The sequence below is a fragment of the Pseudarthrobacter sp. NamB4 genome, assembly GCF_005796185.1.
In the GTDB taxonomy this organism is placed as follows: Bacteria; Actinomycetota; Actinomycetes; order Actinomycetales; family Micrococcaceae; genus Arthrobacter.
The window spans coordinates 56,849-102,937 of the sequence record NZ_VAHM01000014.1 but is presented as its reverse complement, the minus strand read 5'-3'; the positions used below and the strand labels follow the sequence as shown (position 1 = coordinate 102,937).

Annotated in this window: 42 protein-coding genes and 1 pseudogene (1 of these 43 running past the window's edge); 16 read left to right on the top strand and 27 right to left on the bottom strand. The window is 65.4% G+C overall.

What is annotated here, in order from left to right:
• Positions 1-402 (top strand): hypothetical protein (locus tag FDW81_RS13915; protein ID WP_138134769.1); only part of this gene is annotated, 402 nt, incomplete at its 5' end.
• A gap of 110 nt (positions 403-512) precedes the next feature.
• Positions 513-1,277 (top strand): hypothetical protein, encoded by a 765-nt coding sequence (locus FDW81_RS13910; RefSeq protein ID WP_138134768.1) that lies wholly within the window; start codon positions 513-515, stop codon positions 1,275-1,277.
• A gap of 48 nt (positions 1,278-1,325) precedes the next feature.
• On the opposite strand, the gene FDW81_RS13905 is transcribed toward FDW81_RS13910, so the two are convergent.
• Together FDW81_RS13905 and FDW81_RS13900 are read right to left on the bottom strand one after the other, a co-directional pair.
• Positions 1,326-2,051: a redox-sensing transcriptional repressor Rex gene (locus FDW81_RS13905; RefSeq protein WP_138134767.1), complete on the bottom strand. Its 726-nt coding sequence runs from the start codon at positions 2,049-2,051 to the stop codon at positions 1,326-1,328.
• A 104-nt stretch (positions 2,052-2,155) separates the two neighbouring features.
• Positions 2,156-2,410: a glutaredoxin family protein gene (locus FDW81_RS13900; protein ID WP_138134766.1), complete on the bottom strand. Its 255-nt coding sequence runs from the start codon at positions 2,408-2,410 to the stop codon at positions 2,156-2,158.
• 90 nt (positions 2,411-2,500) lie between these two features.
• On the opposite strand from FDW81_RS13900, the gene FDW81_RS13895 reads away from it, so the two are divergent.
• Entirely contained in the window at positions 2,501-3,319 is an 819-nt protein-coding gene (locus FDW81_RS13895) for an HAD family phosphatase (protein WP_138134765.1), read from the top strand.
• Between the two features lie 66 nt (positions 3,320-3,385).
• On the opposite strand, the gene FDW81_RS13890 is transcribed toward FDW81_RS13895, so the two are convergent.
• The 9 genes from FDW81_RS13890 to FDW81_RS13850 all read right to left on the bottom strand — a co-directional run bounded on the left by FDW81_RS13890 (position 3,386) and on the right by FDW81_RS13850 (position 12,346).
• Positions 3,386-3,484, bottom strand: a complete 99-nt coding sequence (locus FDW81_RS13890; protein ID WP_003792170.1) for a 30S ribosomal protein bS22 — start codon at positions 3,482-3,484, stop codon at positions 3,386-3,388.
• Positions 3,485-3,635: 151 nt separating this feature from the next.
• A complete protein-coding gene (locus FDW81_RS13885; protein WP_066278759.1) occupies positions 3,636-3,848 on the bottom strand; it encodes a helix-turn-helix domain-containing protein in 213 nt (70 codons plus the stop codon).
• A 143-nt stretch (positions 3,849-3,991) separates the two neighbouring features.
• Positions 3,992-5,125: a 3-deoxy-7-phosphoheptulonate synthase gene (locus FDW81_RS13880; RefSeq protein ID WP_138134764.1), complete on the bottom strand. Its 1,134-nt coding sequence runs from the start codon at positions 5,123-5,125 to the stop codon at positions 3,992-3,994.
• 215 nt (positions 5,126-5,340) lie between these two features.
• On the bottom strand, positions 5,341-6,669 hold the full coding sequence (locus tag FDW81_RS13875; protein WP_138134763.1) for a glycoside-pentoside-hexuronide (GPH):cation symporter: 1,329 nt from the start codon (positions 6,667-6,669) through the stop codon (positions 5,341-5,343).
• A 57-nt stretch (positions 6,670-6,726) separates the two neighbouring features.
• Positions 6,727-7,107, bottom strand: a complete 381-nt coding sequence (locus FDW81_RS13870) for an acetylxylan esterase (protein WP_240720277.1) — start codon at positions 7,105-7,107, stop codon at positions 6,727-6,729.
• A gap of 69 nt (positions 7,108-7,176) precedes the next feature.
• Positions 7,177-8,694 carry a rhamnulokinase family protein gene (locus FDW81_RS13865; protein WP_138134762.1) on the bottom strand — a complete coding sequence of 506 codons (1,518 nt, stop codon included), beginning with the start codon at positions 8,692-8,694 and terminating at the stop codon, positions 7,177-7,179.
• Positions 8,691-10,727: a bifunctional aldolase/short-chain dehydrogenase gene (locus tag FDW81_RS13860; RefSeq protein ID WP_138134761.1), complete on the bottom strand. Its 2,037-nt coding sequence runs from the start codon at positions 10,725-10,727 to the stop codon at positions 8,691-8,693. The genes FDW81_RS13865 and FDW81_RS13860 overlap by 4 nt, the downstream gene beginning before the upstream one ends.
• A gap of 5 nt (positions 10,728-10,732) precedes the next feature.
• Positions 10,733-11,911, bottom strand: coding sequence for an L-rhamnose isomerase (gene rhaI / locus FDW81_RS13855; RefSeq protein ID WP_138134760.1), 1,179 nt, complete (start codon positions 11,909-11,911; stop codon positions 10,733-10,735).
• 87 nt (positions 11,912-11,998) lie between these two features.
• Positions 11,999-12,346 (bottom strand): L-rhamnose mutarotase, encoded by a 348-nt coding sequence (locus FDW81_RS13850; protein ID WP_138134759.1) that lies wholly within the window; start codon positions 12,344-12,346, stop codon positions 11,999-12,001.
• 149 nt (positions 12,347-12,495) lie between these two features.
• Here FDW81_RS13850 and FDW81_RS13845 point away from each other — a divergent pair, with 149 nt between their 5' ends.
• Complete coding sequence (locus tag FDW81_RS13845) at positions 12,496-13,518, top strand: LacI family DNA-binding transcriptional regulator (RefSeq protein WP_138134758.1); 1,023 nt, start codon at positions 12,496-12,498, stop codon at positions 13,516-13,518.
• A gap of 18 nt (positions 13,519-13,536) precedes the next feature.
• Here FDW81_RS13845 and FDW81_RS13840 read toward each other — a convergent pair whose 3' ends face one another.
• Positions 13,537-13,911: an STAS/SEC14 domain-containing protein gene (locus FDW81_RS13840; RefSeq protein WP_138134757.1), complete on the bottom strand. Its 375-nt coding sequence runs from the start codon at positions 13,909-13,911 to the stop codon at positions 13,537-13,539.
• Between the two features lie 133 nt (positions 13,912-14,044).
• Here FDW81_RS13840 and FDW81_RS13835 point away from each other — a divergent pair, with 133 nt between their 5' ends.
• On the top strand, positions 14,045-14,254 hold the full coding sequence (locus FDW81_RS13835; protein WP_138134756.1) for a hypothetical protein: 210 nt from the start codon (positions 14,045-14,047) through the stop codon (positions 14,252-14,254).
• 53 nt (positions 14,255-14,307) lie between these two features.
• Positions 14,308-15,372, top strand: coding sequence for a spore photoproduct lyase family protein (locus tag FDW81_RS13830; RefSeq protein ID WP_138134755.1), 1,065 nt, complete (start codon positions 14,308-14,310; stop codon positions 15,370-15,372).
• Here FDW81_RS13830 and FDW81_RS18495 read toward each other — a convergent pair.
• Complete coding sequence (locus tag FDW81_RS18495; protein ID WP_240720275.1) at positions 15,360-15,584, bottom strand: hypothetical protein; 225 nt, start codon at positions 15,582-15,584, stop codon at positions 15,360-15,362. The genes FDW81_RS13830 and FDW81_RS18495 overlap by 13 nt on opposite strands.
• A gap of 124 nt (positions 15,585-15,708) precedes the next feature.
• The gene (locus FDW81_RS18490) at positions 15,709-15,861 is read right to left on the bottom strand and encodes a hypothetical protein (RefSeq protein WP_240720273.1); all 153 of its coding nucleotides are present in this window, start codon (positions 15,859-15,861) and stop codon (positions 15,709-15,711) included.
• A 251-nt stretch (positions 15,862-16,112) separates the two neighbouring features.
• Between FDW81_RS18490 and FDW81_RS18745 the strand changes: the two genes are divergently transcribed.
• The 3 genes and pseudogenes from FDW81_RS18745 to FDW81_RS18735 all read left to right on the top strand — a co-directional run bounded on the left by FDW81_RS18745 (position 16,113) and on the right by FDW81_RS18735 (position 19,934).
• Complete coding sequence (locus tag FDW81_RS18745) at positions 16,113-17,363, top strand: Gfo/Idh/MocA family protein (RefSeq protein ID WP_171027212.1); 1,251 nt, start codon at positions 16,113-16,115, stop codon at positions 17,361-17,363.
• 1,184 nt (positions 17,364-18,547) lie between these two features.
• Positions 18,548-18,907: pseudogene (locus FDW81_RS18740) on the top strand (family 78 glycoside hydrolase catalytic domain); the annotation flags it as partial.
• 115 nt (positions 18,908-19,022) lie between these two features.
• Entirely contained in the window at positions 19,023-19,934 is a 912-nt protein-coding gene (locus FDW81_RS18735; protein WP_370279050.1) for a hypothetical protein, read from the top strand.
• 67 nt (positions 19,935-20,001) lie between these two features.
• Here the strand turns inward: FDW81_RS18735 and FDW81_RS13805 are convergent, their stop codons facing one another.
• From FDW81_RS13805 to FDW81_RS13785, 5 genes are all read right to left on the bottom strand, one after another.
• The gene (locus tag FDW81_RS13805) at positions 20,002-21,270 is read right to left on the bottom strand and encodes an MFS transporter (protein ID WP_138134752.1); all 1,269 of its coding nucleotides are present in this window, start codon (positions 21,268-21,270) and stop codon (positions 20,002-20,004) included.
• A gap of 77 nt (positions 21,271-21,347) precedes the next feature.
• Positions 21,348-21,977 (bottom strand): Poxvirus protein I5, encoded by a 630-nt coding sequence (locus FDW81_RS13800; RefSeq protein WP_138134751.1) that lies wholly within the window; start codon positions 21,975-21,977, stop codon positions 21,348-21,350.
• Positions 21,978-21,996: 19 nt separating this feature from the next.
• The gene (locus FDW81_RS13795) at positions 21,997-22,914 is read right to left on the bottom strand and encodes a carbohydrate ABC transporter permease (protein ID WP_138134750.1); all 918 of its coding nucleotides are present in this window, start codon (positions 22,912-22,914) and stop codon (positions 21,997-21,999) included.
• Positions 22,911-23,864 (bottom strand): carbohydrate ABC transporter permease, encoded by a 954-nt coding sequence (locus FDW81_RS13790; RefSeq protein ID WP_138134749.1) that lies wholly within the window; start codon positions 23,862-23,864, stop codon positions 22,911-22,913. Before FDW81_RS13790 ends, FDW81_RS13795 begins: the two co-directional genes overlap by 4 nt.
• Positions 23,865-23,897: 33 nt before the next feature.
• The gene (locus FDW81_RS13785) at positions 23,898-25,187 is read right to left on the bottom strand and encodes an ABC transporter substrate-binding protein (RefSeq protein ID WP_138134748.1); all 1,290 of its coding nucleotides are present in this window, start codon (positions 25,185-25,187) and stop codon (positions 23,898-23,900) included.
• 174 nt (positions 25,188-25,361) lie between these two features.
• On the opposite strand from FDW81_RS13785, the gene FDW81_RS13780 reads away from it, so the two are divergent.
• Both FDW81_RS13780 and FDW81_RS13775 read left to right on the top strand, forming a co-directional pair.
• Positions 25,362-27,377: a beta-galactosidase gene (locus tag FDW81_RS13780; protein WP_138134747.1), complete on the top strand. Its 2,016-nt coding sequence runs from the start codon at positions 25,362-25,364 to the stop codon at positions 27,375-27,377.
• Between the two features lie 302 nt (positions 27,378-27,679).
• Positions 27,680-29,002: an HNH endonuclease signature motif containing protein gene (locus FDW81_RS13775; RefSeq protein WP_240720281.1), complete on the top strand. Its 1,323-nt coding sequence runs from the start codon at positions 27,680-27,682 to the stop codon at positions 29,000-29,002.
• Positions 29,003-29,579: 577 nt separating this feature from the next.
• On the opposite strand, the gene FDW81_RS13770 is transcribed toward FDW81_RS13775, so the two are convergent.
• The 3 genes from FDW81_RS13770 to FDW81_RS13760 all read right to left on the bottom strand — a co-directional run bounded on the left by FDW81_RS13770 (position 29,580) and on the right by FDW81_RS13760 (position 33,053).
• On the bottom strand, positions 29,580-30,929 hold the full coding sequence (locus tag FDW81_RS13770; RefSeq protein WP_138134745.1) for an ABC transporter substrate-binding protein: 1,350 nt from the start codon (positions 30,927-30,929) through the stop codon (positions 29,580-29,582).
• 242 nt (positions 30,930-31,171) lie between these two features.
• Positions 31,172-32,119: a carbohydrate ABC transporter permease gene (locus tag FDW81_RS13765; protein WP_138134744.1), complete on the bottom strand. Its 948-nt coding sequence runs from the start codon at positions 32,117-32,119 to the stop codon at positions 31,172-31,174.
• A complete protein-coding gene (locus FDW81_RS13760) occupies positions 32,109-33,053 on the bottom strand; it encodes a carbohydrate ABC transporter permease (RefSeq protein WP_138134743.1) in 945 nt (314 codons plus the stop codon). Before FDW81_RS13760 ends, FDW81_RS13765 begins: the two co-directional genes overlap by 11 nt.
• 374 nt (positions 33,054-33,427) lie before the next feature.
• On the opposite strand from FDW81_RS13760, the gene FDW81_RS13755 reads away from it, so the two are divergent.
• From FDW81_RS13755 to FDW81_RS13740, 4 genes are read left to right on the top strand one after another with little or no spacing between them, the layout of a single operon-like run.
• Entirely contained in the window at positions 33,428-34,696 is a 1,269-nt protein-coding gene (locus tag FDW81_RS13755; protein WP_138134742.1) for an ABC transporter substrate-binding protein, read from the top strand.
• Positions 34,697-34,747: 51 nt separating this feature from the next.
• Positions 34,748-35,950 carry an acetylxylan esterase gene (locus FDW81_RS13750; protein WP_138134741.1) on the top strand — a complete coding sequence of 401 codons (1,203 nt, stop codon included), beginning with the start codon at positions 34,748-34,750 and terminating at the stop codon, positions 35,948-35,950.
• Complete coding sequence (locus FDW81_RS13745; RefSeq protein WP_138134740.1) at positions 35,950-38,043, top strand: DUF6807 family protein; 2,094 nt, start codon at positions 35,950-35,952, stop codon at positions 38,041-38,043. Before FDW81_RS13750 ends, FDW81_RS13745 begins: the two co-directional genes overlap by 1 nt.
• On the top strand, positions 38,040-39,206 hold the full coding sequence (locus FDW81_RS13740) for a Xaa-Pro peptidase family protein (RefSeq protein WP_138134739.1): 1,167 nt from the start codon (positions 38,040-38,042) through the stop codon (positions 39,204-39,206). Before FDW81_RS13745 ends, FDW81_RS13740 begins: the two co-directional genes overlap by 4 nt.
• Before the next feature lie 125 nt (positions 39,207-39,331).
• Here the strand turns inward: FDW81_RS13740 and FDW81_RS13735 are convergent, their stop codons facing one another.
• From FDW81_RS13735 to FDW81_RS13715, 5 genes are read right to left on the bottom strand one after another with little or no spacing between them, the layout of a single operon-like run.
• Positions 39,332-40,783 (bottom strand): aldehyde dehydrogenase (NADP(+)), encoded by a 1,452-nt coding sequence (locus FDW81_RS13735; RefSeq protein ID WP_138134738.1) that lies wholly within the window; start codon positions 40,781-40,783, stop codon positions 39,332-39,334.
• A 35-nt stretch (positions 40,784-40,818) separates the two neighbouring features.
• Positions 40,819-41,922, bottom strand: coding sequence for a mandelate racemase/muconate lactonizing enzyme family protein (locus FDW81_RS13730; protein WP_138134737.1), 1,104 nt, complete (start codon positions 41,920-41,922; stop codon positions 40,819-40,821).
• Positions 41,922-42,827, bottom strand: a complete 906-nt coding sequence (locus FDW81_RS13725) for a 5-dehydro-4-deoxyglucarate dehydratase (RefSeq protein ID WP_138134736.1) — start codon at positions 42,825-42,827, stop codon at positions 41,922-41,924. Before FDW81_RS13725 ends, FDW81_RS13730 begins: the two co-directional genes overlap by 1 nt.
• Positions 42,824-43,789 carry an NAD(P)-dependent oxidoreductase gene (locus tag FDW81_RS13720; RefSeq protein WP_138134735.1) on the bottom strand — a complete coding sequence of 322 codons (966 nt, stop codon included), beginning with the start codon at positions 43,787-43,789 and terminating at the stop codon, positions 42,824-42,826. Before FDW81_RS13720 ends, FDW81_RS13725 begins: the two co-directional genes overlap by 4 nt.
• Before the next feature lie 36 nt (positions 43,790-43,825).
• Positions 43,826-45,280 (bottom strand): Gfo/Idh/MocA family protein, encoded by a 1,455-nt coding sequence (locus FDW81_RS13715; protein ID WP_138134734.1) that lies wholly within the window; start codon positions 45,278-45,280, stop codon positions 43,826-43,828.
• A gap of 399 nt (positions 45,281-45,679) precedes the next feature.
• Here FDW81_RS13715 and FDW81_RS13710 point away from each other — a divergent pair, with 399 nt between their 5' ends.
• Positions 45,680-46,089, top strand: the start of a protein-coding gene (locus tag FDW81_RS13710; protein ID WP_138134733.1) for a LacI family DNA-binding transcriptional regulator. 628 nt of this gene lie beyond the right edge of the window; the window shows 410 of its 1,038 coding nt (coding positions 1-410); the start codon lies at positions 45,680-45,682; its stop codon lies beyond the right edge, outside the window.

Sequence of the window (46,089 nt, the reverse complement as noted above, 5' to 3'; positions counted from 1 at the left end):
ACCGAAATCAAGGTCTCGTTCTGGATCTGGTTCATCGGCGGCATACTGGGCATGCTCGGCGGGCTCCTGGGAATGCTGGCGTCCCTGGTGCTTTTTTCGGCAGCACCCTCTACCGCTGCCGCCGTCGTCACCCTGATGCTGCTGGCCGCCGCGGTGGGGGCTATGCAGATGGTCCTTGCGGTCAGGATGAAAGCCGGCAGGAACTGGGCACGACTGGCGCTGACGGCACTGTCCGGGGCCACCCTGGTACTGGCCGTGGCCAATGGCGCCATGGGCGTGGGACAGGCTGGCAACTGGGTTGCCTTCCTCATCAGCCTGGTTGCCGCGGCGCTTCTTTGGCTGCCAGCGTCCCGGGCCTATTTTGCGGCATCGGCAGCGCGGCGGAATACCTCTGCCGAATGATCCCCTAGCCGCCCGCCCGGGGGGTACGGTGGACTTAAGCCATGCTGGGGGTAGGGTACAGGACCGATCCCGGCAGCCTACCTGCAACCCGACATGCCAAAGGACCGCTGATGAGCACACCCCCCGTCCCGCCTCCCGTCCCGAACGATCCCGAGTCCGGCGGCGAGGCTCCCCGCTATGGCCAGAACGCGCCGCAGTATGGCCAGTCCGGCGCACCCCAGTACGGGCAGAACCCGCCGCAGTACGGCCAGAACTCCGGCACACCCCAGTACGGGCAGAACGCACCCCAGTACGGGCAGAACCCTCCGGCAGCTCCAGGCTACGGGCAGCAGCAGTTCGGCCAGTCACCGTACGGCCAGTCCCCATATGCCCAGTACCCGTCGGAGCAGCCGCAGCCGTCCGGAACCGGTGGCGTTCCCAAGCTGGTGAACATTTCCTTCTGGCTGTTGATCGCGTCTGCAGTGATCTTCGTGATTTCCACACTGACCGGCCTGGCCACCCTGGACGATCCCATGTTCCGGGATGTGTTCGAAGACCAGGTTGAGGGCAGCGGGGCCGGCGTCACCTACGAGGATATGAAGGGCGTTATTGCCGGAACCCTGGTGGTGTTCGCCATCATCGGCCTGGCGCTGTATCTCCTGGTGGCGTTCTTTGTCCGCAAGGGCAAGAACTGGGCCCGTATCCTGGGCACCGTCTTCGCGGCGCTTTCGGTTCTGGGACTCTTCGGCCCGCCCAGCATCGCCACCCTGGGCACCCTGCTGGGAATCGCGGCCATTGTGCTGCTGTACCTGCCGGCGGCCGCTCCCTATTTCCGGCGACAGCAGCCGTTTGCCAACCCGTACGGCGGCGGCATGGGCAACCCGTACGGCCGGTAAGAGGCGCACGAACCACCCCTGCGGGCGTGGGTCCCCAGCCGCCGAATGCTAGGCGGTCTGTTCCGGGGCCTGCGCCCGCTGCGCGTGGTAGGCCAGGATCTGCAGTTCGGTGGCCATGTCCACCTTGCGGAGGTTGACCCCCTCCGGAACCTGGAGCATCACCGGGGCGAAGCTCAGGACGCTGTGGACCCCGGCCGCCACTACCCGGTCGCACACATCCTGGGCAACAGCGGCGGGCAGGGCAAGCACCACCATGTTCGCTCCGGTGCGGTGCAGCACGGTCTCCAGGTCGGCCACGTCGCTGACGCGCAGCCAGCCCACCTCATTACCTATCACCATCTGGTCGGCATCAAAGATGGCCACGACGTCGAACCCGCGGGATTCGAAGCCGCCGTACCGTGCCAGCGCCTTGCCCAGGTTACCGGCCCCGACGATGGCGACTTTCCAGTCATGCGTTAAGCCAAGGGCGGCGGCGATGTGCCGGCTCAGGTACTGCACCTCGTAGCCCACGCCCCTGGTTCCGTAGGAACCGACATGGGAGAGGTCCTTGCGCAGCGTCGACGAACTGACGCCGGAGGCCTCTGCCAAAGACTCGGAGGAGACCCGTTCCACGCCCTCGGCCAGGAGGGTATTGAGCGCGCGAAGGTAAAGGGTCAGCCGCGCCACTGCAGCGGGCGGAATCTGCTTGGCACCGGGGGCGGCTGCGGCACCAGCGGCGGAAGCGGAGTCAGGCAGGTCCGGGACAGCGTGGGGAGTTGAATCCAGCGAACTCACCCGTCCCTCCCTCGCATTGCGTTGTGACTCCACTCTAGAGCCCCGCCCGCGATGGCAACAAAGCAGGTGGCACCATTGTTCGCGCCGTCATGGATACCGCCGCCCTACTGCGCCATGGCCCGTTGGAGCACCCGTTCAAGCCGGGCTTCGTCAATCTTCCAAAAATCCCGCTGCACGCCATTCACCAGGACCACCGGAATCTCCTCCGCGAAGCGCTTACGAAGTTCCGGCTGGTGGTCCACCGGCTCTTCCGTCCACTCAAGCCCCAGGGCGGCGGTAACCCGCCCGACGGCGTCGCGCGCGTCCTGGCAAAGGTGGCAGTCTGCTTTGGTGATGAGGACAACGCGGGGTGTGGCCATTCCTTAACCGTATCCCCGTTCGCGGTGCCCGGCGACGCCCGGGTGCAGCAGCGCAAGGGGATGCAGAGCGGATTGACTAGACTCAACTCCATGCCCGAGGAGAAATACGTCGCCGTAGTCACCAAGCCGGTTGCTGCGCCGCAGCCGGGCGAGGCGGCGTTTTTCGATGTGGACAACACCCTGATGCGCGGCGCCAGCCTCTTCCACGTGGCACGCAAGATGCACCAGCGCGGCGCGTTCACCATGGCCCAGGCGGCCGGCTTCGCATGGAAGCAGTTCAAGTTCATGGCCCGCGGAGAGAACATGGACGACGTCCACGCAGTCCGCGACTCAGCCCTGACCCTGGCAGCCGGCATCACCGTAAAGGACATCAAGGCCCTCGGCGAGGAAGTCTACGACGAAATGATCGCCTCCAGGATCTGGCCTGGCGCCAAGGCCCTCGCTGAGCAGCACCTGCGGGTGGGGCGGCGGGTGTGGCTGGTGACGGCCACCCCCATCGAGGTGGCCACGGTGATCTCCACCCGGCTGGGGCTCACCGGCGCCCTGGGCACTGTGGGCGAAATATCGGACGGGATGTACACGGGCCGGCTGGTGGGGGACATCCTGCACGGCTCCGCCAAGGCAGTGGCGGTGCAAGGCATTGCGGAGGCCGAAGACCTGGACCTGAGGCGCTGCTGGGCCTACAGCGACTCCTACAATGACATCCCGCTGCTGTCCCTGGTGGGCCACCCGGTGGCCATCAACCCGGATTCCCGCCTCCGCCGCCATGCGCGGGACCACAACTGGCCCGTCTACGACTTCCGGGCAGGACGCCGGGCAGCTACGTTCGGCCTCAAGGCTGCGACGGCCGGCGGCGCCGTCTACGGACTGTGGAAAGGCTTCGCCCGCATCCGCGGCCCGCGGGTCTAGCTCCCGGAAACAGAAATGCCCGCCGCCTTGATGGCGACGGGCATTTCTACGCTGTCCGAAGTATCTCTACTTCTTGTTGCGGCGCTGGTGACGGGTCTTGCGAAGCAGCTTGCGGTGCTTCTTCTTGGCCATACGCTTGCGACGCTTCTTAATAACTGAACCCACGAAAGTTCCTTACCAAACTAGATGCAGTACCTGTCTGATGGAAATGGTTCGTGGACGAGGCTACGAACTGAACAACTGACAGATTCTTACAATGACGTAAAACGTTCCTTAACAGGGTACCGCTTCCGGGAGCCCGCTCAGGACAGGCTTGTCAGGCGGTCTCTGTGTGGCCGTCCACCACGGCACCCTTGAGGTACTGCTCCACGGCCTGTTCCGGAACCCGGTAGGAGCGGCCGAACCGCACTGCCGGCATCTCACCGGAGTGGACCAGCCGGTACACCGTCATCTTGGAGACGCGCATGACCTGGGCTACTTCAGCCACGGTAAGGAACTTCGCGTTGGAGAAGTTCTGTTCTGCCGACATTTCCCTATATTCCTTTGCTGACGGATGGACAACAGTGACCCCAGGTACGTGCCAATGCGGTGTTCCGATGCTGAGCCATCCACCAACCACCTATCCAGATACTTTAGATGTTCATGTGGCAGAAGTGAAAGTAGCGGAAGCCCCTAATTAGCTTCCCTCCGCTTGCGTGCACTGGCGGCGAGCTGGTCCAGTACGGAAACGGAAACGTCCCAGTCCATGCAGGCATCAGTGACGCTCTGGCCGTACACCAGGTCCGACCGTCCCGCGGCATGAGCGGCGACGTCGAGGTTCTGGGCGCCGCCCACCAGAAAGCTTTCGAGCATGACGCCGGCAATGGCCTGCGCGGAGGCGCCGCCGTCATCGAGCTGCGCCCCGATCTCCAGTGCCACTTCGGCCTGGCGGTGGTGGCTCTTGCCGCTGTTGGCGTGGCTGGCATCGACAATGAGGCGCGGGTTCAGCCGCTTGCCGGCCAGCTTGGCCGAGGCAGCTTCGACGTCGGCCGCTGAGTAGTTCGGCCCCTTCCGTCCGCCCCGCAGGATGACGTGGGTGTCAGGGTTTCCGGCGGTGGCCACGAGTGCTGCCCGCCCGTCGCCGTCAATCCCGAGGAAGGCCTGGGCGGCAGCGGCGGCACCGCATGCGTCGATGGCCACCTGGAGGTCCCCGTCGGTTCCGTTCTTGAAGCCGATGGGCATGGAGAGGCCCGAGGCGAGCTGCCGGTGGATCTGGCTTTCGGTGGTCCGGGCCCCGATGGCGCCCCAGGAGATCAGGTCCGCCATGTACTGCGGGCTGATCGGTTCGAGGAACTCCGTGGCGGTGGGCAGCCCCAGCGCGGTGACCTGCTGCAGGAAGTGCCTGGCGGCGCGGAGGCCGGTCACCATGTCATGGCTGCCGTCCAGCCGTGGATCGTTGATCAGGCCCTTCCAGCCCACGGTGGTGCGCGGCTTTTCGAAGTAGGTCCGCATGACGATCAGCAGGTCTTCCCGGTGTTTCTCGGCCTGGCTGACCAGGCGGCGGGCGTACTCCAGCCCCGCCTCGGGGTCATGGATGGAGCAAGGGCCAACGATCACCAGGAGGCGGTCGTCCAGGCCGTCCATGACAGCGCGGACTTCGTCGCGTCCGCGTTCGACGACGTCAGTAACGCTGGCGTCCAGCGGCAGTTCCGCGATGAGTTCGGAGGGTGTGGGCAGCGCCGTGAATTCGCTGACGCGCAGGTTCGACGTCGACTGTACGGCTTTGGTGCCGGCGGTGGTGCTTGCGGGGGCTGTTGCGGTGCTCATGGTGTGGTCCTGTTCCAGATGGGAAGCGGGCCCGGATCAGAACCCGCCGGAGAAACGGCGAAGGGCAGAGAATAATCTCTGCCCTGTTGGCTCTGAAGGAAAGTTGGATGCGTGTCAGTTAGACGCGGGCCCCTCCAGAGCCAACGAAAAATACGCATACCAACGGTTAGTCATGCCTTGAACCATAGCGGGAGCATCGCTGCACGGCAAAACTGTTACGCCGCCTCCCTGGTCAGCCGCGCCACCAGCTCCGCATGCTTCTGGTCAGTCAGCCGGTACCAGTACATGATTCCGACAGATGCCAGCACCAAAACGCCGGGCAGCAGGCCGGCAGCAGCCCGGATGGCGAGCGTGGCCGACGCGGACTGCTCCGGCACCCCGGATGCGTAGCCGCCCAAGGCAAGGGAGAAGGCCACCAGGCCGGCGCCGAACCCCATGCCGAGCTTCCTCGTGGCGGCCAGGAGCGCGTAATTGATCCCCTGCACGCGGACCCCGGTTTTCCACTCGCCGTACTCCACGGTGTCCGCAATGAGCGCCCACGTAACGATACTGACGGATGCTGAGGCAAGGAGCCCCAACAGCAGGCCGGCCAGGCCAACCAGGGGCGCGTCCACCGGGGCAAGGAAGACCAGCACGCCGCCGGCCCCGCCAAGGCTGGCCCCCGCGCTGTACACGGCCCGTTTGCCCCAGCGCGCGACCGGACGCGGGATGAAGACGGCCAAGGCGAGGGTGATGACCACCTGGGCGCCGGCCATGACGGGGAACAGGTCAACACGGGACAGGACGTCACGAAGGTAGTAGAACTGCGCTGCGCCGGTGGCTGACGTTCCGGTGACGAACAGGACGGAGCTGACGCACAGGATCAGCAGCGGGGAGTTGGCTCTCAGGGCTGTGACGCTCTGCCTGAACGTGATCTTGGGGATGCTCCCTGGAACCTGCTCAACGCAGACAACCCCGGTAAGGAAGTAGAGGGCTGAGCCCAGCACCGCGAACGCAAGGGTCAGCCATGTGAAGATCTGCTGCATGTCCTGGCCCGCGCCGAGGAGCGGGGCGATGAAGAAGCCAAGGGTGGCTCCCACCGACAGCCCGCCGATGGTGCGCGCGCCGCCGAGCCGTGCACGTTCCTTGGCGTCCTGGGTCATGGCGCCCACGAGGCAGCCATAAGGCACGTTGACCATGCTGTAGGCAACGCAGACCAGGCCGTAGGTGCAGTACGCATAGAGCAGTTTCAGGGACGGGTCCACGTCGGGAACGTGGAACACCGCCACGCTCAGCAGCAGGGGAACGAAGCCGAACATCAGGAAGGGGCGGAACTTGCCCCAGCGCCTGCTGTGGACGCGGTCCACGATCCGGCCGGCGGCAACGTCCGTGAAGGCGTTGAACACCCGGGCCAGCAGCAGCAGGGTGCCCGCCGCTGCTGCCCCGATCCCCGCAACATCTGTGTAGTAGACAAGCAGGAACATGTTCCCAGTACTGATGATCATGCTGTTGGCGGCATCGCCGGCGCCGTAGCCGAAGACGCTGAGCCTGCTGAGTCTCTTCATTGCTTCCTTATTCCTGCGCGGGCTGGGAAACCGTTTTCTGGACCCGCAGAAGGAAACTTACCCCAAAATTTTGCGCAGAAACAGCAGTTGCCGGATCCACTGGTGTTCCTGGCCGCCCTCGTGGTTGTTGAACCTGTAGACCTCGATGTCCTTGGCGGGGCCGTTGCCTGACGAACCCGCGGTGCCGGAACCGTAGGCATTGAAGCTGGCGAAGACGGTGAAGGGCGGACAGGTGCCACCGGAGTAGCCCACGTAATGGACTATTACCGGCAGGGCGGCCTCCGGCTCCCGGTGGGCGGGAAAATGCAGCCAGCCTTTGACTGGGGCCCCGCCGTAGCCGGAGAAGGTGACGTCGAAGGTGTCGATCACCGAGAGGGTTCTCCACCGGTTCAAAGCTTGCCCGAAGCGGGAAAGCCCTGGCTTCCCGAATCGTCCCATCCGGGAAATGGTGCAGGTCCGCCGGCGGCGTTGTCCGACGCGTAGGTGCGGAGCTGTTCGAGTGGAAGGTCAAAGAGCGGCATTGCTATCCATTCCTATGCTTGAAAGCTCAGGCACGAAGACCTGCAGGTCATGGCTGCGCACTACCAGTTCCCGCAGTTCCGCGAGGCCACCCGTGACGTAGCCCGCGGCGCTTGCCTGCACCAGGATGTTGCCCAGGGCTGTGGCTTCCACCGGACCTGCCACCACTTTCCTGCCCGTTACATCCGCAGTCAGCTGGCACAGCAGCCTGTTCAGCGAGCCGCCGCCCACCACGTGCACCACGTCCACTGACCGGTCGGCCAGCCGCTCCGCATCCCGGATGGTGCGGGCGTAGCCGGCGGCGAGGCTGTCCATGATGCAGCGGGTGATGGCGGCCGGATCATCCGGCAGCACGTCTCCCGCGCGGCGGACCGCTGTCCTGATCCGTTCCGGCATGTTGTCCGGAGCGATGAAGTACGGATCGTCAGGGTTGATCTGCGGACCGCCAGGCGGCAGCGCAGCCGCGGCGGTCAGCAGCACCGTGAGCTCGGGCCTGCATCCCTCCTGGACCCAGGTCCGCTGGCATTCGCTCAGCAGCCACAGCCCGCCCATGTTCTTCAGGTAGCGGACGGTGCCGTCCACGCCCCGCTCGTTCGTGAAGTTCGCCTTCCGGCTGGCCTCGGTGAGGACCGGATGCTTGAGCTCAAGTCCTACCAGGGACCAGGTGCCGGATGAGATGTATGCGAAGTACTCCTCCTGGGCGGGGACTGCGGCGACGGCCGATGCGGTGTCGTGCGAGCCCACGGCCACCACTGGGGTGTCCGGCGCCAGGCCCACCTGCGCGGCAATTTCGGGCAGGAGGGTCCCGACGGTTTCACCGGGCTGGACCAGCGGCGGGAACAGGTCCTTGGGCAGGCCAAGGGCGGTGAGGAATTCAGTGGCCCACTCCCCCGCCACCGCGTCAAACAGTCCCGTGGTGGAGGCATTGGTGGCCTCAGTCCGGCGCCGGCCGGTGAGCTGGAACGCGATCAGGTCCGGGATGAGCAGCGCCTGCAGCCCGTCAAGATCATGTTCCATGGCCAACTGATAAAGGGTGTTGAACTGCAGGAACTGCAGCCCCGTGGTGGCGTAAAGGCGGGCCGGGTCCAGTTTCCGGTGGACGGGTTCGACGGCGGCACGGCTGCGGTCGTCACGGTAGCTGTAGGGCTGGGCGGTGAGCTTTCCATCAGCGTCCACCAGCCCGTAGTCCACGGCCCAGGTGTCGATGCCGATGCTTGCCACCCGCTCGCCCTGCACGGCGGCCACTGTGGCTGCAGCGGTCAGGCCCTGGAGCACCTCGGCGAACAGCGCGTCGAAGTCCCAGCGGAGACTGCCGTCGATCTCCACCACGCCGTTGGGGAACCGGTGCACCACCTCGAGTTCAACAGCGCCTTCGGCGAGTCTGCCCAGGATGACGCGGCCGGAGGAAGCACCGATATCCACCGCGGCAAAAACGCGGGAAGCGGGAGCGGCGGAAACCGCCCCGGCCTGGGTCGGGGCGGTTTCCCTGTTCTGCTGCGCGCTCATCGCAGGAAGGCTGCGGCCACTCCGGCGTCCACGGGGATGTGCAGGCCGGTGGTGTGGGACAGTTCGTTGCTGGTGAGCACGGCGGCGGCGTTGGCCACGTGCTCGGGCAGGACTTCACGCTTGAGCAGGGTGCGCTGGGCGTAGTACTCGCCCAGCTTCTCCTCGTCCACGCCGTACACGGCGGCGCGCTTTGCGCCCCAGCCGCCGGCGAAGATGCCGGAGCCGCGAACCACGCCGTCGGGGTTGATGCCGTTGACGCGGATGCCGTGCTCACCGAGTTCGGCTGCGAGCAGGCGCACCTGGTGGGCCTGGTCTGCCTTCGTGGCGGAGTAGGCGATGTTGTTCGGGCCGGCGAACACGGAGTTCTTGGAGGAAATGTAGATGATGTCCCCGCCCAGGCCCTGGGCGATCATCACCTTGGCTGCGGCTTTGGCCACCAGGAACGAGCCCTTGGCCATGACGTTGTGCTGCAGGTCCCAGTCCTTCTCGGTGGTTTCCAGCAGCGGCTTGGAGATGGACAGGCCGGCGTTGTTGACCACCAGGTCCACACCGCCGAATGCCAGCACGGCGGCGTCGATGGCGGTGGCGACCTGCGCCTCGTCTGTGACGTCAGCCTGGACACCGATGGCGACGTCCGGGCCGCCGAGTTCCTCGGCCACCTTTTCCGCGTTCTCCAGGTTCAGGTCGGCGATGACCACGCAGGCGCCTTCGGCAGCGAGGCGGGTGGCGATGGCCTTACCGATGCCGGACGCTGCGCCGGTCACCAGGGCGATGCGGGTGGCGTGCGACTTCGGCTTGGGCATGCGGACCAGCTTGGCTTCCTCAAGCGCCCAGTACTCGATCCGGAACTTCTCGGATTCCTCGATGGGTGCGTAGGTGGAGATCGCCTCGGCGCCGCGCATGACGTTGATGGCGTTGATGTAGAACTCGCCGGCAACACGGGCGGTCTGCTTGTTCGCGCCGTAGGAAAACATGCCCACGCCCGGAACCAGCACGATGGCCGGGTCCGCACCGCGCAGGGCCGGGCTGTTCTCGTCCGCGTGGCGGTCGTAGTAGGTCCGGTAGTCCTCGCGGTAGTCCGCGTGCAGCTCGTGCAGGCGTGCGATGGAGTCCTCGATGGACGCATCGGCGGGCAGGTCCAGGATCAGCGGCTTGACCTTGGTGCGCAGGAAGTGGTCCGGACAGGAGGTGCCCAGTGCGCCGAGTCGCGGGTGCCCGGCGGCTTCGAGGAAGTCAAGGACGACGGCGTCATCGCTGAAGTGCCCCAGCTGCGGCTTGTCCGTGGAGGCCAGGCCGCGGATCACGGGTGCCAGCGCTGCGGCCTTGGCGCGGCGCTCGGTTTCCGGGAGGGCTGCGTAGCCGGGCAGCTTCGGGCCGAAGGGTTCGGCCTTGCCGTTGTCCCTGATGTATTTCTCGGCCTGTTCGATGATCCACAGCGAGTTCTGCTCGGCTTCTTCGCTGGTGGCGCCCCAGGCGGTGATGCCATGGCCGCCGAGGATGGTGCCGATGGCCTGCGGGTTGGCTTCCTTGATCGCGGCGATGTCCAGGCCCAGCTGGAACCCGGGCCGGCGCCAGGGAACCCAGACCACCTTGTTGCCGAAGATCTTGGTGGTCAGCGCCTCGCCATCCACCGCGGTGGCAATGGCAATGCTGGAGTCCGGGTGCAGGTGGTCCACGTGCGCGGCGTCCACCAGGCCGTGCATGGCGGTGTCAATCGAGGGGGCGGCGCCGCCCTTGCCGTGCAGGCAGTAATCGAACGCGGCCACCATCTCGTCTTCGCGCTCAACACCGGGGTACACGTTCTTCAGCGCGTTCAGTCGGTCGAGCCGCAGGACGGCCAGGTTCTCGGCCTTCAGCGTGCCCAGGTCTCCGCCAGAGCCCTTCACCCACAGCAGCTGGACGTCCTCGCCGGTCACCGGATCCTTCTCGGTGCCCTTGGCGGAGGTGTTGCCGCCGGCGAAGTTGGTGTTCCGTTTGTCCGCGCCCAGGCGGTTGGAGCGGGAAATCAGGTCTTCAACAGTCTTGTTCGTCATAACTATCAGGCGCTCCATCCGGCTTGCTGGCCGCCCACGCGGTCCTCGTTGATCTTCTTCTGGTAGCCGCTGGCCTTGAAGGCGGCCAGCGGGTCTGCGGGCAGGCCGCGGGATTCACGCCACTCGGCCAGGACAGGCCGGACGTCGGTGTAGAACGCATCGTTGAAGATGCCGTTCGCGGCCAGGACATCCCCCGCGCGCTGTGCCTCGTTCAGGGCCGCGGTGTCCACCAGCAGGGCGCGGGCGGTCATCTCCTGGACATTCAGCACCGAGCGGATCTGGCCCGGGATCTTTTCTTCCAGGTTGTGGCACTGGTCCAGCATGAGAGCGACAGCGGAATTCCCCGCAGCGTCCTTGCCGTAACCGCCGCCGCGGATGACCTCATGCATGATGCGGAAGAGCTGGAACGGATCCGCGGCACCCACGATCAGGTCGTCGTCGGCGTAAAAGCGGGAGTTGAAGTCGAAGGACCCCAGCTTGCCCAGGCGCAGCAGCTGCATCACGATGAACTCGATGTTGGTGCCCGGCGCGTGGTGGCCGGTGTCCAGGCAGACAAGCGCCTTCTCGCCGAGGGCAAGGGTCTGGGCGTAGGAGGTGCCCCAGTCCGGCACATCAGTGTGGTAGAACGCCGGCTCGAAGAACTTGTACTCAAGCACCAGGCGCTGCCCATCGCCCAGGGCGGCGTAAATCTCCTGCAGCGACTCGGCCAGCCGGTCCTGGCGGCCGCGGATGTCGTCCTGGCCCGGGTAGTTGGTGCCGTCCGCCAGCCAGATCTTCAGGTCCCTGGAACCGGTGGCATGCATGATCTCGATGCAGTCCAGGTGGTGGTCGATGGCGCGGCGCCGGACGGTCTCGTTGGAGGAGGTCAGGGAGCCGAACTTGTACTCGTCGTCCTGGAAGGTGTTGGAGTTGATGGTGCCCAGGCCGACGCCCAGTCCTGCCGCGTACTCCTTAAGGGCAGCGTAGTCATCCACCTTGTCCCAAGGAATATGCAGGGCAACGGTGGGGGCGAGGCCGGTCAACTCGTGGACCTTTGCAGCATCGGCCAGTTTCTCCTGCACGGTGCGCGGGGTGCCGGGCGTGCCGAACACCTTGAACCGCGTACCGGAATTTCCATAGGCCCACGAAGGGACCTCAATGGCAAGCTCCTCGAGCCTGCCCAGCGCCGTTGCTACGTCATTCATGATGGTTCTTTCCGGTTTCTTGTGATGCTGTTGGTCTGTTAAGCGCCGCCCCGCTGCTGGAGCCCAATGTTCGGCAGTCCGCCGGTGTCAGGAGGTGGAGGAACTTGCCACCTCAAGCTGGGTGTCGAGGTTGAAGACTTCCTCAAGGACCTGGAACCCCTCGTCGGGAGCCTGGCCGGTGTTTTCGAAGAGTGTTGCCATTTCCGCCTGCCAGCGGGCGTTGACCTCGGTCAGCGCCATGCGTGCGCGGACGGCGTCGAAGTCGTCGCATTCCACGTAGCCCACCAGGAGGCCGTCCTCCGCGAGGAACAGGGAGTAGTTGTTCCAGCCGGCGTCCTTGAGCGCGCGGAGCATCTCCGGCCACACGGCAGCGTGCCGCCTGCGGTATTCCTCGATCAGCGCTGGCTGGATCGAGGAGCGGAAGCACACCCTCATCTTGGACTCTCCTGAACTCGCTCGAGTTTGAATCGTTTCATTGGTACGATTCAAAGTACTCTTGTAGGTGAGTAGGTGTCAAGCATTCCGGCCCGGCTGTCAGCAGCCCGGCCGGATCCGAGGCACGCGGCCCTGCAGCACGGAGAATCATGAACCGCACCGCCAGTATCAAGGACGTCGCCAACCATGCCAGCGTGGCCGTGGGCACGGTCTCCAATGTGCTGAATTACCCGGACAGGGTTTCGCAGCGGACCAAGGACCGGGTGCTGAAGGCCATCGACGAACTGGGGTTTGTCCGCAACGACGCCGCCCGCCAGTTGCGGGCAGGCCACAGCCGAACGATTGGCCTGATTGTCCTGGACGTGGGAAACCCCTTTTTCACGTCCGTGGTGCGGGCCGCCGAGGATGCCGCTGCCCTGCATGGCAGCGCGGTGCTGCTCGGCGACAGCGGCCACGACGCCGGCCGGGAGGCCAACTACATCGACCTTTTCCAGGAGCAGCGCGTCCAGGGCCTGCTGATCTCACCGGTGGGGGACGTCACCGAGCGGCTGGACCTCCTCCGCGAGCGCGGGGTTCCCACCGTGCTGGTGGACCGGCTCGCTGACGAGGCAAAGTTTAGCTCGGTAGCAGTTGACGACGACGCCGGCGGGTACCTTGCTGCGCGGCACCTGCTGGACACCGGCCGCCGTCGGCTCGCCTTTGTGGGCGGCCCCACCTCCATCCGGCAGGTGGCCGACCGCCTGCAGGGGGCCCAGCGGGCCGTGAAAGAAGAAGCTGATGCCACGCTTGAGGTGCTCGAGTCCGAGGGGCAGACCGTCCTCGCCGGGCGCAGCGTGGGCAACATGCTGGTGGAGCGGGGGCGGGAGAACCTTCCGGACGGCATCTTCTGCGCCAACGACCTCCTGGCACTGGGCGTCATGCAGTCCCTGACCATGACCCACACCTACCGCATCCCCGAGGACGTTGCACTGATCGGTTATGACGACATCGACTTCGCGGTCTCGGCCGTGGTCCCGCTGTCCTCCATCCGCCAGCCCACGGAGGCGCTCGGACGCACCGCCATCGAACTCCTGGCCGAAGAGGTGGAATCCCAGAACCCCACGCACCGGGCGGTGGTGTTCACGCCGGAACTTGTGGTCCGGCAGAGCACGGGTGCTTCGTCCGCCGTCTGACAAACCGGGCCTGGCGGGCTATCCGCCCTGCTGCAGCCACTGCATGGACTCAGTCCGGGAAGTGAAGAAGCGGGTGGGGCAGGGCGGGATGTGCACCCCCAGGAAAAAGTTGGCGATGATCCGGTCCACCGGGCTGGCTCCCAGCAGTGCGATCCGATTCGCGGCGCAGGGGATGGAAAAGACGGAACGGGCAGCCCTGGTGACGTCCTCGGTGGTGGCCATGTCCACCAGCATGGGGTAGGTCTCCTCCCCCGCGATCCGGTTGACTGCCGCCATGGCCGCCTGCGCGTCCTCGAGTTCTATGCGGACCTTGGGTTCCCAGATCAGGTGGATGATACCGTCGGAACGCAATTCCACAGTACCCTTGCCGCCGTCGACAATTTCCGGTGCCAAACCCTGCCTCCCCTCGTTTATCCCTTAATCAGGCCCTGAACTGACTCCCTGATTCTCCACCCTTGCTGCAGCTGGGGCGAATCCTCCGGCTGCTGCTCTTGTGGGGGGCCGGTAGCAGAAGCAAGGATTGGTTATGGATGACCTGCGGCATACTGCCCAACACCTGCTGCAGCGGAAGGACCGTGGCCTGATCGACCTGTGGATCCTGTACTGGAACCATGGCGGGCGCTGCCACCCCTTTGAATTCGACGCCTTCGTCCATCACATGCTGCCCGCCCAGTGGTTCAATATGGAAGCCCTCGCCGAGGCTGTTGAGGAACTGTCGCTGGAGAGCATGGCCTGACGCCTTCGGCTTAACCACCCCCAGCCCTTCCCGCGTCTTGAAAGAATAACGGTATGGAATTCAACCGGCTGCTGCAGATCCGCCGCATCTATGCACAGCCTGCCGCATTGGAGCTGGCCCGGGGTAAGGAAATCGTTGAACGCTGGCCGGACGCAGACGTCGAGCTTGTTGACAGCCACTGGAACATTCCGGCGGTGCACGGCGATGAGACGAACGTCCCCCGCTGGTCCCGGATCAAGACAGAGGCGCTGGTCCTCGGCGTCAAGAAGGCACTGACCGTCAAGCTGAACGGCCGTTCCGCAGACTTCATCGCCCCCTCCACCGCGAACGGCTGCGCCATGGCTTGCGCCTACTGCTACGTGCCCCGGCACAAGGGGTATAGCAACCCGGTCACGGTGTTCGCAAACATCGAGCAGATCGCCGGGGCGCTTGAGCGGCACGTTACCCGCCAGGGCATCAAGCTGGAGCCCAACCAGTGCGATCCTGAACTGTGGGTCTACGACATCGGCGAGAACAGTGACTGTTCCGTTGACGCCCTCATCAGCGACAACGTGGAGGACCTCGTTACCCTCTTCCGCGACCTGCCCACCGCCAAGCTGTCCTTTGCGACAAAGTACGTGAACCCTGCGATGCTTACGTGGGACCACGGCGGCCACACCAGGATACGTTTCTCCCTCATGCCCGCCGCTCTGGCCAAATCGATCGACGTCCGGACCTCCCCGGTGGCCGAGCGCCTGGCCGCCATCAACGACTTCGTCGACGCCGGGTACGAGGTGCACGTGAACTTCTCCCCCGTCATCATCACGGACACCTGGCTCAGGGACTGGGAGGAGCTGCTGCGCCAGCTCGATGCCACGCTGACTCCCGCGGCGAAGGCCCAGCTCGCGGCGGAAGTGATTTTCCTGACCCACAATGAGCGCCTCCACGAGGTCAACCTGGGGTGGCATCCGCAGGCCGAGAACGCGCTGTGGCGTCCGGACCTACAGGAAGCAAAGGTTTCATCCAACGGCTTCACCAACGTCCGCTACCGGTCGGGAACCAAAGCCCGCTATATCCGGCAGCTGACCGGTCTTATGGAGAAGATCACGCCTTACTGCCGCATCCGCTACGCGTTCTGAACGGCATCAAACCCTGTCAGTGCAGCTAGAGCTCGCATCGGGGCACGGCCACGGTAGACGCCGTAGACCGCGCCGTTGATGCTGGCGTTTTCCTGGATCTCGGGGAACGTGGTCTTGAGGTTCGGGTAGTCATCCAGCTTGTCCGTCAGGTCCCAGAAGGCACCTGCTTCGGCGTTCTTGACGAACCCGGGAGTCTTGCCCTGGATCACCATGATGTGCGGAATCTCCGACGATGCCAGGGTGATGTTGGTCTTGTCCTCATAGGACGCGTTGGGGGTCCAGAAGATGTTGATGTCCTTGCCTGTGAGCTCTTCCAGCTTTTTCGGGACAGCACCGTCAGCACTGGGCGGCTGGGCTTTCCAGGAAGGGCGCCATGATGGACACGGTGGTGAGGTCCGCCGCCGGCGTCTCACCCCCGCTGCGGGCCGTGAGCGATAGTGCGGTGGCCGTCACGAGGGCAGCAGCCAGGGAGAGTTTTCTGCGGAGCATGGTTTTCCTTTTCCACTTCTTCGAGGTTGTTTCGGGCGGGATGATGGACGCTGCATTTGATACGTTCCAGACAGCGGTAATCGGTTTCTCGAAAATCTGAACCTACCGCGACGGCAAGGTCAAGCTATCTTTTGAATCGTTATAGCTGGACTCGCGCAAGCACCATGGCGCACACTGGTTCTTGGAAAGCGTTTGCTCGCCGCGGCAACCGCCGGTGGATTGCGTGCCCCGAAGGGGCGGAATGGAGAACCATGGGAATGCCGACTGGCACCCACAGCCCGGACGCCCCCGCGGGAAGTCCCCCAACAGCGGCTGAAGCAGACGCTGCCCCCGGAACCTCCCGAAGCGCTCCAGCCCGCGTCGCCTTGGTCGGCGTGCACGGCTTCGGCACCCACCACCTGCGCAACCTCGAACGCCTCCAGGCGGCAGGCGCCGTCGAACTCGTCGCTGTAGCTGATCCGCAGCCGCCGGCACCCGGCTACGTGCCAGCGTCGGCCCAGGTTTTCCCGGGGCTGGACGAACTGCTCTCCGCCGCCGGCGCGCTGGACCTGATCATCGTGGCAACCCCCATCCAGACCCACGCCCCGCTGGCGCTGGCCGCCCTGGGCACCGGAGCGGACCTTTACCTGGAAAAGCCACCCGTCGCCTCTTTGGCGGACTTCAACCGGCTTTGTGATGCCGCTGCGGCATCGGACAGGAGCGTCCAGATCGGCTTCCAGAGCCTCGGCTCGCACGCACTGCAGGCCATCGCGGACCTGCTGGCTGCCGGCACCATCGGCACGCTGCAGGGCATCTCGGCAACGGGGCGCTGGGTCCGGGACAGGGCATACTACAAGCGCTCACGCTGGGCCGGAAAACGCAGCATCGGCGGTGTTGATGTGGTGGACGGCGTGGCCACCAACCCCCTGGCGCATGCAGTGGCCACGGCGCTGAGGATTGCGGGGGCCAGGACCACCGCCGACGTTTCCTCGGTGGAGACGGAACTGTACCGCGCCAACGACATTGAATCCGACGACACATCGGTGATCCGCATCCGCACGTCATCCGGCTTGCCCATCACCTGTGCCCTTACCATCTGCGCAGCGGAGTCAATGGAGCCGTACGTCACCCTCCACGGTTCTGCCGGGACGGCCGTTTTCCACTACACCGAGGACCGCCTCACCGTGACCACGGCGTCAGGCACGTCAGAAAAGACCTACGGCCGGGACGACCTCACGGAGAACCTGCTGGCACACCGCAGCGCCGGCACCCCGCTGATCAGCCCACTCCTGGACAGCGGCGCCTTCATGCTGGTGCTCGAAGCCGTGCGGACCGCGCCGCTGCCGGCCCCCATCGATGATGACCACGTCCGGTGGGAGGGGGAAGGGGAAGCAGCCCAAGCCGTCGTGGTGGACATCGAGGCCGCACTGGAACAGGCCGGCCGGAGGCACCTCACCTTTAGTGAGCTGGGCCTGCCCTGGGCCACCTCTGCCCCTTCCGCCTTCAGCATGCCCGCCTCCTGATGCGGCCCCAGCCAGCAAAGGCGCCTGCTACCGCGCCCGCAGCGGGCCGAAGCCAGGAGCGAGGGCAGCTGCACGCAGTCGGCCTCCTGACGGACGGCCTCGCCGACTGCCTGACCTCATCCCCGCCGGGTCCCCTCCCCTGCCCAGCGGGGCATCCCCTATGACGGGCCGGTACTAGACGACGACACCGACTACGCGTGGCGCGTGCGGGTCCGTTGACACGGCGGGAATCCCCGGGGAATGGTCTTCGCCGCGGCCGTTCAGCACCGGCGTTGGATATGGGGCGTGGCAGGCTGACTGGATCCGGCGCGCCCCCGGCGGCCGCGCACCCCGGGAAGTCCTGAACCGGGTACTGCGGGTTGCCGGCTCCCCTTCCTGCCGGTCCGCTGCCCGCCGGTCCGCAGCTTCCGGCTGGAAGCCCGGGTCCGGCCGGTCATGGGCTGGGCCGGGCTGATCCTGCGGAGCAGCGGCCCGGGAACCGGGCTGCTGCTGGAACTCAGCACTGCAGGCGAGGTGGTCCTCCGGCAGGTCCCGGAGTGGGAAATTCCTGCCTCCGCGGTTCCCGAAACTGCCGCACTGGCGAAGGCCCAGACCGCCCGGAGGCATGACATCCACCAGGCCCGGTTGCCGGGCAATGATCTGGTGGCTGGCTCCTGGCAGGACCTGGTGGTCATCGACGACGGAACCACGATCACCGTTTCGCTGGACGGCAAGGAACGCTGCTGGCGGTGCAGGAGCCTGCAGCGCCGGTCGCCGCTGGCCTGTTCGTCGCCGCGAACCATCATGCGCAGCTGTCCCTGGCCGAGACCCACTGCCTCAGCACCACGTCCTTCGGCTACCCCGGCGAGGGCTATTACGACGCCGCTGACGTCACCGCCCTCCTCGCCGCGCAGCCGTTGGACACCCCGGTTCCCCTGACGGCGCTGCTCCACTGGTACGGTCCGGGACAGGGCCGGGCGGCAGGCCTTCCCGGCCTCCTGGTCCACCTGGTCCACCTGGTCCACCTGGTCCACCTGGGCGTGCACTACACCGACGGCCGCCGTGAAGTGTTTGGTTCGGGGGCTGACTGGTCCGCGGACGAGGCGCCGTACCGGCAGTCCGGCTACCGCAACGACGAAGGCGACCCCGTGGAGCACCTGGACGGGCAGGCCGCCGCGTCCCTTGCCGCCGCGCCGTCTTCCGCTATGGAGGACATGCCGGCCGCCATCAGCTACGGCAGCCACCCCACCCCGGAGTTCCCGCAGGTGCACCCCCGCCGCACCTTCCTCGCCGAGGAGTTCGTGGCGCCCAAGGCGTTCCTGGCGGCCGACGACGGCACCCTGGTTGCGGATTTCGGCCAGGTTCTTCCCGGGCGCCCCCAGGTGGACTTCCTGGACGGTGTGCCGGGCCGCACCCTGATGATCCGGGCCGGGTACGGGCTGCGGCCGGACGGGCGGGTGGACGCCGGAAAGACGGCGAGCCAGAACACGGACATGTCCTTTCCCTACACGCAGGCGGCAGGACCGCAGCAGTTCCGGGCAAGTGTCCACCTGGGATTCCGCTACCTCGAGCTTCCCTTTGTGCAGGCAACGGACGTCTCCCGGGTGGGCGCCGTGGTGGTCCACGGCCGCCACCCCCGGCGAAGAAAGTTTCAGCAGTTCCGACGCCACGCTGGATGCGGTGTTCAAGCTGCTGCGCGACTCCGCACTGTACGGCGTCCAGGAGCAGTTTGTGGACAAGCCCACGCGCGAGAAGGGCCAGTTCCTGGCCGAGGCCGTGAGCATCTCCTATGCCACCATGTCCCTCTTCTGGGAACACGCAGATACGGCCCAGGCGCTGCGCGAGGTCGGCTGGTCCGCCGTGCGCTACTGGACCTGCGGCGAGGACAAGGGCCGCTGCAACGCCGTCTACCCCAATGGCGACGGCAAACGGGATATACCGGACTTCTCGTTCATGATCCCGGAGTGGGCCGAGGAATACCACCTGCGCACCGGGGACCTTGCCCTTCTCCGGGAACTCCTGCCGCACCTGTGCAGCACAGCGGACTATGCCCTGCGGTACATTCCGGCAGAGGGCCCGACGGCGGGACTGGTCACCACGCTGGGCGGCGGTTCCGGCCCCTATCTCCACGGCATCGTGGACTGGCCGGAACCGGGCCGGTTTGGCTACGACATGGAGTGCGCCGCCAAGACCACTGTCAACGTGCAGGCCTACTCCGCACTCATGGCCACGGTACGGCTCTGCGGCCTGGCCGGTGAAGAGGAGGCCGCCATCCGCTACGCCTCCTCGGCACGCTGGCTGGCGGACGCCATCCGCGCCCGCCTGCGGGTTGACGGCGTCATGGTGGACGGGCTGCACGCCGACGGCACCCCCAGTGCGCACGCGTCACAGCACGCCACGTCCTTCCCGCTGTCGCTGGGCATTACGGCGCCGGACCTTGCCTCTGTTGATGCCCGGCGGGTCGCCGCCATGGGGATGCAGCAGGGACCGCTGACTGTCCACGGGCTGGTCCGTGCGCTGTTGTCCCAGGGCCGGCGTCACCGCCGTGGTCCGCCTGCCCGCCGGCAGCTGCGCCGTGACTTCCGGGCGTGAGGGCACGTACTGTTTTCCATCCACTTTGCCCGGTGCGACTCAGCACACAGGTCAAGGGTGTGCGGACTTATGGCTGGCGGGCTTCGGCGCGGCGGCCGTGCCACCACAGCAGCAGGCCGATGACCAGGGCCGAGAGCATGCCCAGCCCGCCGGTGACCACCAGCCCTGCGCGCACGCCTAATTGTTCCGTGAGCCAGCCTGCCAGCAGCCCGCCCAGCGCGTGCCCGCCCAGCAGCAGGGGAAGGTACAGGGCCATCACGCGGCCCCGGATTTCCGGCCCGGCTTCAAGCTGCACGGCGGTGGCCGCGCTCGTAAGGAAAAGGAGGGTCATCAGGCCCACCACCACCAGCATGGCCACGAACAGCACCAGGTCCGGCATCAGCGCCGCAACCAGCTGGGACAGTCCGAAGAGGCCGGCAGCGGCCACGATGCCTTTGCGCCCCATGTTCCTGAGGCGGGCGGCGAGGAGCGCGCCGGCCAGGGCACCCACCGCGCTGACGGTATTGAACAAGCCAAAGCCCTCAACGCCGTTGTGCCACACGCGCTCGGCAAAGGCCGCCAGGACCACGGGGCCGTTCATGCCGAAGGCGCCGAGGAGTCCCGCCAGCAGGATGATGAGCAGCAACCGCGGCCTGTCCCGCACATAGCTGAATGCGGCCAGCAGCTGACCGCGCCCCCGCCCTGCCGGGGCACTGGGGTGCAGCTCGGCCGGCCGGATCGCGGCGATCATGCTCAGCACCAGCAGGCACAGGAATGAGTTTGCGGCAAAGGCTGCGGCCGATCCTGCCTGGGAGATGACCACTCCAGCCACCGCCGGGCCCGCCATGGCGCCCAGCTGTCCGAGGGCATTGTTCAGGCCTATCGCGGGCCGGAGGGCTGCGTCACCCACTACCTCGTTGACGAACACCTGGGTGGCGGGCTGGTTGATGGCTGACGTTATGCCCAGTGCAACGCAACTGGCATAAACGGCCCAGACGGTGATGGTTCCGCTTGCTGCCCAGGCGGCGAGGCCAATGGCCAGGAGGGCAATAACGGTCTGGCAGGCGAGCATGATGCGGCGCTTGGGGAACATGTCCACGAGCAGGCCGCTGAGCGGCCCCACAATCAGCATCGGGAGGAACTGCAGTGCTACGGCGACGCCCACCGCAGCCGGGCTGCCGGTCAGCTGCAGCACCAGCCAGTCCTGGGCCAGGCGCTGCATCCACACCCCCACGCTGCCGGTGAACACCATTGCCAGGAAGATCCGGTAGTTGCGCTGGGTCAGGGGCTGATACCAGGCGGGTTGGTTCTTTGGCTTGTGGAGGGACTGCTGGGAACGCTGGCGGTCGGAAGACACGTGGGACTCAACTCGATAGTGGCGGGCAGTACCAGATGGTTTCTTTGCGCCGGTGGCAGCCCGGGCGCTTTTGGAGGTCAGGAGCGGGTGGAGCGCATCTTGACTGCCGCTGCCGCGAGGATGAGGGTGCCGGGTACCACTACGAAGAGGGCGACGAGCATCCAGACGAACACCACAGTTCCGAACAGCGCGGCGGCGAGCAGGAGGGAGCCGGTCCAATCCTTTACTGACAGCGCCTGCCCCGTCTCCAGGGCGGAGCGCCAGGTTGCTCTTGCATCGGGCGTGGCACCGGTGAAATCGGACCAGGCAGAGGTGGTGCGCAGCAGGAGGATGGCCCCGCAGGCGGAGAGGATCAAGGTGGCCGGCAGTACTATCTCCGGGCCGGGAAGCTGCCGTGCCCATGTGAGCAAAAGGTTCAGGACAATCACGACGGCGGCCGCCGCCGTCGTGAATCCAAGCTTCCAGCTGCCGGGCAGGGCAACCTTGAACAGGCCCCAGAGGCCGCGGACGGAATCGTCCCGGCCGGAAAGGTGCCGTTCCAGATGGGCGATCCCCGCCGCATACGCGGCCGGGATCGTCACCAGCGGAAGGGACAGCACCAGCACCAGCACCCCGGCCAGGAGGGTCTCGGAGAACAGCGCGAAACGGTTCACCGGGACGGGTTCGTGGTGGTTGGGGGCGGGTGTGGTGCTGTCCATGACGCTCATATTCTGTCTCGGTCTTCCGTTAGCCCTTGAGGCCCTGGGTGGAAACGCCTTCAACAATGTACCGCTGGAAGATCAGGAAGAAGATCAGCACCGGCAGCAGGGCCAGGACCGACATCGCGATCATCGCGCCGTAGTCCGAGGACTGGGTCTGGTCCACGAAGAGCCGGAGGGCCAGCGGCAGCGGGTACTTGTCCGGGGTGTTCAGGTACAGCAGCGGGCCCAGGAAGTCGTTCCAGCTCCAGATGAAGGAGAAGATCGAGGTGGAGATCAGGGCCGGCTTCATCAGCGGCAGCATGATGGACCCGAAGATCCGTGCATGCCCGGCGCCGTCGATCCGTGCCGCCTCGTCCAGTTCCGCGGGAAGGCCGCGCATGAACTGGACCATGAGGAACACGAAGAACGCGTCAGCGGCCAGGAACTTGCCGATCAGCAGCGGGATGTAGGTGTCCACCAGGCCCAGCTGCTGGAAGACGATGTACTGCGGAATGATCACCACGTGGAACGGCAGTAGCAAGGTGGCGATCATCATGCCGAAGAACACACCACGGCCGGGAAAGCTGATCCTTGCGAACGCGTAGGCCGAGACGGACGCGGAGAGGACGGTGCCAACCACCGCGCCGATGGCCAGGACCAGCGAGTTGGTAAAGAACTGCAAAGTGGACACCCCGCCGATGCCCTCCATGGCGGTGACGAAGTTGTCCAGGCTGAAGTTGTTGGACCAGAGCGAGGTGTTCGCGCCGCCGATCTCCGAGTTCGGTTTGAACGCCGAGGCGATCATCCACAGGCCGGGGTACAGGACCACGGCCGTGAGGACCAGGGCCACCACGTGGAAGAGGGTGCTCTTGGCACGCTTGGTCCCTACGGATTCGGACTTGGGGTTGTAGTGCGGCGCCGGTGCGTCCGGTGCGGACTGGGTGGGGGTTGCCATTGTTGTCATCGTGAATCACCGCTGTAGTGGACCCAGGACTTGGACGTGCGGAAGAAGATCAGGGTGATGATGCCCACCACGATCACCAGCAGCCAGGCCATGGCCGAGGCGTAGCCCATTCGGAAATCGCTGAAGCCCCGCAGGTACAGGTAGAGGGTGTAGAAGAGGGTGGAGCCGGCCGGGCCGCCTTCACCGTTTGAGATGATGTAGGCCGAGGCGAAGATCTGGAATGCGTGGATGGTTTCCATCAGCAGGTTGAAGAAGATCACAGGGGAGAGCATGGGCCAGGTGATGTTGAAGAACTTCCGCACCGGGCCGGCACCGTCCATGGACGCCGCCTCGTAGAGCTCGTTGGGGATCTGCTTCAGGCCGGCAAGGAAGATCACCATCGGGGCGCCGAATTGCCATACCGTCAGGAGGATGAACATCGGCATGGTCATGGCCGGGTTGCCCACCCAGCCGCCGAGGTTGATCCCGAAGATGGACAGGCCCTGGTCCACGGGACCGTTATCGCCGAACATGGCCTTCCAGACGATGGCGATGGACACCGAGGCGCCGATCAGGGACGGTGCGTAGAACGCGGACCGGTAGAAACCCTGGCCGCGCCGCTTGCTGTTGAGCAGCATCGCCACCGCCAGTGCCGCGGCGAGCTTCAGCGGGGTACCGAAAATGACGTAGTTCACGGTCACGCCCACCGACTGCAGGAACCGCTCGTCCTGGAACAGGGTGGTGTAGTTGTCCAGGCCGATCCACTTGGGCGCCTCGAACAGGTTGTAGTTGGTGAAGGACAGGTAGAGCGAGGAAATCATGGGCCCAACAGTGAGGGCGATGAATCCCAGCAGCCAGGGCAGCAGGAAGGTGTAGCCGGCGCGGGCATCCGCTCCCCGCCGCCGCGACTTGCGCGGCTGCGGGGAGGCGGACGTCGTCGATCGCCTGCTCAGTGTTGGGCTTTGAGTCACGAGTTCAATCCGTCAGTCGTTAACGCCTGAAATTTAGGCATTCTGCTTGATGAGGTCTTCGGCTTCCTTGAACCAGGCATCGGTGGCGCCGTTGATGTCCAGCTTGCCGTAGTTCAGGTCCGAGGAGATGCGCTTGAAGGAGGCCTCAAGCGTGCCGAAGCCGACGATGGGCGGCTCAGGGGCGTCCTTGAGGTACTGCTCAATGGACTTCTCGTAGTCCACCACGAGCTTGTCCGTACCCTCGAACGTGGTGCCGTCGCGCTGGGTCTTCGAGGCGGGAACGCCACGGGAGGTCTTGAAGATCTGGCCCACCTCGGGGTCATTGACCATGAAGTCGATGAACCGGGCTGCAGCGTCCTTGTACTGGGTCTTGGCGCTGGCCACCATCAGCATGGACGGCTTGAGGAACAGGCCCAGGTTGTCCGGGTCATCCGACGGAACCGGGACAAGCTTCAATTCCTTGGCGCCGCTGTCAGCCAGGTATCCGGCCATGAAGTTGTCCCAAGTGACTTCGGTGGCGGTGACGTTCGAGCCGAACGCCGACTTCGGTGCCAGCTGGGTAACACGCTCTTCGGAGGCGATGGCCGGCGTGCCGCGGAGTTCGGCGGTGAGGTTCCACCACTTCTTCAGGTCGTCCCTGGTGAAGCCGAGCTTGCCGTCCTCGGTGAAGGCTTCGATGTTGTTCTGGCGCAGCCAGATGTTGAACATCCACCAGACACCGGTGTAATCGGTGCCGCCGAAGAGGGCGCCATTGCTCTTGGTGCCTACCTCCGTCAGGAAAGCGTTGTACTCGTCATAGGTCCACTTGCCGGTCGGCTCGGCGATGCCGAGTGAGGCCAGCTTGGCGGGGTCGTAGTAGACCGCGAACGCGTTGGTGCTGGTGGGGATGCCGTAGGTCTTGCCCTTGATCTGGCCCGACGGCAGGAGGGATTTCTCGAAGGCGTCGGTGTTGATGTTGACGGTGGCCAGGTCCAGTAGCTGGTTGCGCTGGCCGTAGTCGCGCAGGTAGGAGAGGTCCCACTGCATGACGTCCGGAAGGCCGCCGCCGGCTGCTTCGGTGGCACGCTTCTGCCAGTAGCCGGCGAAGTCGGTGAAGTTGCCATTGACCTTGATGTCCGGGTTCTTGGACTCGAACAACGCAATGGCCTTGCGGGTACGCTCGGCGCGGTCGTCGTTGCCCCACCAGGTGTAGTTGATGGTGACGGGGTTTTCGGCGGAACCGGTCTTTCCGGCGTTGTTGGATCCGGTTCCACAGGCCGCCAGGGCTGCGGCAGATGCGGTGCCGACGGCGACGGTGGTGAGGAAATGCCTTCTGTTGATCACGGGAGCCTCCTTGCTCAATGTGTGCAATCCCTTTTCGCTTCTACACGGCGGGTAGTGAGCTGGCTTACACGGCTTCTGAAACGATACAATATCTTCATTCCCGGAAATGGGCAAGCGTTTTCCAACCACATCGTTTCGGCCCGCCGCCGTCCTCCCAGCAGATCAAGGAGTCCCATGACCAAGCAGGCACGCTCCGGCCCGGCCAGCGTTTGGAACAACATCGAGGGCATCGCGTTCGGCGGTGACTACAACCCGGAGCAATGGCCCGTCAGCGTGAGGCTGGAGGACCTGGAGCTGATGCAGGAAGCAGGTGTGAACTTCCTCAGCGTTGGCATCTTCTCCTGGGCGCTCCTGGAGCCTGCTGAGGGACAGTACGACTTCGGCTGGCTCGACGAGGTCATGGACAACCTCCACAGCATCGGCGTCAAGGTGGCCCTGGCCACGGCGACTGCGGCCCCGCCTGCCTGGCTGGTGCGCAGGCATCCGGAGATCCTGCCCGTCACTGCTGACGGAACCGTGCTGGGACCGGGCTCGCGGCGGCACTACACGCCGTCGTCGGCCGTCTACCGGCGGTACGCAAAGGGCATTACCCGAATGCTGGCCGAACGGTACAAGGACCACCCGGCCCTGGCACTGTGGCACGTGGACAACGAACTGGGCTGCCACGTCTCCGAGTTCTACGGAGACGAGGATGCTGCCGCATTCCGCGGGTGGCTGGAGCGCCGCTACGGGACCATCGAAGCGCTCAACTCGGCCTGGGGCACGGCCTTCTGGTCCCAGAACTACGGCTCCTTCGAGGAGATCCTCCCGCCGGGCCTTGCCCCGTCCACCCTCAACCCAGGCCAGCAGCTGGATTTCCAGCGCTTCAACTCCTGGATTCTGATGGACTATTACCGCGAGCTCGTTGCAGTTCTCCGCGAAATCACCCCAACCGTCCCCTGCACCACCAACCTGATGGCCTCCAGCGCCACCAAGGCCATGGACTACTTCAGCTGGGCCAAGGACCTGGATGTCATCGCCAACGACCACTACCTCGTGGCCGCGGACCCCGAACGCCACATCGAACTCGCGTTCAGCGCGGACCTCACCCGTGGCATCGCGGGAGGTGACCCGTGGATTCTGATGGAACATTCGACGTCGGCCGTGAACTGGCAGCCGCGCAACCAGCCCAAGATGCCGGGCGAAATGCTGCGCAACTCGCTGGCCCACGTGGGCCGCGGCGCGGACGCGGTGATGTTCTTCCAGTGGCGGCAGAGCTTTGCCGGTTCCGAGAAGTTCCACTCAGCGATGGTGCCGCATGGCGGACGGGAGACCCGGGTGTGGCGCGAAGTGGTGGACCTGGGGGCCGCGCTGAAGCTTCTGGAGCCGGTGCGGGGCTCGCGGGTGGAATCCCGGGTGGCCATTGTGTTCGACTACGAGGCGTGGTGGGCCAGCGAAATCGATTCCAAGCCGAGCATCGACGTGCGCTACCTGGACCTCCTGCGGGCGTTCCACCGCTCGCTGTTCCTGCGGGCTGTCTCCGTGGATATGGTCCACCCCTCCGCCACCCTGGAGGGCTACGACCTTGTCCTCGTCTGCACGCTCTACTCCGTCACGGATGAAGCTGCGGCAAACATCGCTGCCGCGGCTGCCGCCGGCGCCACCGTACTGGTCACCTACTTCAGCGGCATCGTCGACGAGAAGGACCACGTGCGGCTGGGCGGCTACCCGGGCGCGTTCCGCGAACTCCTGGGAGTGCGGGTCGAGGAATTCCGTCCCCTGTTGGCCGGCTCGCAGCTGAAGCTCAGTGACGGGACCATTTCCTCCATCTGGAGCGAGCACATCCACCTCGAGGGTGCTGAAGCGCTGCAGACATTTACCGAGTACCCGCTGGATGGCGTGCCGTCCCTGACCCGGCGTCCGGTGGGCAGCGGGGCCGCGTGGTACCTCGCGACGTTCCCCGATTCGAACGGTATCGAGTCAGTTGTGGACCGGCTCCTTGGTGAGTCCGGCGTTGCCCCTGTTGCTGCGGCAGATCCCGGGGTGGAGCTGACCCGCCGCCGCCTGGCCGACGGGCGGAGCTTCCTGTTCGCCATCAACCACAACCGCTCTGGCTCTTCCGTCCAGGCTGTCGGGACCGACCTGCTCTCCGGGGAGCGGTTTGACGGCACGGTTCCTGCTGGCGGAGTCGCGGTAATCGCGGAAGACTGACGCCTTCCTCGTTGGTGGTGCCGCGGCTGGTTCTTTTGGCTGGGCGGCGGCGCCTCGCCCGGTGTGGTTGGAGGACGACGGCGGCGCCTCCCCCTGCCTGACTGGAGGACGACGGCGGCGCCTCCTTGGCACGTTGCCGAGGCCTTGGTGCAATTATCCACATAGCGTCGGTGGCACCGGTTTTTCTCTGCCCCAGCTGGAAGACTTTGTGTATGGAGACGTTTGGGGAGGCGGCGGCGGTGGACTGGGATCGTGAGGTTTGTTCTGTTGCCGGTGTCCCTTCCGTGGCCGGGGTTCTTGGGATGCCTGGTTCTGTGCCTGTTGCCCCTGATGCGCGGGGAATGATCGATCAGATCCGGGAGCTGGAGGATGCGAAGTCGGCTTTGGCTGCGAGGCAGGCCCTGATTGAGGTTGCCTTTGACCTGGCGAGGAGGCGGGAGCAGGCTGCTGCCGGTGTCCCCGCTCATGAGCTGGGTGCCGGGGTCGCGGCCGAGATAGCTCTTGCCCGGCGGGAGTCCCCTGCCCGGGGTGGCAGGCTCCTGGGATTGGCGAAGGCTTTGGTGACCGAGATGCCCCGCACCCTGGCAGCTTTGGCGTCCGGTCAGCTGAACGAGTGGCGCGCCACGTTGGTGGTGAAGGAAACCGCGTGCCTGTCCGCCGGGGACCGGTGCGCGGTGGATGAGGAGCTCGCCGCCGACACCGGCATCTTCGATGGGGCCGGGGACCGGGCCATCATCAGTGCTGTCAGGGCCGCGGCGTACCGGCGGGACCCGCGGTCGGTGGCGAAGCGGGCAGCCCACGCCGTGACCGAACGAACTGTCTCGTTGCGACCGGCGCCGGACACCATGACCTACCTGACCGCCCTGCTCCCGGTGGCCCAGGGCGTCGCCGTGTACGCGGCGCTCACCCGCGACGCCGAGACCTTGAGGTCCTCGGGTGATGAGCGGTCCAAGGGCCAAATCATGGCCGACACCCTGGTCGAACGCGTCACCGGCACCCCCGGCGGGATCAGCAGCATAGAGGTCCAGCTCGTCATGACCGACCGTACCCTCTTCCAGGGCGACACCGAACCGGCCCGGCTCACCGGGTACGGGATCGTTCCCGCCGAATGGGCCAGGAAAGCTGTGCTGGAAGGAACACGCGGCGCGACCAAGACCAACGGGTCTACCCCGGACGTCGCGAACAGCCGGGAGTCGGCCACGTACCTTCGTCGGCTGTACACCGCCCCCGGCACGGGGGAACTCGTCGCGATGGACTCCAAGGCCCGGCTCTTCCCGCCAGGGCTCCGCCGGTTCCTCCAGGTCCGGGACGACACCTGCCGCACCCCCTACTGCGACGCGCCCATCCGGCACCACGACCACATCATCCCCCGGCACAACGACGGCCCAACCACCGCAGCCAACGGCCAAGGCCTCTGCGAAGCCTGCAACCACACGAAAGAAACACCCGGCTGGACAGCCAAACCAGCGGCCGGAATCAGGCATTCGGTAGTACTTCGAACACCCACCGGTCGCACCTACCGGTCAATGGCACCTCCCCTTCCGAGGAACATTGGGGCGAACAATGGATGGGCCGAAGTCACTTGGCCACAGCATGCCTCTGCGGCCCTGCCACCAGCGGGGTGACCGGCGTCCCAAGGAGGATAAGACGTCAACGAGACATGCCGTCGAGGTCCTTGGGCGAGTCATACCGCCCATCGAACGCTGACAGCCGCAACTGGAACTCCAGGCCATCCACTCGTTGCTGGTCCAAGCGATACTGATTTGGTGATTCGGGCAGCGAAACCAGAAGACCTGCAGCGCATGCAGGACATTGAGGTGGCAGCCAGTCAGCTCTTTCGTGCAATCCGCATGGAATCCGTTGCCGACGATCCCCCATGCCTCGAAATCGAACTGGCGACCTACCAGCGTGGAGAAAGGGCTTGGGTTTTCACCGGACCGGGTAAGCCGTTGCCTACATACTCGTGGATACTCTCGCCGGAGCGGGAATGGACTGCAGAGCACGTCAGAGTCGTCCTTCGGGAGAAGCGGCACGGATTGGACTCATGGCCGCGGACCCTGACGGCCAAAGACATCGGTTAAACACCTCCGCCCCGGAAGGAACCCAAGGTTCCTGCCGGGGCGGAGCTGCCACCGCCGTCGGACACTGTTGGGTGGAGGAGGCGTTTACCCTACGGTCTGAGCCGTTTCGGCGGTGTGAAGACTAGCTGCTGATGGCCGACTTCATCTCGTCATGGGCCTTCTTGCCGGCGTCTTCGGGGGACAGCCGTTCGAAGAGAACTTCCGAGGTGTACCGCTTGATGATCTCCTGAATCGAGCCGGCACCCTTGGGCGGCGGGGCGGGAGCCTCGCCCAACTCGTCCTTGATCTGATCGATGAACTTGACCACCTTGACGTCTGCCGGAGTCAGCTTCGACTCGATGGCTGCGCGGACCTCGGAGTTCGGGTACACGCCGCGGTCTGCCAGGAGGGTTTCGCCGGCCTTGACGTTGTTGGTCAGGAAGTCGATGAATTTGGCGGTTTCCTCGGGGTGCTTGGTGCGTGAGGAGGCTGACCAGAACTGCGATGCCTTGTACCAAAGCCCAGCATCATCCGCGGAACCGGTCTTGGTGGGGAACCGCATGATCTTCAGGTCTCCGCCGGAGGCCTTTTCGAGTGCGGGTGCCTGGTTGGACCACCAGAAGGCCATTGCATTCTTGCCCGTGGCCAATCCGCTCTGATCCAGCGGGGCGGCCTCGGCTTCAACAACTTCGGATGCCGAAGGCACGGCCTTCTTCGCGCTGAGCTCCTTCAGGAACGCCCACCATTCAGCAATGTCGGCCGGCTCGAAGCCCAGCTCGCCGTCCGAGGTGTAGAGCGACTTGCCATTCTGCCTAAGCCAGACTCCCAGCGAAGCCTCGTCCGTTCCGTAGGCGGCGGCACCGTAGGTCCCCTTGGGTGACTTCTCCGTAATTTCCGCTGCGATGCGTCCGAAGTCTTCCCAGGTCCAGGTAGAGTCATCCGGCAATGGGACGCCCGCGGCTTCAAAGACAGCGGGGTTCGCCAGAATGGTGGCTGCGTTGATGCCGGCGGCGATGCCGGTCAGTCCGTCCTCGCTCTTGCCCGCGTTAAGTGCAGCCTCGTCGAGTTTGGAGGTGTCGATCTCGTACTTGGAAAGATCAAGCAGGGCACCGCGGCTGGAGTACTCGGTAATGTACTTTTCATCCATCTGGATGATGTCCGGGGCATCGTTGGCAGCCACCTGGGTAGCCAGCTTGTCCCAGTAGCCGCTCCAGTCGCCGAATTCCGGCTTGATTTTGATGTTGGGGTTTTCAGCCTCGAACTGCTTGATGGCTTCCTGGGTCAGCTGGGCGCGCTTGTCGCCGCCCCACCAGGAGAACCGCAGTTCAACAGGACCGTCGGCATTCGGCGTGGAGGATCCTCCGCCGCAGGCGCTGAGGGCCATGACGGCGGCCGCGGCGGCTACGACGCCCGTCTTACGGAAGCGGTGTGCACCACGGGAACGGCGCTCTGCCGGTTGCCGGGCAGACGCAGGGCGGGGAAAAAGCTGCACTGGTAACTCCGATCTTCTTTGATCCAGGTGTTGGGGAATGGTGCCTTTGATGCTGGGAAAAAACACGAAACCGCTTTCTGGAACTAATGCTACAAGTGCCAAACTTGTAATACAAGGTTTCGCGCGGCAGTTTTCGGGAGGGTGGCAAGGGGGACGGCGGGAACGCCCGTCGCGACGAACGGGCGTCCGGTTCGCACTGCTGGTGATGACGGCAGGCCTTGCCAGCCGGACCAGCAGTGTGACTACTTGATGCCGGTGGTGGCGATGCCCTTGATGAGGAACCGCTGGCCGAAGAGGAACACCAGGAAGACCGGTAGGAGCGAAACGATGGACATCGCAAACAGCGATCCCCAGCTCGTCGCCGACTGTGAATCAACGAAGGCCCGCAGTGCCACCGGAACGGTGAACATGTCCGGATCCGTCAGGTAAATCAGTGCTCCGAAGAAGTCGTTCCAGGTCCAGATGAACGTGAAAATGGTGGTGGTGGCCAGCGCCGGCACCATCAGCGGCAGGATGACGCGCAGGAAGATGCGGGGGTGTCCTGCCCCGTCAATACGGGCAGCCTCGTCGAGCTCCCGCGGGATGCCGCGGATGAACTGCACCATCAGGAAGACGAAGAACGCTTCGGTGGCGAGCAGCTTGGGCACGATCAGCGGCCAGAAGGTGTTCACCCAGCCGATCTGGGAGAACAGGATGTACTGCGGAACGATCACCACGTGGAACGGCAGCATGATGGTCAAAAGCATGATGCCGAACAGCAGTTTCTTGGCCGTGAACTGCAGCCGGGCGAACGCATAGGCAGCCATGGAGCACGAAATCAGATTGCCCAGAATGGATCCAACCACCACAATGGCCGAGTTGATCATGTAGTGGCCGAAGGGGTGGGTCAGGGCAGACCAGCCGGAGGTGTAGTTGCTCATCTCCAGGCTGTTGAGCCACAGGCCGGGCTCGCGAAAGATCAGCTCGTTGGGGCGAAGCGATGAAACAACCATCCAGAGCAGGGGGTAGATCATCAGCCCGCCGGCGAGGATCAGGATCCCGTGCTTCATCAGGGCTTTGGTGCGCTGCGCCCGGCTGAAGGCCAGGGTGCCGCGGGACTCCCTGATTTTGGGCTTGCGGCGGTTCGTTGGCTTGCCCGCGCCGGCAGACTTCTTCTCCGGGGTGGGCAGCGTCTCAAGCTTAGTCGTCATAGAAAACCCAATACTTAGAAGCGATGAAGTTGATGGCGGTGAAGACGCCGATGATCACCAGCAGGACCCAGGCCATGGCGGATGCGTAGCCCATGTCGAACTGGCCAAATCCCTTTTGGTATAGGTACAGGGTGAAGAACATCGTGGAATCCGAGGGGCCGCCGTTGCCGCCCGAGACGATGAACGCCTGGGTGAACGACTGGAAGGATCCGATGATCTGCAGCACCAGGTTGAAGAAGATGATGGGGCTCAGCATTGGCATGGTGATCCGCCAGAACTGCTGGAGCGTGGTTGCGCCGTCCACCTTTGCGGCCTCGTAGTACATCGTTGGGATCTGCCGCAGCCCCGCCAGGAAGATGATCATCGGGGCGCCGAAGGTCCAGACGTGCAGCAGGATGATGGAGCCCAGCGCCGTGCTGGGGTCTGAAATCCAGCCGGGACCCTGGATGCCGAACATTGCCAGGACTTGGTTCACCAGGCCGGTGGTGCCGAAGATCTGCTTCCAGAGTATGGCAACTGCCACCGAGCCGCCCAGCAGGGACGGCAGGTAGAACACCGAGCGGTAGAACGGCAGGCCGCGCAGCCCCTTGTCCAGCACCAGCGCAATAAGGAGCGCCACGGCAAGCTGGAGCGGCACGCCGATGAAGACGTAGGTAAAGGTAACGCCGAGCGAGTTATGCAGCCGGGCATCACTGAGCATCCGGGTGAAGTTGTCCAAGCCCGTCCATTCCGGGGGCTGGAGCAGGTTGTAGTCCGTGAAGGACAGGTAGAGGGACATCAGCATGGGGCCGATGGTGATGGCAATGAGGCCCACCAGCCATGGCAGCAGGAAGATATACGCTGCCTTGTTGTCCCGGCCGTTGGCCTTCTTCTCTTCGGCGGTGGCCTTGCCCTTCCGCCGGGTGATGGAGCTGAGTTCGCTGATGGCGCTCACTGCTGCAGCCCCATCCCTGGAGCCGGACCCGCCACTGCCGGCAGGCCTGCCGGGCGCGGTGTCCTGGGTATGTGCTTAGCGGCCATGTGGTCTCCTTTGGTCATCGTGGCCTCCACGTTCTTGGTATCACCGGGGGCGATAGGTGCGCTCCGCCGGGGCCGGGATTTCCCGCCAAGGTACTGACGGCGGGCTCCCCGCTCCCCCGGACGGTACGGATTTGAAAAGCGGCTCGGTACCAAAGTAAACGCTTTCTTGACTCCTGTATAGCCCTTTGTTAGTTTTTGAGAAAACGTTTTCTGTCGGACCCGGCACTACGAATAAGATCACAAGACTTAAGGGGCAGGACAATGCGGTTACGTCTCACGAAATCAGTCATGGGGATCGCAGGGGCGACGGCAGCCCTGGCCATCGTTCTCAGCGGTTGCGGCAGCAATCCGGAAGCGGGAAAGGTGGGAACCGTAGAAGATCCCGTCAGCATCCGATTTGCCTGGTGGGGCAACGACTCACGGGCAAAGACAACCCTTGACGTGATTAAGGACTTCGAGGCCGCGAACCCCACCATTAAGGTGCAGGGCGAGAACACCGAGTTCAGCTCCTACTGGGACAAGATGGCCACGCAGATCGCCGGCGGCACCACGCCCGACGTCTTCGCCATGAGCGGCGCCTACCCCAGCGAGTATGCAAGCCGTGGCGTGCTGCTGGACCTGGACAGGGTCAAGGACCAAATTGATACGTCGATGTTCGCCGAGGGCACCGTTGACCTGGGCAAGATCGAGGACAAGCAATACACCATCACCGCCGGCGTCAACGCCATGTCCATGGTGATTGACCCCAAGGTCTTCGAAGCAGCAGGCGTGCAGCTGCCGGATGATGAAACATGGACTTGGGACGACTACGCCGAAATCGCCGCGGAGATCACCAAAAAGTCACCGGCGGGAACGTTCGGCACCACCCCCATGGCCAACGACTCCTTCCTGGCCGTGTGGGCGCGCCAGCACGGCGAGGACCTCTACACGGATGACGGCAAGAAGCTGGGCATCAGCGAGGATACCGCCGCCAAGTATTTCGAGCTGAACAAGAAGCTGATGGAAACCGGCGGAGCCCCCTCCGCTTCGCAGACTGTGGAGGACGGCTCGGCCCAGCCCGAGATGACCCTCATGGGCCAGGGCAAGCAGGGCATGAAGATCTCGTGGAGCAACCAGATGAACTCCTACTCCGGGTCGCCCCTGGTCATGATGAAGCTGCCGGGCGAGAGCAAGACGCCCGGTACCTGGCTGCGGTCCTCCATGGAGTACGCCATCTCGTCCAAGTCCGCGAATTCCAAGGAAGCAGCCATGTTCATCAACTATCTGGTGAACAACTTGGACGCCGCCACCAAGATCAAGAGCGACCGCGGCATGCCGGCCAACACCGAACTCAAGGCCGCCATCACTCCCCTGTTGAAGGAGTCACAGCAGAAGGAAGCCGAATACCTGGACCGCATTGCCGAGATGGACATTGAACCGCCGCTGCCGTTCCCCGCGGGATCTTCGGCCACGATGGAGGTCCTGAACCGCTTCAACACGGATGTCCTGTTCGGAAAGATCGCACCGCAGGACGCTGCCAAGGGCTTCATCCAAGAGGTCAACTCGAACCTCGGCTAACGCTTCGGCAGGCCATATCCGCACCACACCATCCGAACAGGAGGCAGGCCAGTGAGCAGCAATGCCGGACCGACCCATGATGCAAAGCCGCCCCGGCCCAGCGCAATCGCCGGCTACGAGGACTGGCCTGCCTATGTCCAGCAACACCCGCGTTACCAGGCGCACAGCGCGGAAGCGCAGGAACTCGCTGACGCTCTGGGCGTGCCCGATGTGCCGCAGCCGCCCGAAGCGTCCGTCCACTGGGAGGAAACGTACGACGGCGTCACTACCTCGCAGCTGAGCTGGCAGTTGGGTTACGGCCCGCGCAGTACGGGCTGGCTGATCAGGCCGGCCGGCGTCCCCGGACCGTTGCCAGGAGTTCTGGCTCTGCACTGCCACAGTGGCAACAAGTTCGGCGGAGCCGACCGGCTGGTGGAACTCCCTGCCTCCCATCCCCTGGCGGCGAACGCCCGGCCCGGCTACGACGGCCGTGCCTTGGCATCAGAAATCGCCCGCCAAGGCTTCGTTGTCCTCGCCCACGACACCTTCGCCTGGGGCAGCCGCCGTTTCGACCTTTCCGTCCCTCCATGGCGGACTGGCTCCGCCCTGGAGGCAAGGCAGGCGCAGTGGCGGGAGGACGGCGTCGTGCCTTCCGAAGCCGAGGTGTACAACGCCGCCGCAGGATTCCACGAGGAGACGGTTGCCAAAACTGCCGGCCTACTGGGTACAAGCCTTGCCGGGATGGTGGCCCACGATGACCTTGCGGCACTGGAGGTTCTTGCCGGCCTGCCTGATGTGGACCCCGACCGGCTGGGCAGCATCGGATTCTCCGGCGGCGGCGGCCGCTCGCTGGCCCTGGCCGTGCTGAGTCCCCGCATCAAGAGCTACGTTGTGACATGCATGATGACCACCTTCCAGTCCCTTCTGCCGGCCCACCTGGATGCCCACTCCTGGCTGCTGCAGACGCCCGGCCTTTGGAAGTTGGACGAGTGGCCGGCACTTACCGCCAGATCCGGTGCGGACCAGCTGCTGGTGCAGTACGCCCTTGGGGACGAGCTTTTTCCTGAGGACGGCATGCGTGCGGCACACCGCATGCTCGGTTCCCTGCACAATCCCGGCAACGGCAGTCCTGCCGCCTACATCGGAAGCTTCTGGCCTGGCGGCCACTTGTTCACTGCCGAAATGCAGCAGGAGGCGCTGGCCTTCCTTTCTTCTTCGCTCGGTGCCCGTGATACTCAGCCCCTCTCTCCCCTTAGCTGTCAAGGACCCTCCTGATGATTGATCAATCCACCGCTGCGGAAACCGGCAACCGCAATGTGAACGCCGCACCCGCGGCCGTCCCGCGGATTGCCCTGGTGGGCGTTCACGGGTTTGGCGAACGGCACCTCGCCAATCTCGCCAGGCTGGAGGCAGCAGGAGCACTGCAACTGCTTGCCGTTGCGGATCCCAACCCGCCCGCCCCCGGAGGGCTCCGGGACTCCGTGGCCGTCTACGGCGACCTGGCACAGCTGCTGTCAGCAGGCCCGGACGTCGACGTTGTTATCCTCGCCACCCCCATCCAGACCCATGCTCCCCTGGCCCTCGCTGCCCTCGCAGCCGGCAAGGACGTCTATGTGGAAAAGCCCCCCGTGGCGTCCCTTGCCCAGTTCCGGGATGTCCTGGTAGCGGCGGAGGCGGCGGAACGCCTGGTGCAGGTCGGGTTCCAAAGCCTCGGCTCCCAGGCCCTGCCCGCTATCCGGAAGCTCGTGGCGGACGGGGAGATCGGAGAGGTCCTGGGACTGAGCGCCAAGGGACAGTGGGTGCGGAACAAGGGCTACTTCAAGCGATCCCGGTGGGCAGGCAAGCGCAGCCTGGACGGCGTGGATGTGGTCGACGGCGTAGCCACCAACGCCCTGGCCCACGCCGTGGCCACTGCGCTGCACCTGGCTGGCGCGCACACTGTGGCGGACCTCGCTTCCGTGGAGACGGACTTGTACCGGGCACACGAGACCGAAAGCGATGACACGTCGGTGATCCGCGTGCGCACCGTCCAGGGAGGCACCCTTTTGTGCGCCCTGACCCTGTGCGCGCCCGAACAGCTGGACCCGTCCGTGACAGTTCACGGTACCCAGGGCGAGATCACGCTGTTCTATACGCGGGACGAGGTTGTGATCACCACCGCGGACGGCGAGCGCCGGGAAAGCTTCGGCCGGACCGACCTGCTGGAGGACCTCCTGGCTGCCCGCAACACCGGTAAACCCCTGCTCTGCCCGCTGCAGCATACTGGCGCTTTCACTCTGGTCCTGGAAGCCATCCGCACGCTGCCGGCACCGCAGGCGATCGGCCCGGAGCACATCAGCTGGGAGGGCGAAGGCGACGAAGCCCATCCCGTGGTGCACGGCATCACGGAGCTGATGGAGCGGGCGTGCAAGGCGCAGGCCACGTTTGCGGAATTGGGTGTCCCCTGGGCCCGCCCCATGGCTCCGGTCCGCTCGCTGACTCTGGACAGCCAGCCGGTTGCCGAGTACCAGGACGGGAGCCGCATCCGGGCTACCTCCTCACCTCGGCCCTATCTGCACCCGGTCCGGACCCTAGCCGGTACCGTGGTCACCGACCACCAGCCACTGGACCACGTATGGCACCTGGGTGCGGGCGTTGCCCTGCAGGACGTCAACGGCATCAACTTCTGGGGCGGCCGCACCTACACCAGGGAGGCCGGGCAGTACGTGTGGCGGCCGGATCACGGCAGCATCACCAGTACGGGAACAGCGGTTGAAGACACGGCCGCCCAGACCGGCGGCCGGGATGGCCGGCTTCGTGAAACCCTCAGCTGGAACAGGCCTCACGGCGGACCTGTCCTGACGGAGGACCGCACCTGGACCTGGACCGGCGTTAGCCCTTCTGTCTGGCGCCTGTCGCTCGATTTCGCCCTCTCCCCCGCCGGAAACCAGCCCGTCAGCCTGGGCAGTCCTGGGTCCAACGGCCGTTTTGAAGGCGGCTACGGGGGCTTTTTCTGGCGGCTGCCCGAGTGCAAGGATGCCACCGTCTGGACACCTGCCGGCGCCGGCGAGTCCGAGGTGCACGGTTCCGTCACGCCCTGGCTGGCGTGGGCGGCTAACTTCCCGGCCGGAACGTCCGGCGCTGCAACAGACGCCCGTACGCCCGGCAGCGCCACCCTCGTCTTCGTGGCCGAAAAAGACTCCACGGATCCGTGGTTTGTCCGGGTTGACGGCTATCCGGGGGTGGGCCAGTCCCTCGCCTGGGACACTCCCGTCATTGCCCGGCCGGGCGAGCCGGTGAAGCGCAGCGTCACCGTTCTTGTCGCCGACGGCATCCTGGGCACAACCGACATCGAAGCACTAATCAACCAGCAGGGGAACCACTCATGAGCCAGACAACAGCAGCACCACCTTCCGCAGGTACCCGTTCCAGCGAGCAGGGCACGGCGCCGGCAGTTGTTCCCGGAGCGAGGGCAGCGCCAGCCTCCGCGGCCGACCGGGCCATCAAGCGGCAGAGGGTACTGGACATCCTCGATGCCAAGGGCGCTGACTCCCTGCTGCTGACCACGCATACCGCGCTCACCTGGTACCTGGACGGCAGCCGCATGCACATCAGCCTCGCCGGCGATCCCATTGCCGCCCTCCTGGTGGACCGCCGCGGTGACCACCTGGTGACCTTCAACAACGAGGCCGGCCGCATCGCCGCCGAGGAACTTCCCTCCGGCGTCGACCTGTACACGGTGCAGTGGTACGGCAACCTGCACGAGGCGGCGGCCGCCGTCGGACGTTCCGCCGGGGACGCGGCCGCGCCGCTGGCGGAAGGTGAGGTGGCCGCTGAGCTGCGCGCAGCCCGCCAGCAGCTGCTTCCTGCCGAGAGCGCCCGCTACGGACGGCTGGGCGCAGAGGTTGCTGAGATCATGACGGACGTCCTGTCCACTGCCCGGCCGGAAACCAGCGAGCTTGAGCTGGTTTCCGCACTGGCCGCCCGTGTTGTTGCTGCCGGTGCCGAGCCGCTGGTCCTGCTGTGCAACGGCAGCAGCCGCAGCGAATTCCGGCATCCGCTGGCCACGCAGTCGCCCCTTGGCCGCCGCGCCATGGCCGTGGTGTGCGCCCGCAGAGACGGCATGGTTGCGAACATCACCCGCTGGGTAAGGTTCGACGCCGGCACTGCAGAAGAGCGCGACGCCGAGGCACGCATCGCAGCAGTAGAGGCGGACATCTTTGATGCCACAGTCCCCGGCGCCCAACTGGACAGGATCTTCGCCGAAATCAAGGCTGCCTATGCCCGGCATGGTTTCGGGGCGGAGCAGTGGGAACAGCACCACCAAGGCGGTCCCGCCGGTTACGCGGGGCGCGATCCCCGTGTCACCGCTGCCGCCACGGACACTGTGGTGCTCAACCAGGCGTTCACCTGGAACCCATCCGGGCCCGGGGTGAAGATTGAGGACACTGTCCAGCTCACCGAGTCAGGCTTGCAGGTGCTCACGGCGGACCCGCGCTGGCCTTCGACCGCGGTCAACCGCCTCCAGCGGCCGGTCACGCTTGAGCTCTAGGGCAGCAAAACGCTCCATCAGATCCTGCCGTAGAACCCGAAATGCTCTCTCAGTCGTAGGCCGTAATCCCGGCCAGCGACTGAGAGAGCGTTTCGGTTAAACCGACATCAAGTGAGAGAGGGTTGCTACGGGAGCTGCAGTTCCCCGTCCACCCGGCGCGGAATGCCCAGCGGGTTGCTTTCGTGCAGGGCCGGGTGCAGGACTGCTTCGGGAGCATCCTGGTAAGCCACCGGGCGCAGGAAGCGGCGGACCGCGGTGGCGCCCACCGAGGTGAACAGGGAGGTGGTGGCCGGGTAGGGGCCGCCGTGCTGCTGGGCCCAGTTCACTGCGACTCCTGTGGGCCAGCCGTCGAACAGGACGCGGCCGGCCAGTTCGGAGAGGTGGTCAACGAGCGCTGAGATGTCTTCCCCCGGCTGCGCGTGGAGGGTGGCGGTGAGGCTGCCCGGGACCTTGGCCAGGACCGAGCGCAACTCCTCCCGGTCCGTGTATTCGATGAGGATTGTGGTGGGGCCGAAGCATTCCTCCAGCAGTTCCTCAGGCCGCTCCAGCACCTTCGCGGCGGAGGTGGTGAAGACCACCGGGGCGGCTCCATTGGCCACAGCATCCTGGTCAACGCTGCCGCTGACCACCTCCACGCCCTGCACGGATGCGAAGCTGCGCAGGCCTTCGGGATATGCCTCGGCAATGCGGCTGGTGAGCATCCCCAGTGCCGGCTTATCCTTGCTGGCTTCGGCTACTTTCGCGGCAAAATCCGTTCCCGCCGGGATGAAGACCAGCCCGGGTTTGGTGCAGAACTGGCCTGCGCCCAGGGTGAAGGAGGTCGCAAGGCCTTCGGCGAGCTGGCTTGCGCGTTCAGCCAAAGCCGCCTCGGTGACCACCACGGGGTTCAGGCTGCCCAGCTCACCGTAGAACGGGATGGGCTCAGGGCGGGAGGTGGCGAGGTCGAAGAGGGCACGGCCGCCCGGGATAGAGCCGGTGAACCCGACTGCCCTAATGGCCGGATCCTGGACCAGTGCAGTTCCCACCTCGCGGCCGGTGACCATGGCAAAGAGCCCCTGCGGAGCCCCGGCGCCGCCCAGTGCTTCGGCCACAATTTCCGCTGTCCGCTCCGAAAGGCGGAGGTGGCCGGAGTGCGCCTTGACGATGACGGAGCAGCCCACGGCCAAGGCGGAGGCGGTATCGCCGCCGGCCACCGAGAATGCGAAGGGAAAGTTCGACGCCGAGAACACAGCCACCGGGCCGATGGGCCGCAGGATCCGGCGCAGGTCGGGCTTGGGCGGTGTGGAGTTCGGGTCAGCGTGGTCGATGATGGCTTCGAGGTAGGAGCCCTCGGTGATCACCCGGGCGAAGAGGCGCAGCTGGCCCGTGGTGCGGGCCACTTCTCCCTTCAGGCGGGCCGGGCCAAGGCTGGTTTCGGAATCGGCGATCTCCACCAGCTCGTCGGCATCGGCGTCCAACGCGTCCGCCACGGCCGTGAGCCAGGCTGCGCGCTTGGCATCGGACGCGGCTGCGGAGATCTTGGCTGCCCCTGTGGCGGCGGCTGTCAGCTCGGACAGTGAAAGGGTTGCAGTAGTCACGTGAGGTACCTGTTCTTCGTGTCTGGATCGGGTCTCTAGCCTGCGTCGTTGAAGCGGAAGCCCAACCCCGGCTGGTCGTTGAGCGTCACCCGGCTGTTGCTGAACCTGACCGGTGCGGGGCCCGCAAGGATCCCCAGCTGCTCGAAGGATGCCTCTTCCACGTCCTCCACCAGGGTGGGCTCCGCGAGGGTCAGGGCCAGCTGGCCGGAGAGTTCGGGCAGCAGGTGCGGCATTACCTTGATGCTGTTGGTCCGGGCAAGTTCAACAATGCGCCGGAACGGTGTGATCCCTCCTACCCGGACGATGTTCGGCTGTATGATGTCTACCGCTTCCGCCTCGATGAAATCGCGGAAGCGGTAGATGGTGTGCAGGTTTTCACCGAGGGCGATAGGCACCGGTGAGTGCTTCCGCAGCCGGCGGTAGGCCCAGAGGTCTTCCGCACGGATGGGTTCCTCCAGCCATTCGAGGCCAAACCCCGCCAGGGCGTCCAGGGCGCGGAGCGTGGTGGGCAGGTCCCAGCGCTGGTTTGCGTCGATCATCAGCTTCCGGTCGGGCCCCAGCACGGAGCGGACCGCAGCCACGCGTTCGGCATCCTCGCGGATGTCCGGCTTGCCCACCTTGATCTTCACCGCCTGGTGCCCGGCAGCAACCCAGCGCTCAACCTGGGCAACGAGCTCTTCGAGGTTGTAGTGCAGGTTCACCCCTGAGCCGTAGACCTCTGCCGATTCCTGGCGCTGACCCAGGAAGCCTGCGACGGAGGTGCCCGCACGGGCGGCAAGAAGGTCCCAGAGGGCCAGGTCCACTCCGGCCATGGCGATGGTGGTCAGTCCCCCGCCGCCGGCCTCGTGCAGCCGCTTCCACAGCGCATCCCACACCGACTCGGGGTTCGCGGGCAGCCCGGTGATGAACGGGGCGATGTCATAGTCCAGCAGGGCCTTGACGGCGTGCGGCCCAATGGTGGGGGTCCAGGAGAAACCGTGCCCCGCACCGCCGTCGTCCGTGTTGATTTCCGTGACGATCACGTGGTTTTCCGGCGCCTCCGCGCCCCAGTGCCTGCGGAGGGGCACCGTGATGAGCCTGGTGCTGAGCCCGGTGATGCGCGGTGCCGTGCGGACCGCTTCAGCTGCCGGGGCACTCATCAGCGGCCGGCCAACTCGTAGCCCTTGGCCAGGATGGACTTCAGCTGCACCAGCTGCTCCTCGGTGGGGTCCACCAGCGGCGGGCGCACGGAGCCAACGGCCAGGCCGCCCAGGCGCAGGCCGGCCTTGATCAGCGAAACGCCGAAGCCGGGGGTCTGGTCGCGTAGCCGGACCAGCGGGGCGTAGAAGCCTTGGAGCAGGGCGTTGCGCCGGTCCTCGTCGCCTGCCATGTAGGCGTCGTAGTAGGCCTTGGCGATTTCCGGTGCCATGGCGAACGCTGCCGACGAGTAGAGCGGAATGCCGAGGCCGCGGTAGGCGCCCTGGGTCAGTTCGGCGGTCAGCAGGCCGTTGAAGAAGGCAAAGTCTTCGCGTCCGGCGGCACGGACGGCGGCAACGATCTCCTGTGCCAGGCCGACGTCGCCGAGCCCGTCCTTGAAACCGATGACCTTGGGGTTGGCTGCCAGCCGTGCCATCGAGGCAGCGGTGAATCTGGCGTTGCCGCGGTGGTAGACGATGACCGGCAGGCCGCTGGCGTTGGCCACGGCCTCGGTGTAGGCCACCAGCCCGTCAGTGGGGCCGGTGACGAGGTACGGCGGCAGGACCAGGAGTGCATCCGCACCGGCTTCCTCGGCAGCGCGGGCTGCTGCCAGGGCGTGGCCCAGGGGACCTCCGGCGCCGGCCACCACCGGCACCTTTCCGGCCACAACCTCGACGGCGGCCGTCACTATGGTGCGGACCTCATCAATGCTGAGGGCATGGAACTCGCCGGTGCCGCAGGCGGGGAAAACACCGCCGGGCCCAAATGGCAGCCGGGAGCTGATGTGTGCCTTGAGCAGGTCGACGTCAACGGCGCCTTCGGCCGTGAACGGGGTGACGGGGAAGAACAGTACGCCGTCGAATTTCATGGTGCCTCCTTGGCTCCGCTGCCGGCTGTTACCAGTGCGGAGTTCTCTTCATCGAGGGCGGTGTGGGACTTCAGTTCGGTGCGCCAGCTGCGCTTGGGGTGCCAGCCCAGGAGCTCCTGCGCCTTGGCAATGGAGAAGGCCGGGCTGGTGCCGGTGAGTCCTGCGCTGAGGGCTTCGCTTCCCGGCAGGAGTTTCGGCATCAGTTCGGCGAGCGGTGCCGTGGCAAGGGCATCTGCCGCTCCCACGAAGAACGTCTCCGCGTTGGGGATGGACGGCAGCTTCTCCAGCAGCAGGTCCAGGAAGTCCGCCACGTCCCGCGCGTCAATGTAGTTGAACAGCGCAGGTGCGGACAGGGCCGGATCGGCCAGCCGCTCTGCCAGCGTGTGGCCCTGCTGTGTTGGGGCGCCTTCCCATTCCTCCGGCGAGATGACGAAGCAGGGCCGGAACGCCGCGTACCGGATTTTTTCGCCCTGCGCGGCAGCGAAGGTTTGGACGGTCTGCTCGGCGATGAGCTTGGACAGCGCGTAGGCGTTCCACGGCTTCGGCGGGGTCCGCTCGTCCAGCGGGAACGACGGCGGCAGCCACCCCGCCGGAGAACCGTACCCGAGCACGGTGGGGCTGCTGGCCGTCACGATCTTCGGCACCCCGACCTCCGTCGCGGCGCTGACCACCGCGAAGGCGAGGCGCGTGTTCGTGGCGAAGATGACGTCCTCGGGCGCACTGAACGGTACCGCTATCGCCGCAAGGTGGATGACGGCGTCGGGCACCGTTTCCCGAAGGAGGCGAAGCGCCTCGCCCTGGGCAAGGAGGTCCGCCGTTTCCTGTACGACGCCGGCGGGCAGCTTGTCCGCGGGGACGGCCTCGCGGTCCACTGAAATGACTTCGTGGCCCTTTTCGGCGAGTCCGGCCACCACGCTGCGGCCCAGGCGGCCGGAACCGCCCGTGACGAAAATCCTGCTCATGGTTGTTCCTTAGGTTGGTTGTTCCTTGTGCAGGATTCAGTGGGTACGGCGTAGGTCGACGCCGAGGTCCAGGTCCTCGATCCGGACCGGCAGGGAGGTTTCCAGGGAGCGGTTGCCGGCGATTCCGACCGATACCGACCGGAGGCCGTCCAGGTAGCCGGAGGGCCGGCCCAGCGGGTCCTCGCCGGGACCGTTAAAGAGGTCGGACAGCAGGAGTGCGTCGCCGCCGCCGTGGCCGCCTTCACCGTTGACGATCGGCACCTCGTAGGCCGACTCCCAGTGGCGCTGGACGATGAGTCGTTCACCATTGCGGCGGACCGCATCCTCTTCCTCAACGGGCGTTGCGCTCGGATCCACCACGGTCTTCTTGTCCGTGCTGCGCAGGACTGCGGCACGTTCCACCACTTCCAGCTCGGCCCGGCCTTCGGTGCCGTTGACTGCCACCCGGTAGCCCTCCCAGGGGCTGTGGGCGTTCAGCGAGTAGCTCAGGCGCGGGCCGCCCTGGTACTCCACCACCAGCGCGAGGTTGTCCTCGATGGTGATGCCGCCGGTGAAGACGTCCTGGTCGCGGCGGTAGCCGTCGTAGTGCTCGTTGTCCAGGAAGAGGGCCTTGAGCCGCTCGTCCTCCCTGAGGTCGAGCGCGAACGGATCCATTTCGCGGGCGGGGGCATCGGCGTCGGGCGTGCCGCGTTCAGGACGTGGGCCCAGGCCGCGCTCTGCTGCATTCTTGTCGCCGTAGAACTTCAGGCCGCCGGAGGCGAAGACGCGCTCGGGCACGTCGTCGATCCACCAGTTGACCAGGTCGAAGTGGTGGGAGGCCTTGTGGATCAGCAGGCCGCCGGAGTTCTTCTTCTCGCGGTGCCAGCGGCGGAAGTAATCGGCGCCGTGCACGGTGTCCAGGACCCAGCTGAAGTCGATGGAGGTGACCTTGCCGATCACACCGCTCTGGATGATCTCCTTCAGGGCGCTGTTGCGGGGAGAGTAGCGGTAGTTGAAGGTGACCACCACGTTCCGGCCGGTCTCCTGCACAGCCTGGGTGATCCGGCGGCACCCTTCAGTATCAATGGTGAGGGGCTTTTCAACGACGACGTCCGCGCCGGCGCGGAGTCCCTCCACGATGTAGTCGGCGTGGGTGTAGTCGGGAGTGATGACGATGATGCGGCCGATGTTGTTGGCCTGGATGAAGGCGGTGAGGTCTGCCGGATCGAAGGAGGCGACAGGTCCCGGTGCGCCAAGTTCCTGGATGAGCTGCTGGTAGAACTCCACCCGGCCCGGGTTGACGTCGGAAAAGGCAATAAGCTCGGCTGTATCAGCGTGCATGCCGAAGATTGCGCGGATGTACATCTCGGAGCGTCCGCCGGTTCCGATCAGGGCGATGCGGGCCTTGGCGCCGTTGCTGGCGGCGAGGGCAGCGCCCGGGGCAGCGTGGGTGGTGGCTGCGGCGTCGGACCGGGCCTCTGAAGCAGAAGTCGACTCGGCTGTGTTGACCATGAGGGTCCCTTTCGAAGACTCAAAATCCGGCCCGGGGGCCGCGGGTGGGCGAAAGCGGTTGCGGTTGTGCCTATTCGGGGGCGTGGCCCCCCGAGAAAGCGTTTTCTTGTGGCTCTATATGAGTTGTATCAACGATGCCGCCCATCCGTCAACCATTGGGCGGGGTGGCAGAAAGCGTTTTCCGCTGAGCAATGTGTATCTCGTCCTGCGGCAGGCTCAAGAAAGGGCAGAACCTTGCGAAAAAGTCGGGAAAAGAAGAGAAATCGCTTTCCAGTCCCGTTATATGCTTTTGACTCAGTACATGATTCAGTACGCCGTCAAACAGTCGGCCGGAACCTGCCACCCGGCAGCGGTACAGCACTGGTGCCGCGGGCAACGGCGTCAAGGAGGGGACCACGCATGGTCAGGAAATCGGCATCAGGCAGGATCGGCATCGCGGATGTTGCCGTGAAGGCAGGGGTCTCCCACGCCACGGTCTCGCGCGTCATGAACGGCAATTTCACCGTGGACCCGGACATTGCCGCCCGCGTCCGGGCCGCAGCCGCTGAGCTGAAGTACCAGCCGAATCCTGTGGGCCGAAGCCTCGCCCTGGGCAAGACCGACACTATTGGCATTGTGGTCCCGGACCTGGCCAACCCCACCTTCCAGGCCATTCTCCGCGGCCTGAGCCGTGCAGCTGCGCAGGACGGCTACCGCGTGCTCATTGCCGACTCCTTCGAGGTCTCCAGCGAGGAATCCATCCTTGCCGGCGAGGCACGCCGGCGGTGCGACGGCCTGGTGCTGTGCGCGCCCCGAATGAGCGACGCCGA

Bases quoted from the DNA above. Each gene is read 5' to 3' on its own strand.
- FDW81_RS13780 (WP_138134747.1), top strand. From the start codon at position 25,362: ATGACCAAGCAGGCACGCTCCGGCCCGGCCAGCGTTTGGAACAACATC.
- FDW81_RS13715 (WP_138134734.1), bottom strand. From the start codon at position 45,280: ATGGTCAACACAGCCGAGTCGACTTCTGCTTCAGAGGCCCGGTCCGAC.
- FDW81_RS18490 (WP_240720273.1), bottom strand. From the start codon at position 15,861: ATGCTCCGCAGAAAACTCTCCCTGGCTGCTGCCCTCGTGACGGCCACC.
- FDW81_RS18745 (WP_171027212.1), top strand. From the start codon at position 16,113: ATGGGAATGCCGACTGGCACCCACAGCCCGGACGCCCCCGCGGGAAGT.
- FDW81_RS18495 (WP_240720275.1), bottom strand. From the start codon at position 15,584: ATGGTGATCCAGGGCAAGACTCCCGGGTTCGTCAAGAACGCCGAAGCA.
- FDW81_RS13880 (WP_138134764.1), bottom strand. From the start codon at position 5,125: ATGAGCACCGCAACAGCCCCCGCAAGCACCACCGCCGGCACCAAAGCC.
- FDW81_RS13885 (WP_066278759.1), bottom strand. From the start codon at position 3,848: ATGTCGGCAGAACAGAACTTCTCCAACGCGAAGTTCCTTACCGTGGCT.
- FDW81_RS13895 (WP_138134765.1), top strand. From the start codon at position 2,501: ATGCCCGAGGAGAAATACGTCGCCGTAGTCACCAAGCCGGTTGCTGCG.
- FDW81_RS13875 (WP_138134763.1), bottom strand. From the start codon at position 6,669: ATGAAGAGACTCAGCAGGCTCAGCGTCTTCGGCTACGGCGCCGGCGAT.
- FDW81_RS13835 (WP_138134756.1), top strand. From the start codon at position 14,045: ATGGATGACCTGCGGCATACTGCCCAACACCTGCTGCAGCGGAAGGAC.
- rhaI (WP_138134760.1), bottom strand. From the start codon at position 11,911: ATGAATGACGTAGCAACGGCGCTGGGCAGGCTCGAGGAGCTTGCCATT.
- FDW81_RS13900 (WP_138134766.1), bottom strand. From the start codon at position 2,410: ATGGCCACACCCCGCGTTGTCCTCATCACCAAAGCAGACTGCCACCTT.
- FDW81_RS13740 (WP_138134739.1), top strand. From the start codon at position 38,040: ATGAGCCAGACAACAGCAGCACCACCTTCCGCAGGTACCCGTTCCAGC.
- FDW81_RS13850 (WP_138134759.1), bottom strand. From the start codon at position 12,346: ATGAGGGTGTGCTTCCGCTCCTCGATCCAGCCAGCGCTGATCGAGGAA.
- FDW81_RS13725 (WP_138134736.1), bottom strand. From the start codon at position 42,827: ATGAAATTCGACGGCGTACTGTTCTTCCCCGTCACCCCGTTCACGGCC.
- FDW81_RS13865 (WP_138134762.1), bottom strand. From the start codon at position 8,694: ATGAGCGCGCAGCAGAACAGGGAAACCGCCCCGACCCAGGCCGGGGCG.
- FDW81_RS13795 (WP_138134750.1), bottom strand. From the start codon at position 22,914: ATGACAACAATGGCAACCCCCACCCAGTCCGCACCGGACGCACCGGCG.
- FDW81_RS13860 (WP_138134761.1), bottom strand. From the start codon at position 10,727: ATGACGAACAAGACTGTTGAAGACCTGATTTCCCGCTCCAACCGCCTG.
- FDW81_RS13720 (WP_138134735.1), bottom strand. From the start codon at position 43,789: ATGAGCAGGATTTTCGTCACGGGCGGTTCCGGCCGCCTGGGCCGCAGC.
- FDW81_RS13830 (WP_138134755.1), top strand. From the start codon at position 14,308: ATGGAATTCAACCGGCTGCTGCAGATCCGCCGCATCTATGCACAGCCT.
- FDW81_RS13730 (WP_138134737.1), bottom strand. From the start codon at position 41,922: ATGAGTGCCCCGGCAGCTGAAGCGGTCCGCACGGCACCGCGCATCACC.
- FDW81_RS13910 (WP_138134768.1), top strand. From the start codon at position 513: ATGAGCACACCCCCCGTCCCGCCTCCCGTCCCGAACGATCCCGAGTCC.
- FDW81_RS13765 (WP_138134744.1), bottom strand. From the start codon at position 32,119: ATGACGACTAAGCTTGAGACGCTGCCCACCCCGGAGAAGAAGTCTGCC.
- FDW81_RS13845 (WP_138134758.1), top strand. From the start codon at position 12,496: ATGAACCGCACCGCCAGTATCAAGGACGTCGCCAACCATGCCAGCGTG.
- FDW81_RS13870 (WP_240720277.1), bottom strand. From the start codon at position 7,107: ATGGGACGATTCGGGAAGCCAGGGCTTTCCCGCTTCGGGCAAGCTTTG.
- FDW81_RS13745 (WP_138134740.1), top strand. From the start codon at position 35,950: ATGATTGATCAATCCACCGCTGCGGAAACCGGCAACCGCAATGTGAAC.
- FDW81_RS13755 (WP_138134742.1), top strand. From the start codon at position 33,428: ATGGGGATCGCAGGGGCGACGGCAGCCCTGGCCATCGTTCTCAGCGGT.
- FDW81_RS13800 (WP_138134751.1), bottom strand. From the start codon at position 21,977: ATGAGCGTCATGGACAGCACCACACCCGCCCCCAACCACCACGAACCC.
- FDW81_RS13775 (WP_240720281.1), top strand. From the start codon at position 27,680: ATGCCTGGTTCTGTGCCTGTTGCCCCTGATGCGCGGGGAATGATCGAT.